The sequence below is a fragment of the Oceanobacillus sp. FSL K6-0118 genome (assembly GCF_038006665.1).
Taxonomy (GTDB): domain Bacteria; phylum Bacillota; class Bacilli; order Bacillales; family Amphibacillaceae; genus Oceanobacillus; species Oceanobacillus caeni.
Genome location: NZ_JBBOVR010000001.1, coordinates 519,045 through 576,715, shown reverse-complemented (window position 1 = coordinate 576,715; position 57,671 = coordinate 519,045). Strand labels below are relative to the sequence as shown.

The window sequence follows — 57,671 nt, the reverse complement described above, 5'->3', positions numbered from 1 at the left end:
ACCCATAATTTGAACACGCTTCGTATTCTTTAAATCATCCAAGTTTTTCACACCGATACCGAACATAGTCATTTTTAATTCCATTTCAATTTGTTCCATTGTTTCCAACACTTTTTCCGTTGATTCCGTAGCAGATTTCAATAAGTGGCGGGCAAAACCAATAATATCCGCTCCTATCGTAATAGCCTTAGCAGCATCCACTCCTGTTTTCATTCCACCGCTTGAGACTAGTGGAACACTTGGTAATTTACTTCGAACGGAAACGATACAATCCTTTGTCGGAATTCCCCAGCTATTAAATGCTTCTGCAGCCGCTCTTCTTAGTGGATCTTTAGAACGTAATTTTTCAACTTGGCTCCAAGATGTTCCACCAGCGCCTGCAACGTCAATATAGGAAATACCCGCATTATATAGTTTTTCCGCTACCGTTCCATCAATACCAAATCCGACTTCTTTTGCCCCAACTGGAACGTTTACTACTTTGCAAAGTTCCTCAATTTTAGGAAGTAGATTTTCAAAGTTGAGGTCTCCCCCATCTTGTACAACCTCCTGCAAACTATTTAAATGAAGGACAATGGAATCTGCATTCGTTAAATCCACAATTCGCTGTGCCTCTTCCGCTCCATACCCATAATTTAATTGCACTGCACCTAAATTTACAATGAGTGGTACATTTGGTGCATATTCTTTTATGAGAAAGGATTCTTTATGTGCGTTGCTCTCAAGCATTGCTCTAGTAGATCCGATTGCCATAGTCCAACCTTTTTCCTCAGCAGCACGAGCAAGATTCTGATTGATGATCGTAGCTAATTCCGAACCACCTGTCATCGAACTAACTAAAAATGGCGTTCTTAGATCTTTTCCCAAAAAGCTCGTATTTATTTCGATATCATGAAAGTTAATTTCTGGTAACGCATTATGTATAAAATCAATTCCCTCAAGGCCTGTAGATTTGTTAACCCCTTCCACATCCCTCGTCAAACATAAGCGAATATGCTCGGTCTTCCTTTGGTTTATGCCTCTTTCCATACTGATAGGTACCTCCACATTATGTATAATAGTAGTTGATATTAGTTTACCCATTAACGAAAAAAATTGAAAGAAAATAGGACTTTTCTTATGATTACTATATACTAAATATAAAATCATCTTACAAGGGAGTGTTTCATTTGATTGAAAAGGCAAAAACATTCGCTATAAATGCGCACAAAGATCAAAAACGCAAAAATTCTGATACCCCCTATGTTACACATCCAATAAGAGTAGCTAAAAGATTGCAGGAAGCGGGCTTTAATGATGAACTAATATGCGCCGGATTCCTCCATGATGTAGCGGAAGACACTCCCTATACGATAAATGATATCGAAAAGGCATTCGGTCCAGTGGTTGCACAGTTAGTCGCAGCCCACACAGAAGACAAAACGAAACCTTGGCAAGAGCGCAAGCAACATACAATTGATACGGTTAAAGCCGCCAGTAAGGAGGTAAAATATCTCATTGTAGCAGATAAATTAGATAATTTACTCGGTCTTGAAACAGATTTACAAGAACAAGGTGATCGAATTTGGAAGAATTTTAATGCTGGTTATGAAAAACAAAAATGGTACAACGAATCGATCGTTAAAAATATGTATGTTGGATTGGATAAAGAGGATATTCCTGATTACTTTTGGGAGTACGAAGAAGCGGTGAAGAGTTTTTTTCAGTAACTTAAAGATGTGGAAGGCATTTAAAATACCAGATGAAACTTTACGTCCATCTGGTATTTATCTTATCTATCATTAAATTCACTAGGGTTTTTATTAATTCTAAGATTTCTATCCAACTCTGCAATTTTACCCATATCAGATTCGGTCAATTCAAAGTCGAACACATTGATATTTTCCTCAATCCGAGATGGCGTAACAGATTTCGGTATCACAACAGCACCTGTTTGTAAGTGCCAACGTAAGATGATTTGTGCAGGAGTCTTACCATATTGCTCCGCAAGCCCTTTGATTACTTCATCTTGTAGAATATCTCGTCCATTCATAAGTGGGCTATATGCTTCTAACTTAATTTGATGTTGTTCACAAAATGCTTTCAATTCTTTTTGTTGTAAGTATGGATGGCATTCGACCTGATTGATAACTGGAACTACTTCACACTCATTTAAAATACGCTCTAAATGCTCCATATCAAAATTACAAACACCAATTGCTTTTACACGACCATCCTTATAGAGCTTTTCAAGTGCTTGATACGTCTCAACGTATTGATCAAACTTCGGCGTTGGCCAATGTATTAAATACAAATCAACATAATCAAGGCCTAATCTTTCAAGGCTTGCATCAAATGCCTTAAGTGTATTTTCGTATCCATGATCAGTATTCCAAACCTTCGTTGTTATAAATAATTCTTCTCTTGGAATGCTACTATTAGCAATCGCTTTGCCTACACCCACTTCATTTCCATAAACTTTAGCAGTATCGATAGAACGGTATCCCGCTTCGAATGCATTTTCCACAGCAACCGTCGCTTCTTCATCCGGAATTTTCCAAACTCCAAATCCCAATTGCGGCATTTTAAGACCATTATTTAATGTAACATCTATCATATTATTAACACCCTTCCTAATTAAGATATATTAATCATATCAAATTCGATTATTATTAAGAAGTAATCCCTATTTTAGATTTCGAAAAAGATTGGTAACGAATTCACTCGTTTGAGAAGCGGAACAAGCTCATTATTGTTTTGTTCCGCTTCTCATCGGCGTTATCATCGATCACCGAATTATTCACACCGATTAACGAATTCGCGGGCATGTGTCACAACGTGCTCTCATCCAATTCAATGTCATTTTCATCATAAGAAATCCAATCACTAAAACTACCTGGATATAATTTAATATTTTCATAACCAAGGGACTTAAGCGCTACGATATTGGGACAAGCCGAGACACCTGAACCGCAGGAAACAATAATTTCCTTATCCTTTGGTAAAGATGAAAAATGTTTAGCGAGCTGTTCTTTGTTTTTCCATGAACCATCGGAATTAAGAACGTCTTTCCAAAAATAATTTACTGCGCCGGGAATATGACCTGCTTTGCTATATAGCGGTTCCCTAATACCTAAATACCTTTCCTTATCTCGTGAGTCAATTAAAATTGCTTTCTTGTTTTCTACCCTCTCTTTTACATCCTTCATGGAGACTACTTCGTTACTACGAATTTTGGGCTCAAACTGTTTTCTTTTTAATGAAGGAAGTTCCGCAGTTACAGGATTCCCCTCTTCAACCCATTTCTTATAACCACCTTCTAAAATATATGCTTTTTCATGTCCTAGATAATGTAACAACCACCACATTCTTGCTGCAAACATGTCATTTTCTTCATCATATATAACGACCGTAGTTTCGTGATCAATACCAATATTCCCCATTTTAGCTGCAAACAATTCCATGTCTGGGAGTGGGTGTGCACCACCGTGCTTTGCAGCTTTGCTAGCTAGATCGCGATTCAGGTCCAAATAAACTGCACCGGGAATATGCTCATTTAAATACAATTTTCTTCCAGCATCTGGATCCGTTAACACGAAACGTACATCCACAATGACAGTACTTTCCGTTTTATTTATCATTCTTTCTTTTAGTTCATCAACACCAATTAAAAATGACATAGTGATCCCTCCAATTAATCTCTTTCTATGTATACGACAAATGAAATGTATTTCCTTCATTATTTCAAAATGATTTCCAACTTTGATATGATACGAATAAGAATCTAAATAAAGGAGCTAAGAAAATGAAAGATGAATTGATCAAACGATTTACTTCCTATGTAAAAGTGGATACCCAATCTAATGAAAATTCAAACACAACTCCATCTACACCCGGCCAATTAAAACTTGCAGAATTATTGTCTGAGGAATTGAAGAATATCGGAATGACAGAAGTCGAAATTGATGAAAATGGTTATTTAATGGCAACGCTCCCTTCTAACACGAATAAAAATATTCCAACGATTGGATTTTTAGCACATGTTGATACGGCTACAGATTTTACAGGCAAAGACGTAAAACCCCAAGTCATCGAAAACTTTGACGGCGAGGATATCGTTTTAAATAAAGAAAAAAACGTCGTGTTATCCGCAAAAGAATTTCCAGAATTACCTAGTTATAAAGGTCATACGTTAATAACTACGGACGGCACAACTCTCTTAGGAGCAGATAATAAAGCGGGAATAGCTGAGATTATGACCGCGATGAATTATTTAATCCAACATCCAGAAATAGAACATGGAAGAATTCGTATTGCTTTTACCCCGGATGAGGAAATTGGCAGAGGGCCTCATAAATTCAATGTTCCACGATTTGATGCCGCCTTTGCATACACAATCGATGGAGGACCATTAGGGGAATTACAATACGAAAGCTTTAACGCAGCGAGTGCTAAGGTTACATTTAAAGGAAATAACGTCCATCCCGGAACAGCGAAAAATAAAATGATAAATTCCGCTAAGCTTGCTGCCGATTTCATTAAGAAGTTTCCGGAAAAAGAAGCTCCTGAATACACAGAAGGCTACGAAGGTTTTTACCACCTTATATCCATTAATGGTGATGTGGAACATACCGAAGTGTACTATATCATTCGTGATCATGACCGAAACAAATTTGAAGCGCGTAAAAAGACAGTTAAATCCTATGTTCAAGAAATCAAAGAAAAACACGGTGAGGACAGCGTTTCTTTAGAATTAAAAGATCAATACTATAATATGCGCGACAAAATTGAACCAGTCAAAGAAATTGTTGACTTAGCTGAAGATGCCATGAAAAATTTAAATATCAAACCAATTATCGAACCGATTCGTGGTGGTACAGATGGTTCTCAGCTTTCCTACATGGGACTCCCAACTCCAAATATTTTTACCGGCGGGGAAAACTTCCACGGTAAATACGAATATATTTCTATAGATAATATGGAAAAGGCTACAAAGGTTATTGTTGAGATATGTAGATTATTTGAGGAAAGAAATTAATCGAGTGATTCGATTTGGATGTTCGCTGTAGCTTTTTCAAGTTTGAATGTTGCAGTACTGTCATTTAACCAAAAAAATAATCCACCCTTGAGTTAACGGCTCTGGTGGATTACTTCTGCCTAAGGCTGACCCCCTTGTAGGGAGCCTTACTATTTTTCTTGAATTTGAAAATAAGGTACTTTTACATAATTAAGAAAAGGGATTTTCCACCTTTTTAGAAGTAATTTCCATTAAATTCATTTTTGCCCTTTTGATTTTGATGACGACTTAAATGACATAATTAATAAAAACAGGAATCCAATAAAACCACCAACCGAAAGCAACTTAGCTCCAATTTGTTCCTTGCCAAAGAAAGTATATATGCTAAAAATCAGAGCTAATGTAATTATTGTTCGAGAAATATTTATTCGGATATTATTTTCATTTAATTTCTTTGATATCATGAATCAATCTCCTCTTATTAATAATTACAACATTTTAACATAACTCACTATTTAATTGATATGATTGTTGCCTATGAAGGAGGAGAAACAAGAATCGCAATACTCCACACATCGCTACGAAGCAAAGGATGTGTGAGTACAGGCGTTGCAACAGGACGTTGCGTTCTTAGCCTATAAGGGCGCTTGCACTTTTGCCTTTTACTAAAATATTCCGAGATTTTTATTCACTATTGTTGCCCTTCCCTTTCTATGAGAAAATAAAGTGAAAATTATTTTTTAAAAGGGGAAGTTATCATGTTTAAAAACAAAGCTTTATTATTCTCTATTACAGTAGTTGTTTTTCTTTCCGCATGCTCTTCTACTTCTAGTACAAATCCAAACAGTGAGAAGGATAATGAGGCTGTTGAAACATCAACAAATAATATCACGTCTGCTCCGGATGCTTTTCTCCAAAAGATGGATGAAGGTAAACAGGTGAAACTTCTCCAACAAGCTTTAAACAAAGTTGGGTATGATTTAGAAGTGAACGGTATCTATGACGAAACTACCACTTGGGCAATTACAGACTTCCAATTACAAAATGAAGAATTAATGGCCACTGGAGTTTATGATGAAGACACGGAACAAATGATGAACCAATTTTTAAAAGAAGATAAATCGGTGGAACCTGGTAAAGGATTACCTTTTGCTGAGGAAGCCACTTCAGATGAGTCAGATACAAAGGTTTTATCCAATCCATATGATGTGTTGGCTGTTGTTAATAAGGAATTTGCATTACCGGAAAGCTATGAACCTGAAGACTTAGTAACTCCAAATGTTCGTTTTCCTTTTACAGAAGAACTACCAAAGAAACAAATGCGCAAAGTGGCAGCTGATGCTTTAGAAAAAATGTTTAAAGCAGCTGACAAAGAGGAACTAGAGCTATATGCTCAATCCGGTTATCGTTCCTATGATCGACAGAAGGCCATTTTTGCTTCCAATGTAGAGCAAAATGGCGAAGAGGAAGCAAATATATTTAGTGCAAGACCTGGAGAAAGTGAACATCAATCCGGGCTAACGATGGATGTTACTAGTCCAGAGGTTAACTTTGATTTAATTATCGAATTTGGTGAAACACCTGAAGGTAAATGGATAAAGGAACATGCTGCAGAATATGGCTTTATTATCCGCTACCCTGAAGGAAGAGAAGATATTACAAAATATCAATATGAACCTTGGCACTTACGATATGTTGGCGAAAAGGCAGCAAAAGAAATCATGGAAAATGATTTAACGTTAGAAGAATATATTTTAAAGAATTAAATCCTGCTCAATTGAACAGGATTTTTTCTTTACTATTTCCAAATTGATCTCTAATTATTGGTTTTCCACAGCAAAATTCACAACCTCACCATCGACTTGAGACCAGATTTGTGTAATTTTCTTTTTTCTAATATCGTAGAAGTTTATAGTTACTTTATTAGGGTCCTCATCACTAAGTACTATTCCTTTATCTAGGTCAGATAAGAAATAAAATCCACTTTTATCTTTGTTATATTCAGGTTCTCGTATATCGGATCCTCTATTTTTGCAATGTTACTATTTATTTTTGTGCAATGGCTTCAGAAACCATATAATTGGAAAAAAGACGAAACATAACTTTCACATTAATCCCCTACAAAAGACAGATTAAGAAATATCCGTAGATGGGATTGGATAACGTAAAGAGCCATCTAGCCAGCGGTTGCTGATATATGGTGCACGAGTACTGATATCCTGCCAGCGGTTGCTGATATATGGTGCACGCGGTACTGATATCCTGCCAGCGGTTGCTGATATATGGTGCACGGGTACTGATATCCTGCCAGCAGTTGCTGATATATGGTGCACGGGTACTGATATCCTGCCAGCGGTTGCTGATATATAATGCATGATACTGATATCCTGCCAGCGGTTGCTGATATATGGTGCACGAGTACTGATATCCTACCAGCGGTTGCTGATATATGGTGCACGGGTACTGATATCCTGCCAGCGGTTGCTGATATATGGTGTACGGGTACTGATATCCTGCCAGCGGTTGCTGATATATAAGGATATCAGCGCTCACTCCGGGATATCAGCCCCTCAATGGAGTGGCTCTTCCTTTATGGATCTATTAAATGGTCAGGTAAACTTGTTATGGCCACACTACAGAGATCTGCAAGGGCAATATTATTATATTCATTTCCTACACTCTCACCAAAGAATCAAATTGATGTTTTTTCGCTTTCTCCCTTTAAAACGGCTTTAATATCATCAACACAATAATGATAAGAAAAATAATATTTTCAATATGTTCTACAAAGAAAAGCCTTTTGGATAGTTGATAATATTCTACAGGAATATCCTCCCCTCTATAATCCCGAAGTAGCTTTTTTAAAGGTTTGGATCTTGATTTAAGTAAAGTTGGTCCAAATGCTAGTGCAACCAAAAATAGGAACAAACTAGTTATATACCATCCTTGTGAAAACCAATATGTATTCAAAATTCCCATCCATATTCCCGTAATAAGAAGTAATGTCCCTCCTACCATAGTTAAAATATGCAATTTATTTCGGATGGCAAATGACTGTCTTAATTCTGTCATATTACTAGGGTTTGAGCTTGTCACCACAAAGGTCATTACAAAACCAGGACCCATGCCTAAAATAGCAGAAAAAATATGGATAAATACAAGAAATTCATAGAACGTCATTAATCTCCCCCCTGCCTATGTCTATTTTACAATAAAAGACGATAAACAAAGCTGTGATTCTTATCACATTTCTCCTAAAAAATTAATATATAGATAATAGCATGTTTATAGAACGCTATGTGTAAAATAGTTCTCGGGGATTTGAAACAAAATTCTAGAAAAAAAAGAAAAGGCGCTCTATCATAAATGTATGCTTAGCCGGCAAATACATTAGAAAGAGGCCTTTTCATGAATACAATTATATCAAAAATTAGCGAATTATTAAAGGATACAAATGACTTAATTGAGTTTGAAGAACAAATTCAAATTAGTATATATGATCTACTTACTACACTAATGGGGAGCGTATTTACACAACTTAATCAAACGATTAAAAGAAGAATGCAAAGTAAAGGTTGGACGGTTGAACGAGAAGATGAAAAAACGATTCAGTTTATTTTTGGGGCGGTTCGCTTTACTCATACCTTGATGCGCGATGTGAATGGAAAGGCGCATTATCCTTTTGATGAATGGATTGGATTTAGAAAATATCAACGACATAGTCCTTTAGTTGAAGTAAAAGTGGCAGAGTTGGCTAGTGAGAGTACGTACCGAGAAACGGCACGCATATTAGGTGAATGGACCGCAGTAACTCTTAGTCATACAACTGTGGGAAGTATTGTGAAACGTGTTGGGAAGGCACAAGCGCGAGCTGATGAAGAAATGTTAGCGGAATTAGAGGAAGCTGCTTATTTACCAAAGGGAGATGAGTTGGATTTTTTATTTGCCGAGGCAGATGGTGTATTTGTGCGTGGAACAAAGAAAAAGACAAGTCATGAAGTCCATCATGCGATCATTCATGAAGGTTGGAGTAAAAATGGGAAGCGTATTTCCCTAAAGAATCCACAGGTCATCATGACAACCAAACCAACGAATGATTTTTGGAAAGAAGTCCAGGCGTATACAGCTAATCATTATTCCTTAGAAAACACTCAAGTTGTCACCAATAGTGATGGTGGTCCCGGTTATACGGCAGAACGTTTTCAAGAGGCTTTCTCACAGTCTAGTTATCCTGTTTTAAATCAATTGGATTCCTTTCACATTTCTAAAGCACTGAATCGAACTTTTGGAGTTAAAAAGAGCGAGTTTAAAGAAGGTGTACAAAAGGCAATCAAAGAACACGAACTGGATGATTTCATACGTTGGATGGATACATTGGAGAGCACTTTAGAAACGGATAAGCAGTTAGAAAAGGCCGAGGATTTTCGTAGATATATTGGCGGTAATTGGGATCGAATTTTTGATTGGAGAGAAAAAGTTGAGAATCCACCAAAAGAGGCAAGGGGCATGGGTGCAATGGAATCCAACCAACGACATATTTCATTCCGAATGAAAAAGCGTGGAATGCATTGGAGTTTAGAAGGTAGTGAGGCAATGGTGAAGATCAAACAAGGGATTCTAAATAAAACATTACGATCCGTCTATTTGAGAGACCAAAGGCGAAGTGTAAGAAAACAACGAGACGTGAAAAAAGTGGTTCGTATGACTGAATTTCTACGCCAGGAAACCCAGCCGTCAATTGGAGCAAAACAAGGTAAAATAAGCCTAAATACAGCTCATTCATCAGCTATTGGACAGTTAATAAAAAGTTTTAGATAACACCCTGATTTTTAGGTAAGGTTCTTGGTTTTTAGAACGTTACCTAAAAATTGGGGACAGCAAGCGACAAGGGTCGCGCGGTAGCCGAAAAAGTGTACAAAAATAGAGTGCCGGAAATATTGGTGTGAAAGACACACCGAGAAAAACTTGACACATACTATAGAACGGCATCATTTGCTTTTCGTACTGTATTTAAGTAAAATTTATGGTTAATAACTATCTAGGGGGAAACAAAATGGAGAAAGAAAATTCCTTACTTCATATCATTCGTGAACGCCGTGCAATTAAAAAAGGTTATACAGATAAAGAAGTAACTGAAGAAGTTGTTCGAGACTTATTAGACTCTGCAATGTGGGCACCTACTCATGGAATGCGCCAGCCTTGGCGATTTATTTTCGTTGGTGCAGATGAATTGCCTGACTTCTCTAAAAAAGTAGCTTCGACATATCCTGAAGAGCGAAGACAAAATCGTGAAGATTATTTAAATGAGCCAAACGCCATCCTTGTTGCTATTATGGAAGATTCCGATATCGAAAAAACAAGAGATGAAAACTTTGGCGCAATCGCTTCTATGATTCAAAATTTCTGGTTATTAGCTTGGGAAAAAAAACTTGGTGTAGTTTGGAAAACGAATCCACATATCTATGATCCAAAGGTAAAAGAATTACTTCACGTGAAGGATAATGAAAAAATCGTAGGGTTTATTCATTTAGGGTATTTTGACCAGGCACCAGAGAAGAAAGAAAGAATATCATTAAATGAAAAATTTATACGGTTTAGCGATTTATAAAAATGGCTATGTTAAAGAAATTTCTTGAATGCCTAATTTAATTAAAAAATAATGAATTAAAGAAGGAAGTTAATTATGATAATAAAAGGCTTCGGCGGAATATTTTGGAGAACTAAAAATCTTGATGCTATAAAAAAATGGTACAGTGAAGTATTGAAGATTAAAATAGACAATTGGAATGGGACTATTATTAAACCCCATTCAGGAAATGAAACTATCTTTTCTTTCTTTACAGAAGATGACAGTTATTTCCCAACAGAACAGCAAGTGATGTTAAATTTTCAAGTTTATGACATAGACGAGACCATTAAGCATCTTGAACAAATCGGTGTACCTCTTGTGAAAGAAAAAGAAATTAATGAATTTGGAAAGTTTATTTGGATTAAAGATCCTGAAGGTAGACTGGTTGAACTATGGGAGAAATAAACGGGTTCATCCACAATTAGATGGGGATTTATAGTTATCCACAATATTCACAGGAAACAATATGGTTATCCACATAAAGCTGTGCATAATACTTTTCCCTAATAACAAGAGTTGACTCTATTATCCACAATATAATGTGATTTGTGGATATCTGTTGTGGACAAAGGAAGATTGAGCTGGAAAATATACAGAAGAAATTTTCAAATAACTATTGACAATTAAGATAATCTATTCTAAGATAAGCACAATCAATTAAATGATTAAGCAATGACGAAGAAGAGTAATCTATGCTGACACTTAAGAGAGCTGGTGGTTGGTGCGAACCAGTGTGATTACGTAGATGAATGGGCTTCCGAGCTTCCAAACCGAACTGATCGATTGTAGTAGGCTTTGGCGATTTCGTCTCATCGTTACCCGAGACAATACAAAAGTTATTTAACTTTGTATTGCTAAAGTTGAGCTACTTAGCTAATAAAGGTGGTACCGCGGTCCCTCGTCCTTTAAGGATGAGGGGCCTTTTTGTATTTTAAAAAAACCTATTAAATAAATCGTTGAATAAGAGTAGTAAGCAAAATCATCGTGACTCAGAGAACTGGTGATGGTGGAAATCCAGTACACGATCTTTGCTGAATGGACTTATGAGAGGTTTCCTGAAATAAAGTGAATGTTCGCTTCTTGAACAATCTTTTAAGTAGGGAAACACGTGATTCCGACGTTAACGGAAAAAGTGGAAAAGATAACATCTTTTCAACTGGGGTGGCACCGCGACCAAATTCGTCCTCAGGTAAACATTACAAATTGTTTTGTTTACCTGAGGACTTTTATTTTAACGAAAGGAATGACTAAATTGAGTACACCAACTTATAAATTAACGAAATTACAAGCCAATTCCTTAACACCTACTGATATTTACAGAAAATTAACGGGGAAAAAGAAATTTTTACTAGAGAGCACCTTTCCACATGAAAGAAAAGGAAAGTATTCATTTATCGGAGCAAATCCTTACGAAGAAATTATCGGATATCACGATAAAACAACTGTAATCAATCATGATTCACATTCACAAGAGGTAATAACACAGAATGCCTTAATCTATTTAAAAAATCATCTACCAAAATTAGATTTCCCTATCCCCCTCCCCTTTTATGGTGGAGCGGTTGGATACACCGGATATGATGCCATCCGTCAGTTTGAAGACATTGGTGAAACCTTACCAGACGATCGTAACATGCCGGATATTCATTTTATGCTTTTTCAAAATATCATTGTCTATGACCATAATAGCGATGCAATCTATCTTATTACGATTAACATCAAAGATGAGGCTGAGATTGTACTAGATAAGCGTTTAGAAAAATTAAAGAAAAGTATAGAAAGGAAAGGCAGTAATAAGGTACCTAATAATGCATCAATGAATTTCACGCCAGAAATTTCTAAAGAAGCTTTTATGGAAAATGTAAACAAAGCAAAAGAGCACATCCAAAAAGGAGATATTTTTCAAGTCGTATTGTCCCAACGTTTAGTTGCAGATGTGGAAGGAGATGCTTTTCTATTTTATCAAAAATTAAGAGAAGCAAATCCGTCCCCCTATATGTTTTACATTGACTTTAAGGACTACCTACTCTTAGGTGCTTCACCAGAAAGCCTTGTGCAAACACAAGGTGACGAAATTATAACAAACCCCATAGCTGGAACAAGGGTACGTGGGAAAACAGCTCAAGAAGATTTGGCATTAATGAAAGAACTACTTGAGGATGAAAAGGAAATTGCGGAACACAAAATGTTGGTAGACTTGAGCCGAAATGATCTTGGGCGCGTCTGTGAAACGGGTACAATTTCGATACCTACTTATATGACCATCGAAAAATACCAACATGTCATGCACATTGTTTCTGAAGTGAAAGGAAAATTGAAAGCAAATTATTCTAGTATCGATGCATTGATTTCATGTTTACCGGCAGGCACCGTTTCTGGAGCACCTAAAATCCGCGCCATGCAAATTATTAACGAATTAGAAGAGAAAAAACGCGGGGCATATGCAGGTGGTATCGGCTTTATCAACTTTAATCATGACATTAATATAGCACTTGCCATTCGTTCGCTTATTGTAAAAGACAACAAGGCTTACCTTCAAGCTGGGGCAGGAATCGTATTTGACTCGAACCCGGAAACGGAATATGAAGAAACATTAAATAAAGCCAGATCCTTAATGGAGGTAGATAAGTATGATTTTGTTAATGGATAACTATGATTCTTTTACTTATAACTTGTACCAGTATTTTTGTGAAGCCGATGTTGAAGTAAAAGTGGTTAGGAACGATATGATTACGATAAATGAAATTGAAAAGATGAATCCTGAGGCTATTGTCATTTCTCCTGGCCCGGGTTTACCCAAACAAGCTGGAAATTGCCTGGAAGTTATCCAACACGTTTACAAACAGATCCCTATTCTCGGAATTTGTTTAGGACATCAAGCCATTACAGAAGCCTTTGGTGGTTCATTAAGACAGGCAAAAGAAATAAAACATGGAAAAACATCACTAGTCACCCACAATGGAAAAGGTATTTTTAACCAACTACCTAATCCTTTAGAAGTCATGCGATATCATTCCTACGTTTCTAATGAACTCCCAGATGAATTAGAGGTGGTTTCTACCTCTATGGAAGATGATGAAATCATGGCGATTAGACATAAAGAATATCCTGTTTTTGGCGTACAATTTCATCCTGAATCTATTGGTACGACAACAGGCAAAACAATGATTCTAAACTTTTTAAAGGAAATAAGAAAGGAGAGTATTCAATGAAAAGCTATTTAGAAAAGTTAATTAACCGAGTAGATTTAACATTTGATGAAATGAAAGAAGTAACAGAATATTGTTTAACCGATACCGTTACCGATTCAGAAATTGCCGCACTTTTAACGGCTTTACACAGTAAAGGAGAAACCGCGGAAGAGATTGCAGGTATTGTAGAAGTTATTCGGTCCAAGTCAACATTTCATACCACACCAATCCCTGATGCCATAGATAATTGCGGGACAGGTGGTGACAAATCGTTCAGCTTCAATATAAGTACCACATCTGCTTTTGTTCTAGCTGGTGCTGGAATTACGGTTGCTAAGCACGGAAACCGGAGTATTACAAGTAAATCTGGAAGTGCGGACGTTTTAGAAGCATTAGGTGTCTCCCTAAGCTTATCCAAGGACCATGTGGAGGAATTACTCCATGAGAATAAAATTGCATTTCTATTTGCACCAAATGTCCATGGAGCATTAAGACCATTTACGAAAGTGCGAAAAGACTTAGGTATCCGAACTGTTTTTAATATCATTGGCCCATTAACCAATCCAATTCCATTAGATACGCAGCTCTTAGGTGTATACAACAAAGCCTTATTACCCGTTCTTGCCGAGTCGTTGAAAAAATTAGGACGCCGTCGCGCTGTTGTTATTAATGGCGCTGGAAACGTAGATGAAGCGACATTATCCGGGAAAAACAACCTTATATTCTTAAATGAAGGTCATATAGAAGAACTCACCTTAACTCCTGAGAGTGTTGGATTACCAACCTATACGAAAGAGGAAATCATGGGTGGAGACGCTAAACAAAATGCAGACATTTTATTAAGTGTGTTACAAGGAAAAAAAGGTGCTTATTATGACACGATCCTTCTCAATGCAGGACTCGGTATTTTTACAAACGGAAAAGCCGAAACAATCCAAGATGGTATTGAACTAGCAAGAGAAAGTATTGAATCAGGAGCTGCTTTAGAGAAATTAGAAAAACTAATCGAGTATAGTAAGAAAATTCCAAGCGGGGTGTATTAATTGACTATTCTAGATAAAATCCTAAAAGAAAAAGAAACGGAAATAAAACAGTATTTCAATCAAACGTTTGAACCAATTGATTATGATTCTACTATTTCATTAAAAGAAAAAGTTCAATCATCTCATTCCATGTGTATCATCTCAGAAATTAAACGGTCCTCCCCTTCTAAGGGAAACATTAAGATGGAGGTAAACCCTGTTCAACAAGCAAAACAATACGAAGCATCCGGAGCTTCAGCTATTTCTGTTTTAACCGATCCAGCATTTTTTAATGGAACGATGGAGGATCTACGTGAAGTAAGGAAGGCAGTTAACCTACCTATTTTGTGTAAGGACTTTATAATCGATTCGATTCAAATTGACCGCGCTAAAGCAGCAGGTGCGAATATTATCCTTCTAATTGTCGCTGCACTTGATGATACAAATTTAGAAAAACTTTATCACTATGCAAAGAACCTAGATTTGGAGATTCTCGTTGAAGTGCATAATGAAGAAGAAATGGAACGTGCCTTGAAATTAAATCCCGAGATTATCGGGATTAATAACCGAAACTTAAAGACATTTGACGTTAATATAGCTACTACAGAAAAACTAGCATCCATGGTAACAAATCCTGACACTATCCTAATCAGCGAAAGTGGCATGAAAACACAGCAAGATGTCATTCGTGCTAGAGATGCTGGTGCAAAGGTAATTTTAGTCGGAGAAACACTTATGCTAGCGGATGATATCGATGAGGCCTTCCGAGAATTAAAGGTTCCCCTTCTATTGAAAGGAGCTAAATGATTCATGCTCGTTAAGATATGTGGTATTCAGACCAAAGCAGCTGCTGAGGTTGCCGTAGAAAATGGGGCAAATTTAATTGGCTTCGTTTTTGCCAAAAGTAAGCGGAAGATAGAACCGGAAGAAGCTACCAAAATTGCTGAAACCATTCCAGATCACGTGAAAAAAGTTGGCGTATTCGTAAATGAATCCATTGATAAAATGATAGAAATCGCCGAAACGGTTGGATTAGATTATATCCAATTACATGGGGATGAAACACCTGATATCGCCCGAAGGATTCCTTATAAAGTCATTAAGGCCTTTGCCATGGAACCCGAAACTGTCTCTACGATTTCTGATTATCCTTGTGATTTTTACCTATTAGATAGTCCTAAAGGTAAATACCGAGGCGGAAACGGAAAGACATTTGATTGGGAATTAGTTCATCAACTTACGATTGATTCCAGTAAAATTCTGCTTGCAGGTGGACTAAACACTGAAAACGTTCGAGAAGCTATTACTACAATTAACCCAGCAGGCGTCGATGTATCTAGTGGCGTTGAAACAGATGGCGTGAAGGATCATAAAAAAATAAAGCAATTTATCCAAATAGCTAAACAAACAAGAAAGGATGAGAACATTGACAACGTACACCATGCCTGATAATAAAGGAAGATACGGAGAATTTGGAGGACAGTTTGTACCAGAATTATTAATGCCCGCATTAATAGAATTAGAAAAAGCTTACGAGGAAGCTATGGTTGATCCTTCCTTTACAGAGGAACTGGATTACTATTTAAAACAATATATAGGAAGAGAAACACCATTATACTACGCGGAACAATTATCCAAACAACTAGGTGGTCCAAAAATCTTTTTAAAACGGGAAGACCTTAATCATACTGGGGCGCATAAAATCAATAACACAATTGGTCAGGCGTTACTAACTATAAGAATGGGTAAGAAAAAAGTGGTTGCAGAGACCGGTGCTGGGCAACATGGAGTGGCAACTGCTACCGTTTGTGCTCTTCTAGGTCTTGATTGTATCGTATTCATGGGTGCTGAAGACATGAAACGCCAGAAGCTTAATGTATTTCGTATGGAACTATTAGGTGCCGAGGTGCGTAGTGTCTCTCAGGGAAGCTCAACATTGAAAGATGCAACCAATGAAGCCCTACGTTATTGGGCTAGTCATGTGAATGATACGCACTATATTCTTGGATCGGCCGTTGGACCACACCCATTCCCTAAAATGGTTCGTGACCTTCAATCCGTTATAGGTAAGGAAACAAAGCTCCAAATCATCGAACAAACTGGGAAGTTACCTGACGCTGTCGTAGCCTGTGTTGGTGGTGGAAGTAATTCCATCGGCATGTTTCACCCATTTATTGAAGACGAAGAAGTAAAATTATATGGAGCAGAAGCTGCAGGTTTAGGTGTCGAGACAAAGGATCACGCCGCATCTTTAACCAAAGGAAAACTTGGAATCTTTCACGGTACGTTGTCTCATCTATTAGAGGATGAAAACGGGCAAGTAAAAGAAGCCTTCTCTATTTCAGCAGGATTGGATTATCCAGGAATCGGACCAGAACACAGCCATTTACACGTTACAAAACGAGCAACATACAAACCAATTACAGACGAGGAAGCACTAGAGGCATTTCAATTCTTATCGAAAACAGAAGGTATTATCCCAGCTTTAGAAAGCTCTCATGCTGTTGCACTTGCAATGAAACTAGCAAAAGAAATGACTTCTAAAGAAACACTAGTAATCTGTCTTTCTGGTCGTGGGGACAAAGACGTGGAACAAGTAAAAGCTAGATTGGAGGCAGAATAAGATGGGGAGACAAAAACTAGAACAGGCATTACAACAAAAACAGGCAGCCAACCAAAATTTGTTTGTTCCTTATATCATGGCTGGTGATGGCGGATTAGATCTATTAGAAGAACGTATTAACTTTTTACAGGAAAGTGGAGCTTCCGCCATTGAATTAGGCATTCCTTTTTCCGATCCAATCGCTGATGGTCCAACCATACAAGAAGCTGGAATTCGTGCTTTAGCTAATGGTACATCATTAGCATCCATTTTAGAATTTCTGAAGTCAACGAAGGTAGACCGCTCCATTCCGATTATTTTAATGACCTACGTAAACCCAATCTATCGTTATGGAATGGAACAGTTTGCTAAGGACTGTGCGGATTCTGGGGTAGACGGTATCATTATCCCAGATGTCCCAATGGAAGAAGAAGGCCCGATTGCAACCCACTTAAAAAATGAGAAAATAGCATTTATTCGCCTTGCTGCTATGACTAGTCCAGAGGAACGATTAAAAGAAATCGCAAGTAAATCAGAAGGTTTCCTTTATGCTGTAGCCGTAATGGGGACTACGGGCGCTAGAAGTTCCCATGGCGACAATGTAAAAAGCTATTTAGAAAACCTAAAGAAATATAGTACCGTTCCTGTATTAGCAGGATTTGGTGTATCTACTGTGGAACAAGCGCATGAGTTAAGTTCTCACTGTGATGGGGTTATCGTTGGTAGTAAAATTGTTGACCTCTTACACCAAGGAAAAAACAACGAAGTGAAAAATTTAATCCAAGGAAGCATTCAAACTAGTATTCATGCATAACATTTTAAGAAAGCAATTTACTTTACCCAGGATTTACCAATTGGTATGATGAATTTGTAATATAATAATCACTAGGGGAGCCTTTGTCGCTGAGAATAGCAATACCCTATTGCTTAAACCCTTTGAACCCGATATGGATAATACTAGCGTGGGGAAGTGCAGCCAAAAGGATTTTAGATGTAAGATACATCTATTGTACAAAAGACTGCACTCTTTTTTGGAGTGCAGTCTTTTTGATTTAAGAGGAGGGGTAATTTTTGCAAGAAGAATGGTTCTTTTTAGACAGTGGGCATCAGGATGCAGCAGTTAATATGGCAATGGATGAATCCCTATTAAACTGGCATAGTGAGGGTAAAATTCCGCCAACATTACGCTTTTACGGTTGGTCACATCCTACTTTATCGGCTGGTCAGTTTCAAAAAGTACATAAATCAATCCATTTCGACAATGTAAATAGCTATCATTGCCAATTTGTTCGTCGTCTAACCGGAGGAAGCGCTGTACTACATGATAATGAATTGACTTACAGTATTGTAGTTTCAGAGGATCACCCAGAAATTCCAACCTCTATTAAAGAAGCCTACCACGTCCTATCAAAAGGGCTTTATGAAGGTTTCAAGAATCTAGGAATCACGGTTGATTATGCCATGCCCGATAGAAGCGCCATGAAAGAAAAGACAGCTGTATGTTTTGAAAAGGCCGCATTTTACGAAATGGTAGTAGATGGGAAAAAGTTATCAGGTAATGCGCAAACAAGGAAGAAGGGTGTTCTACTGCAGCATGGGTCCATACCAATGAGTCTCGATATCAAGATGCTCTATGATTTATTCCGTTTCCCATCTGAAAAAATAAAACAACGTAGACGTGATGCTTTCCAAAGCAAAGCTATCACTATCGACCAACTAACAAATAAACAGAAATCATTTGACGAAGTGAAGGATGCATTCTATCAAGGATTTCAACATGGATTAAACGTTACTTTCCGTCCTTTTGAATTATCAAAACAACAATGGGAAGAAGTACATCATCTAGCAGAGACTAAATATCGTTCAGAGGATTGGAATTATCATCGATTACTAAAGGAGTCTATTAAAAGTGTCTAAACAAGAGGAATATCTCCGTAAACCTGAATGGTTAAAGATTAAATTAAACACGAATAAGTCCTATACTGGATTAAAGAAGTTAATGCGTGAGAAAAGTCTAAACACTGTTTGTGAGGAAGCAAGATGCCCGAATATTCATGAATGTTGGAGTGAAAGACAAACAGCAACATTTATGATCTTAGGTGATACCTGCACACGCGGTTGTAGGTTCTGTGCGGTCAAAACCGGTCTACCTAGTGGATTAGATTTAGGAGAACCGAAGCGGGTTGCAGATTCTGTTAAAATAATGGGATTAAAGCACGTCGTTGTAACCGCTGTAGCTCGAGACGATTTAGATGATGGAGGCGCCGCTGTATTTGCCAACACCGTTCGTGCCATTCGAAACGCAAATCCTGGCTGTACGATTGAGGTATTACCTTCCGATATGAAAGGTGATTATGAGAGCCTACATACCTTAATGGATAGTAAGCCGGATATTTTTAATCATAATATAGAAACCGTTCGCAGATTAACAAAGAAAGTTCGCGCTATTGCCAAGTATGATCGTTCCTTACAGTTATTACAGCGTGTGAAGGAGATTGCACCAGACATACCAACCAAATCTAGTATAATGGTAGGTTTAGGTGAAACCAAAGAGGAAATCATCGAAGCAATGGATGATTTACGAGCACATGACGTGGATATTATGACAATCGGTCAATACCTACAACCAACCAAAAAACATTTAAATGTGGAACGCTATTATCATCCAGATGAATTTGCCGAATTAAAAGAAATTGCACTTGAAAAAGGATTTAAACATTGTGAATCCGGCCCACTTGTTCGTTCTTCCTATCATGCGGATGAACAAGTTAGTAATTCCTCCAAGCAAAATCGAATTAAATATATGAAGGGCATTGAAAATCAAGAAGAAAAGCAGATCTTTTAGTTAAAAATGAAGAGGCCCTTATTGGCCTCTTTTTAATTTAGAACAGGATATCCTAATTTTTCAATTACCTCTTTCATTTCCTCCGCTTTTACTTCCTGCTCGTTAAACGTTGCTTTCACCTTGCTTGAGTTAAACATAACTTTCGCTTCTTCTACACCATCCATTTTACCAAGTTTTGTTTCAATCTTTTTAATACAAGATGGACAAGTTAGTGGTTCTAATTGGAATTTTATTGTTTTCATTATAAATCTCTCCTTTGTTTTGTTCTACCTTTATTATAAAATCCCTTTTGTTTCTTTTCTTTGACCTAGGTCAAGTTTTAACAATTTTATCTTAAACTTCTGCAACTGGAACTTTTCTTCCCCCCTTCCTATTTCCATGATTAAAACGAATAAGACGCATTGCATTTAAAATGACTAGTAGAACACTTGCCTCATGAATGAACATTCCTGAGGCTAAATGGATGGAACCTGCTAATACCCCAGCTAATAGGACAAACACAGTTCCTACTGCGAAAAACGTGTTTTGTTTCATGTTACGAATCGTAGCTTTGGATAAAGCGTATGCATGAGAGAATTGCATGAGTTGGTCCGCCATTAAGACAACATCGGCAGTTTCCATGGATACATCTGTACCGCCTTCACCCATCGCTAAACCTATATCTGCTGTAGCAATTGCAGGTGCATCATTAATTCCATCTCCAGCCATTGCAACAACATGACCTTCCGCTTTTAACTTCATAAGCATTTCCACTTTGTTTTCTGGTAGTAATTCAGCATGGAATTCATCTAACCCTAATGTTTCGGCAACTAATTCTGCTGTATGTTTGTTATCACCTGTAAGCATAATCATCTTCTTAATTCCATTTTCACGCATCTCGGCTAGTGCTTCTACTGCATCTTCTCGAATTTGGTCAGCAATGGAAAAGATTCCAGCAATTTTTCCGTCAATGGCCACAAAGATAGCTGTATTTCCTAATTTCTCCCGTTCTATGGCATACGCGCATACTTCCTCCACCATATGGATCCCATCTGCATTCATTAATTTTCTATTTCCGATGGATAAATGATGGCCTTCTACCGTTGCTTGAATACCATTACCTTTCATGACTTCAACATCTGTTGGTTTCATGAAAAGTTCCATTCCTCTATCATTCGCTTCTTTTACGATTGTTCTACCTAAATGATGTTCTGAAGCCGTTTCAGCTTGAGCGACCAATCGTAATACATCCTCTTCCTTATACTCACCGAACACTTTAATATCTGTTACTTCTGGTTTCCCTTTTGTTAATGTACCAGTTTTATCAAATACAATGGTGTCTACTTTAGAGAATATATCCATTACTTCTCCACCTTTTACAAGGACGCCATTTTTCGCACCATTCCCGATTCCTGCAACGTTAGATACTGGAGCACCAATGACTAAGGCACCTGGACAAGCAACTACTAGGAAAGTAATAGCTATGTGTAAGTCTCTTGTGATGAGATACACAAGTACAGATAGAACAACTACTGCTGGAGTATACACATTGGCGAACTTATCAAGGAACTTCTCTGTTTTCGATTTAGAATCTTGTGCCTCTTCTACAAGCTCAATGATTTTAGCAAAAGTTGTGTCATCCCCAACTTTTTCTGCTACCATTTCCACGTATCCACTGTCCACAATCGTTCCACTAAAGACCTTATCATCCTTCCTTTTCGTTTTTGGCACAGATTCCCCGGTAACTGCCGCTTCATTTAAAGATGCTTGCCCAGAAATAATACTTCCATCAACTGGTACCTTCCCACCAGAGCGAATAATAACGTGATCCCCTACCTCTACCGCATTCATTTCAACTGTTACCTCTTCCCCATTTCTTAAAACAACCGCTTCTTGAGGTGCCATATCGATTAGGTCCTTTAAAGATGAACGTGTTTTCTGTAATGTTCGTGCTTCGAGATAGTCACCGAATAAAAATAAGAATGTCACCACCGCAGACTCGACATATTCACCGATAAACAGTGCACCAATGACAGCAATGGTGACAAGTAATTCAATACTAAACGCCTTCATTCGCAATGCTTGAAACGCCTTTAGAAAAATTGGAATACCCGCAATCACTGTCGCTATCAGTAATGCTACTTGTTTTACATCCGTTAAACCTGAAAAATGTGCAACTAACGCTAATACCAATAGGAATCCCGCAATGGCTGTAATCTGATTTTTAAACTTGTTTATCTTTAATATCATAAGACTTCACCTTTCCTTTCCCTTCTTTCTAGTTCTAGCTTAAACTATATGAAGGAGAAAGAAATTGACGCCGGTCAAGTTTTGGAAAGTATTTTTATCTTTTTACAACCATAAAAAAATGGGAAAGCCAAACAAATTTTGGCCTCCCCAATATGAGAACGAATCATGGATCAAAGGAAATTACACTCTAAACAAATTCTTGTCTAGATGTACTATATGTATATTCATTTAAAAATAGCTCGTATAGTTTGCTTCCCCTAAGGTATACGTACAATTTTCTTTCAAACGCATGGGCTGATATACTAAATTCAAAAGAGGTGAACGAAATGAGAGAATTTGAAGATTTAACTAGTTTAGAAACGGTCGATACCTTTATTCAAAACTCCAAGTTATCCTTTATATATATTTCAAAAAACAACTGTAGCGTTTGTCACGGACTTCTTCCACAAGTACAAGCATTGATGGAAAAATATCCAAACATCAGATTAGGTCATGTTAATGTAGATACAGTAGAAGAAATTGTGGGTCGATTTAATATTTTTACAGCCCCGGTACTGTTACTCTTTGTTAATGGGAAAGAGTATATAAGAGAAGCACGAATCGTTCACATGGATTTATTCGAACAAAAAATCGATAAAATATACGAAAATGTGGTTGGTCCCTAACCAACCACATTTTCTTTATTCAAAAGCTAGTTCATTTAAATCTAAAAATACATTTTCCAATTCTCTGTCTGCGCTCATTTTCCCTTCATAAACTAACTTTCCAGTCTTTTCGTCTAACACAAATAAATTAGCGGTGGAACTTTCTAAACTTGAATTAGGGATATACATTTTTCCATCATGGAAAACGATAAATATATTACCATCATATAAATCTAATGTAGTTGGAACTTCAGTCGTATTCAGCTCCCCATTATCCATTTGATAACGAATTAACTCAAATCCGCTTTTCGTTTTATTTAAGAAGTAAACCGCCCCTTCGTGAACATAAGCTGTTTTGTCCGCGCCTAATCCTTCATCCGGTATTTTCAGCTCTTTTAATTCATTTGTTCCAAAATGATAAGCAAAGAAATCGGAACTCTCTGTTTTATAATATGTTTCGTAATCATCGTATTCATCATATTCACCGACTTCTTTTATATGGTCCAATCGGAAGACAAAATAATCTTCCTTTCCAATATCCGTATCATTATTTACTTCAACCAACTCAGTCCATCCTTTATCGGAATGATCTGTTTTATTTTCAAAGATGACTTCATCATCAATAAGAGACCCATTCTCTATATTAATACGGTAAACATGGTAACCCTCTTCTGTTTCTGGTTTATTTGGATCATGGGTATAGAAGTTTCGTGTAGTGATAAAAACGTCCTTTTCATCCGCTTGAACATCCACCACATTCAAATAGTTGATATTATTTTCAGGTATCTCCACTTGGAAATCTGTTGTTTCATTTGTTTCTTTATCTAACATTTCAATTTTAAAACCTTCGTCAGATTCTTTACCGAATGTATCTGCATAGATTAACCTTTTATCATCTTCAAAAAAGGATGATGAACTTTCATTTTTTCCACGCATGAATTTCCGATAATCTGATTGTAATCTTTTTATCGTTGAGTCCTGAAAACCTTCCGTCATATTATCAAAATAAGAACGTTCACTTTGATAAATCGTATCTTCAGGTGTAATCCTAACATCTTCCCCAAACTCTTTGTAGTTGTCAATGTAGCTTCCCATAAATATTAAGCCGTCCACGACACCCTCATCGCCACTTACCTTCTCTAAATGAAATTCTGGATAATCAGGACTAGCAAAGGCATTTTGAATATAATAGGTTCCAATACCTAAGATAACAATTGCCGCAAGTACAATTACTTTCCAATAACGCATGTTTCTCGCCCTCCTTTAAACCGTTACTTTCCGATTTAGAAGATAATGACTAACCCAAATCGAAATTCCTGTTACAATAATGCCTAAAATAACTTCTATAATGAATAATTCCTCTGGATAAAAATAGCCAAATTCAGAAAACACTTCTATGATAAATGGTGATAAAAAGATAACTAATGCAAAAATACAGTACGCTACACCGAAGATAATTCCTTTTATACGATAGCTTCTTTCAAAGAGAATGGCAGTAAACAACGTAAATACCGTCATAAAACCAATTCCGTAATTAATGAAAAATTGAACAATGCTAGTAGGTAGAAGTATTTGTAAATATCCGTAGTACCCAGAACCATTAACTATCTCCCTTATAGTCATATCCACCCGCAAATCAAAGGGAACAATTGTCTGAAATATGATATTCTCAATTGGAAGAAGGATTAATTGAATGCTTACTAAACCTAAGACCATTAAGAAAATAGCACTTGCTTTTGCCAACAAAATGTTAATTCTTGCTGTCGGTAGCATTAATAAACGATAGATAAACGTGTTTTTTCCAAACCAATCTCGGTACCAAATAAAGAAGCAATAAAAGATTAAAGCTGCTGCACTCAATCCCACAGGTAAGATAAACCATCTAGAAAACAGGATGCGAGACATGGTTAACGGCCAATACGTTTCTAAAAATTGGGCTAAGTTCATAGATCCATCTAACATCTCACCATTTGCCAGGTTCATAAATTGGTTAGATTCCACAATCACACCAACTATTTGCGAAATGATAACAATCCCAATTAAAGCTAAATAGATTTTCATAAACCGCTTCAACTCGAAATCAACTAACTTTACATAGTTTTTCATTTCTGATAAACCTCCCTCATGACATCCACGACGGACTTCCCTTCCAATTCCCGAACTTCTTCTGTACGAAAATCCCTTAATACAATTCCATCGTCAAGAAAGACAGCCCTATCAATTAAATGTTCAATGTCATTAATTTCATGTGTTGTAATGATAACCCCACGATCTTCTACCAGATGACTGGTGAATACTTCCGCAATCTGTTCCCTACTAAAAATATCAATTCCTGAGAAAGGCTCATCCATTAATAAATAGTCCACATCAAGTCCAAGACCTAGTAACAGATTAACCTTCGCTGTATTCCCTTTTGATAAACTCGATATTTTCTCTTCCTCTTTCAAACGGAAAAACGAAAGTAATTCTTTAGCACGTTCTTCATTCCAGCTTTTATAAAAGTCCTTCATAAACTGTAACGCTTCACCTATCTTCATTTGTGGAAGCATAGTAATGGCATCAGGAATAAAGGTTATCTTTTCATAACTTTCTTTTGTTAGTCTTTCGCCGTCTATTAATATTTCCCCACCTTTTATTGGGGTGAGATTCATAATGGCATTCATAATCGTTGTTTTCCCCGCACCATTGATACCAATTAAGCACGTGATTTCTCCCTTATTTGCAGTAAATGAAACTCCTTTAAGTACTTTCTTAAGCCCAAAGTTTTTCTTGATATCTTTTACCTCGATCATATTTCTTCCCCCCTATTCTTCTACGTATTTCTCTTTCAATAATCCAACTACTTCATCAAATGAGGCATTAATCGGCTTAATGGCTGCTACGAAATTTTCAATAGCCTCTAAAATTATTTCGTTTCGCATTTGGCCAATTACTTCTTCATTGTTCGTAATCCTACTTGGACTATTTCCCTCTGTAAAAATCAAACCAGCTTCCTCCATTTCTTTATACGCACGTTGCGCTGTGTTAGGATTAATCTTTAATTGATTTGCTATTTCTCTTCTAGATGGGATTTCCTGTCCTGGCTCGTAATGACCTGTTGCAATTTGTTCCTTAAAATGCCGAACGACTTGAATATAAACAGGATCCCTTTTGTTAAATTTCATAAAAACATCTCCTAAGTATGTTTTAGTTTTAGTGTATTACCACCTTAATACACCTTTTGTAAAAAAATATTAATAATGTATTATCCGATTAATACAGCCTCCTGTGTATTATATGATTAATACATCGTAGCTGTCAATACAATTTCAAATAAAATATTTTATTTCGACATAATATTTCCCTGGTAATATTTTCTCAACAAAATTAGACCCTATTCGCTGTTTTACCTTCATTGTTTCATGCTTATTTGTGATAAAATGTCTAATAGTGCATGTTCAAAAAGGAGGATGAGAAGGAACGAGGTCGGCTAAATGCGTAATGTCCTGGGACTTCGATTACTTGTCCCACCGTAAAGATTTGTTGCAACGCTCTCCCTATGTCATTTTCACCGGACTTTTTGAACAACCTCTAATAGCTTGATTTTTTGCAAGGCAAAGGAGAGTTTATTAATGAAAATAGTATCATGGAACGTAAACGGATTACGTGCCTGTGTGCGAAAAGGATTCTTAGATTATTTTCATAAAGTCGATGCAGACATCTTCTGTGTACAGGAAATAAAACTACAAGATGGACAAATTAACCTTGAATTAGAAGGTTATCATCAATATTGGAATTACGCTGAAAGAAAAGGGTATTCGGGAACAGCTGTTTTTACTAAACAAAAGCCGTTGTCTGTAACCTATAGCGTTGGTACAAAGGAAACAGAAAAGGAAGGTAGAATCATTACATTAGAATTCGATACCTTTTATTTAGTCAATGTATATACACCGAACTCCAAAAGAGATCTAACTAGATTAGACTATCGTTTGGAATGGGAAGATGAACTATACCATTATTTAAAACAATTGGACGAGAAAAAGCCAATTATATATTGTGGGGATTTAAACGTGGCACACCAGGAAATTGATTTAAAAAATCATAAAACAAATCATGGTAACTCTGGATTTACTACCGAAGAGCGTGGAAAAATGACGCGTTTATTAGACTCTGGATTTATTGATACGCTTCGTTATTTCTATCCGGATAAAGATGACATCTATACATGGTGGTCCTATATGAAAACGATCCGTGAGCGAAATATAGGATGGAGAATTGATTACTTTATAGTCTCTGAACGAATGAAGGACCTTTTAATTGACTCCCACGTCCGCTCCGACATATTAGGAAGCGATCATTGTCCAATTATGTTAGAGATAAAATCCCCAAACCTAGATTAAATCAAAGAAAAAAAGAAATACTGTTTATTATGGAGGTTACGAAATGAATAAACTTATTCCGCATCTACGCATTGAAAATTGTAAAGAAGCAATTGAATATTATCAACAGATTTTTGGTGGAAAAATTAAGAATACACAGTTAGCAGATGGGATTGAAATGTTTAAGGGGCATGAAGGGAAATACATCCACGCAGAATTACACATAAATGAAGATTGTATTATCTATTTGCAGACTCACTGGGCAAACAAATGATAAATGGAAACAACATTCTCTTCGGACCTGATTTAGAAAGCGAAGAAGAAATAACTAAAATTTATAATGATTTGTCTCAAGAAGGTGAAATCCAAATGGAGTTACAAGATACCTTTTGGGGTGCTAAACATGCAATAGTGAAAGATAAATACGGAATAGCATGGGAATTAAATTATACGAAAAAATAATTAACAAAGCACTCAAGTCTTCACCTTGAGTGCTTTCGCTTTTTACTGTTTGATTTTCTGAAAATAGTCGATAATTCCTAAAGCACTTACCTGCATATCTAAGTTGATAATAATGTATACCTCATGTTCATTGGGAATTCCTAACTCTCTTAACTCTTCTTTAACTTTTCCTAACAATCTTTGCGCAAGAACATCATAGCCCTTTCCTTCAGCTATTACCTGTTCTCCCTCATCGACAAAAATATCTAACCAACGAGAAACTTGACTTAAAGCATCGTCTACTTTTTCAGACCAACTAAAATGACCATAATAAATTCGACTAACATTCAATTCTTTAATCTTATGGATTGAATTCTTCATTGCATTTGGGTCGAAATGATTCGGTGAAGTGGACGGCAAGAAGAAATCAATTCCCAGTTGACTAAGTTGTTCATATCGAATTCCTACCGTATCCCCAGTAAATATTCCATTACTAACAGGGTCTAATATACTAAAATGATGTTTGGAATGACCTGGTGTATCGAAAAATTTAAGCGTACAATTAGGACCTATTTGTAACGTATCTCCCTCTGTTTTTACAATAATTTGATCTTCTGGTACAGGTAATATGGGATCAAATAACTCCGAAAAGCTATCACCATACACCGCTCTAGCCCCTGCAGCTAATTTTCTTGGATTAATTAAATGACGTTCCCCTCTTGGATGTACAACAACTTTTGCATTCGGACATTCCCTAATCAATAAACCAGCTCCACCTGAGTGATCAAGATGAATATGTGTGACTATAATATATTTGACTTGATCAAGAGAAAATCCAAGTGATTCTAACCCTTTTTTAACATATTTAATGGACGGACTTGGCCCAGTTTCAATAAGTGTAAGTTCTTCCTCATCAATCACATACGTTCCAGTTCGGTTGGCAATATCTAAATCAAATCCATCAATAAGTGAAATCCTCTCATCAATTCGAATTGGATCTTTTTCCTTCATGAATCCTTCCCCCTTTAAAAATTAATCTTGCCTTTATGTTAGCACAAAAAGCGGAATACGTTTACATTGAAGGGTTTGACATAGTTGGGAAATTTAGTAGGCATTGATAAATCAGGACTTGTTCGCGGAATATCAACTTTCGTCTTTAATATCAGCACCCGGCATAGATTTGCGAAAAATACTTCTCATCTGATAAAACTCCAAACCATTTTTTGCATTTATTAGCAGATTTAAAATCGAATAAGTCTTCCTTGTTCGTTAATAATAATTGTGACCAAATTCAAGGAGGTTATTTTATTGCATACTCAACAAAACCAAAATTTACAAGGTTCTTCTCAAATCCCAGATCAGTTTAGTCATGGTGGACACGAACTAATGGATGCCCATGAAGCTATCGGTGGATTAGTTGGAGGAATGGAGCAGTACATGCTTTATGAGCAACATGTACAAGATCCAGAATTAAAAACGATGATGACAAAGCATAAAGCTTATATCACACAAGTTTACAATTCACTTGTACAAGCTTTGAAGACAGGTCAAGAACCAACAATCAAAACACAAACGTATAATTTCAGCCAAACAAGTAATAACACTATTTATGGTATGCAACCAACTCAACCTAAAACCCCTGCACAATCCGTTAATGAAATTAACGATCAGTGTGTATCTGGGTTTATGATGGGAATTTTAAAATCCAATGCGTCTGCCTTCACATTGGCTGCCCTTGAAGCTACAAACCCTGTAGTACGTCGAGTTTTTGCTGATAGTATTCCTAACATTATTGAGATGGCTTATGAACTGTTCTTGTATCAAAACCGAAACCAATACTATCAAGTTCCTCAATTAAAACAAGAGGACATGCAAATTTATATGAATAGTTTTGGAGTAGTCCAAGGTCAAACTCATTAATAGTGAAAAACGTGCGCTCTATTTAGGATCGCACGTTTTTTTAAAAGTTTTTGAATCCTAATTCTTTATTAAAACGTATATTCATTAATTACATATTAAGGAGAGGAAATGAAAACATGAATAACCATGAAATTGACTATAAAATATACGGAGATGACATGCAATTTGTCGAGGTTGAACTAGATCCGGATGAAACCGTAATTGCGGAAGCTGGAGGTTTGATGATGATGGATGACTCAATCAAGATGGAAACCATTTTTGGCGACGGTTCCTCCAATCAAGGCAGTGGACTAATGGGTAAACTTCTAGGGGCTGGGAAACGTGTTTTAACAGGAGAAAGCCTATTTATGACGGCTTTTACGAATTCAGGAGTAGGTAAAAAACATGTTTCATTTGCATCACCTTACCCCGGTAAAATTATTCCAATGGATTTAAGTCAAATGAACGGAAAACTTATTTGCCAAAAAGATGCATTTCTTGCAGCGGCAAAAGGAGTTTCTGTTGGTATTGAATTCCAAAAGAAACTTGGTACAGGTTTCTTTGGTGGTGAAGGATTCTTAATGCAGAAATTAGAAGGCGATGGAATGTCCTTCGTTCATGCAGGTGGAACGATTCATAGAAAGGATTTATCCCCTGGAGAAATGATTCGAGTAGATACAGGATGTCTTGTTGCTATGACAGGAGATGTCGATTACAACATTGAATACGTTGGTGGAATCAAAACAGCATTATTTGGTGGAGAAGGGTTATTCTTTGCAACATTACGTGGTCCAGGAACCGTTTGGATTCAATCCTTACCATTTAGCAGATTAGCTAGTCGTGTATTTGCTTCTGCGCCTCAACGTGCAGGTTCTGATTCCAAAGGGGAAGGTAGTATAGCCGGTGGATTATTCGATTTTCTAGGTGGAGATCGAAATTAACATTTACTTGTCTACCATAATATGCCCCCTTTTTTAAGGTGTAAGAATAGACAATTTACACATACTATCTATGTAAAATCCTTTAAGAAGGAGTGGATTTTTCATGGGTGGAAGAGACAGCCACAACAGCAACAGTAAAAACTTCTTAGCACAAACTCCGAAGAATCAAATATCCGATGGTCGAGATATTGAATTCTCACAAGAGTTAGCTGATGCTGAGGATGTAAAGGCATTAGAAAGAAGTAAAGCTGCTGATCAGAGAGCAAAACAAAGAAAAAATTTATAAAGAAAATGACTTGTTAAGGCGGTTCTAATTTGAATCGCCTTCTTTATTTAGTAAAATGAGGGTGAATACAACATAGAATAGAGGATGAAATAAATTGAGCGGTAAGGAAGTAAATGATTATCTCACAGAAGGAATGTACGGTACACGACTACCAAAGGAAGAAGAAAGAAAAAAATACTTAGGAACCTTACGAGAAAGAATCGTACTCGCTCTTACAGTTGGACAAATCATGTCTGATAAAGGAATCGATAAATTAGAAGATGCAATGAAGGAAAATAAGGGAGCTAAGCTTTTAATCAATGGTCATGTTTCATCACGATTTTTAACTGAGGAAAAAGCGTTAGCCAATAAGTATAACATTCCCTATACAATCATTACAGATGAAACAAATGAAACAGATATTGGTGCAGTTTTAGCATTTGATTATGCTGTTGATAAAGAGGATATATTTGTAAAAGAAATACAAAAGAAAGATGAAAATAGTATAAAGGATGAAAAGAATAACTCCCTTTTCTCAAAAGTAAAGAAGTGGTTTAAATAATGGTCTGTTCCTGGTCTAAAGGGAACAGACCCTTTTTTTCGTAGTACAAATCCCGCGCAATTCCATGCAAAATTGTGAGGTCGCTTGTCACGGACAATTCATATCTGGCTCAAGCTTCATTTGGCCGTGAGAATACCAATCACGGACAATTCATTCTTGGTTCACTCCTCATTTGGCCGTGAGAATGCCGATCACGGACAATTCATTCTTGGTTCACGCCCCATTTGGCAGTGAGAACACCTGTCACGGACAATTCTTTCCCGGATCACTCTATTTTTGGCCGTGAGAACGCCCATCAAGGACAATTCATACCCAGATCAAGCCTCAATTGTCCATGAGAACGATTTTATTCTAATAGTTTTTTCAAAGCGAGGAATAATAAGCCAAGGAGGTGTTTTGTAATGAGTCAAGCTTATCGTTGTCCAAATTGCAAAACAAACAGATCACGTTTTAATTTAATTGAACAAGTTCCGAAACCGGTAAAATTAGATGCGAATACTGGTGAGGTCTTAAATGAATACACAAATGACCAAGTAGAAGTATTTCATAATCTATATAAAGGCCCAGATTACCGGATTCAATGTGCATATTGTGGATTAATTGAGGATGAACGTACTTTTATACAGTACGCCAAGTATGATGGGCAATAAAGAATTACCAAACATTACTCCTAATAGAGTAATGTTTTTTCATACAAAAACATTCGTTACTCTGATACACTAAAATAAGGACTCATTACAAGGAGGAATAAGATGCGTCTAAAAGATAAGAAAGTCATAGCACTTATTGAAGATGACTTTGAAGATCTAGAACTTTGGTATCCCGTGCTTCGTCTTAGAGAAGAAGGGGCAACCGTTCATTTAGTTGGGAAAGAAGCAAATAAAAAATACATCGGAAAATATGGCGTTCCCGCTGAATCTGACTTTGCGTTTGATGATATAAAAGTTGATGATTATCAGGCTATTTTAGTACCTGGTGGTTGGGCCCCTGATAAATTAAGACGCTATCCACAAGTGATAGAAATGGTACAGACAATGGACAAGTCTCAAAAGGTAATTGGCCAAATTTGTCATGCTGGATGGGTTCTGATTTCTGCAAATATTTTAAACGGAGTCAAAGTAACAAGTACACCGGGAATCAAAGATGATATGACGAATGCTGGAGCGGAATGGTTTGATGAAGCTGTCGTGGCGGATCGTCATATTGTTTCAAGTCGCAGGCCACCTGATTTACCAGACTATATGAGGGTTTTCATTGATACCCTAGCTGAAAAGTAGCAACAACCTTGTCATTTTAAACCTTTCATAAACATATTATTTTAGTAAAAACAACCAGGTATTCTCTAATTGATAGCGAATGCCTGGTTTTTTAAATAGACTTTCCTCCGTAACATTATATATAATTATAAATAGTCAAATTATTTATTAGGGGGAGTGATGAAATGGGCACAATTAAAGAAGGAACTCTATTATGGGAACCAAGTGAAGAGCAAATAGAGAGAGCTAATATCACCGAATACATAAGTTGGTTAAAGTCACATAAAAACTTAAACTTCTCTAATTATCAATCGCTTTGGCAATGGTCTGTCGATGGTGTTGAATCATTCTGGGCATCGATTTGGGAGTACTTTCAAATTCAATCTAAAAATCCATATGAAACTGTGTTAACAACTCATGCAATGCCGGGTGCAAAATGGTTTCCTGAATCACTTATTAATTATACGGAACACATTTTTAAAAATAGAAAAGATGACCAAATCGCTATTATACATACTTCTGAAAATAGAGAGAAAGCCGAAGTAACTTGGAAGAAGCTTTATGAAGATACAGCAAAAGTGCAACAAACATTTAAAAAATTAGGTGTAGTCAAGGGAGATCGTGTCGTTGCTTATATGCCAAATATTTACGAAACCGTTGTTTGTTTCTTAGCAACAGCAAGCCTTGGTGCAATCTGGTCTAGCGCTTCTCCGGACTTTGGCACCCAAAGTGTTATTGACCGCTTCAAACAAATTGAACCTAAAATAATGATTGCAATTGACGGATACGAATATGGTGGTAAAACATTTAACAGAACGGAAACCGTCACCAAAATCCAATCCGAACTACCAACCCTAGAAGCAACGATTGCTATTCCATATTTAGATGATTCAAATGCTAATTTTAATGCTTATAAAAATCCGATTCATTGGGACCGAGTTGTTTCATTTAACGAGTCCAAACCAGCACTCACCTATGAATATGTCCCTTTTAATGACCCACTGTGGATATTGTTTTCCTCTGGGACAACTGGTAAACCAAAAGCAATTGTTCAAAGCCAAGGTGGTATTTTATTAGAGCATTTAAAAGCATTAACTTTTCATGTTGACCTTGCTGAAGAGAGTCGCTTTTTCTGGTTTACGACAACAGGTTGGATGATGTGGAATTTCCTTGTAGGAGGATTACTTACTGGTAGTACCATCATTTTGTACGATGGAAATCCTAGTTATCCCGATAAAAACAGACTCTGGAAGTTAGCAGAAGAAACAAAAGCAACTGTTTTTGGAACTAGTGCTAGTTATATTTCCGCTTGTATGAAAGATGGTATAAAGCCAGGAGAATCCTTTGATTTATCATCCTTAAAGAGTATAAGCTCGACAGGCTCCCCTCTTCCTCCAGAAGGCTTCCAGTGGTGCTATGATAAGGTTAAAAAAGACTTGTGGATTGCTTCAGTGAGTGGTGGTACAGATGTGTGTTCGGCATTTATTTTAGGCTCGCCCGTTCTTCCAGTTCATGCTGGTGAATTACAATGCCGCGGCTTGGGTGCAAAGATAGAAAGTTTTGATGAGAAGGCTCAAAGTAGAATTAATGAAATTGGAGAACTTGTTTTAACAGAACCATTCCCTTCCATGCCAATCTTTTTCTGGAATGATAAAAATGGATCCCGTCTAAATGAAAGCTATTTTGATGTATACCCAGGGATTTGGAGACATGGGGATTACTTAAAAATTACAGATCGAGGTACTTGTGTCATCTATGGTCGATCAGATGCAACGATTAATCGTGGTGGAATCCGAATTGGGACAAGTGAAATATACCGTGCAGTAGATAATATTAATGAAGTTTCCGATAGTTTAATTGTGGATGTACCGAATCAAAATGGGGATTCGACTACCCCACTATTCGTTGTGATGAAAGATGGTTACACCTTAACAAATGAGATAAAACAATCCATAAAGCAACAAATTCGGACGCAATGTTCACCAAGACACGTTCCTACATCTATCTATGAAGTACCTGATTTACCTAGGACATTAAACGGCAAAAAGCTGGAAGTACCTATTAAGAAATTATTAATGGGGAAACCAGTCGATCAAGTAGTCAATAAAGGATCATTAACCAATGCAAAGGCATTAGATTATTTTATAAAGTTTGCTGAAAAATACGATTAAAAAAAAGAGGGGAACGAATCTCATAGATTGGTCCCCTCCCCATTTAAACTTAACTGCTTTTTCTTATACATAAGGCTAAATCCTACATAGGCAAGAAAGGATAAAAACATAGCTGAAACAACGGTGTGCATTCCTAGTGGGTCTGGATAAAAGGATTCGAATAGAACATAGGAAACGATACCAACCACCATCGAGGCGATTGCTCCATATTTATTCCCCTTTTTCCAATAAAGCCCCATAATAATCGGCCACATAAAGGTTACTTCTAGTCCACCTATTGCAAAAAGATTCATCCAAATAATTAAATCTGGTGGGTCTATCGCCATTAAAAATACAATGATTCCTAGTATTCCTGTTACTCCCATGCTTAGTCGCTGTATCGTTTTCCTTGATGCTTCTGGTTTAATATAATTAATGTAAACATCCTTTACGATAGTGGAACTTACTAATAACAATAAGGAGTCTACAGTCGACATAATTGCCGCTAGTGGAGCCGCTAATACAATACCAGCCAACCATGGAGGTAATACTTCAAGCGCAATTAATGGCATTACCGTATCACCAATTTCGACCCCAGGCATAACGGATCGTGCGAATACTCCAACTAAGTGCATATTTAGCATAATAAATCCAACTACAATCGTTCCAATAATAAGTGCACGATGAAGGGATTTTGTATTTTTATAGGACATCGCTCGCACAGCTATTTGTGGAAGTGCTACTACACCTATCCCAACTAAAATCCAATAAGATGAAACATAAGTTGGAGTTAATGTCCCATCAGCTCCATATGGTGTGATAAGGTTTGGATTTTCCATTCGTAAGTCCTGAATAATATTAGAAACTCCTCCACCAGCCAAAACAACACCAATTAATAAAATTAACGTTCCAACAAGCATAATTATCCCTTGAACCGCATCTGTCAACGTTACTGCACGAAATCCGCCAAATGTAACATATACTAATACAGTAATTACAAATATGAACAATGCTGAAGTATAGGGTAATCCGGTAAGGGACTCAATTAAACGTCCACCACCTATCCACTGTGCAGCCATGGTAGAGAAAAGGAATATAACGATACTAAATGCGGAAAGTAGCACGACCCACTTAGATTGATAACGTTCCTTTAAAAAGTCTACAATAGTAATTGCTTTATATTGGCGGGCTACGATAGCAAAGCGTTTTCCCAATATCATTAATGTAAAGTAACCAGTCGCTATCTGTGTTACGGATAGAAGCACCCAGCCTAGCCCTTCATTATAGGCAACACCTGGACCACCTATAAAACTACTTGCACTTCCATATGTGGCCATCATCGTCATAGCTAGTACAAAGCCACCTAAACTTCGTCCACCTAAGTAATAATCTTGAAGAAATGATTCTGATGACTCTTTTTGCCGACTAGCAAATAATCCAACTAAAAAGATTAATACTACTGTCCCAAAAAGGGTAATGGTAGCTTGCCAATTCATTTATCTTTTAACTCCTCATCCTCAAATGGTATATCTTTAAAGAAACCTTTTACTATGATAAAAACTAGTATACATATGATGATACTTCCAAGTACACAGCTATAAAAAAACCATGATGGAAATCCAAAAACATAGGAATACTCAGAAGGATCTTTACTACCCAGTCCATATGCAAAGGCAAACCACCATACAAAGTTGAATAAAAATAACCCCACACCAATTAAGGCTTCACGATTGCCTATTTTTATACGATAATCTACCTTTTGATTCTCTTTATCCTTATTCAAGGTCCATCCTCCTAGTAATTATATATTCTATATAATAATGCAATACTTAGTTAAGTGTAAATCATTTAGACCATTTATTAAATGGATATTGAAATAATTAGTATTCCCCTATATAATGGTAATAAATCGGGGCATTAGCTCAGCTGGGAGAGTGCTTCACTGGCAGTGAAGAGGTCAGGGGTTCGAGCCCCCTATGCTCCATTCATAACCAAACAAAAGAACACTCTTGCTTATTCAACTATAGAATGAGCAAGAGTGTTTTTTTCATAACTCCTTCATATCGGAATTCTAATAAGTAATTACTTTTATCCCCTTAATTATATTCCAAATAAAGTAGTATATATCAATAAGGAAACATATGACTACAGCGATGATGGTTGCAATGAAAAATGCTCCAGTAGGTTCTGATAACCCTAATCCTAAGGTTCCAAGAACAAGAATAGCAATAAGTGAAGCAATGGCTGGAATTATATGTGTCCATAGTGCTTTTTTCGCATGTAGTTTGGTTGTTTCATTTCCGAAAATCCACACAAGGATTGGAAATAAGATAGGTGCAAAAAAGATACTCCAATAACACAGTGCAGATAATAATTTATTTTCTTCTATCATAATCACCTGATTTCCTAATTAATAGATAAGCAATTTGAACTTTAGCAACCAAAAACATGGTCGGAAATATCATCAATAATCCTATTACATTTAGACCTAAACTAGGCAATAGCTTTTAAAAATGTGCCCAAGACAACAAAAAGACTCTCACTCGACAAAGTAAGAATCCCCAAATTCAAAGGCGAGAGATTTCCTTCGCCCAACCATATTCTCCCCTTAGAATAACCGATTTATTCTAAGGGATCAAGGAGTGAGTTAACTAACTAAATTTCCTTTATACTAGGGTAGGTGTTTTGTTGCATTATTTTACCACATATAGGATAATATACCCGTATTTAGATAAATTGTTAGGGGGAATCGGTATTTATGAAAAAATACTAATATTATTAATGTCATTATTTGTTGTTGCAAGCTTAGCAGCCTGTGGCGATGAAGTTACGGAAGAAAAAGATATTAATTCCGTAAACACAGATGAAGAGAATGCAAATGAAGAAAACGATGAAGAGGCGGAATCAGAAACAAAGGAAGTTGCGGAAGTTGTTGCTGATGATAATTACATAAAAGCCACATTAGTAAGTGTAGAACATAAGGTGGATGAACTTTTTGATGAAGAAAAATATACGATTAACTTCGATTTGGAAAATAAAACAAGTGATAAGCTGACCGTTCAAGCACGTGACGTTTCGATTGACGGTACAATGGTAGATGACATGGTATTCTTTAGTGAAGATATTGCCGGAGATAAAAAAGCTAACGGTAAAATGGATATCGAAAATTATGAGGGCGCTCTACCAGAAATGAAAGAGGATATTGAATTCACACTAATTATAGTTGATGATGAAACTTATGAAACTTTAGCCGAACATGATGTGAAAGTAGATTTTTAATAGATTATGTTATTAAGGCACTCTTAAACGGGTGTCTTTTTTGTTTTGTAATTATGGAGGTGGTGACCGTTTTGGTGTTCCTAACATCTTTGATTAATTTAGCTGTTGCAGGAATTAACCTCACGATAGCTATTAAAAAGCTATTAAAACAACAAAAGAAACAAAAAAGACTCTCGCTCCACTAAGCGAAAGTCCTAACCAAAACAATAGGTGAGGGATAATTCCCTCGCCTACACCATATTCTATTCAGAATATACAACATCTATACCAAAAACACAAGATTTGGAGAGTGATTACATGATTTGGATTTCTTTTGCTATTTCCTTTTAGTTTAGGAATATCTTTATATACCGTTTGGTACGCATCCTAAGACAAATAACATCCAAATAATCTGTCGGTATTTCCCAGGAAATGTTGAACATTGTCAAAACGTAATCATTACTTAATCTTGTGCCATCTTATTCCGATTGATTACGCTCAGCATATACCGCCATCGCATCTCTCATAAACTTCGCCAATCCTTCTCCAAACTTATCAATATTTTTAGTAAATCTTTCATCATCCACATACATTTGTCCAAGGCCTTTGAAGGCATCAAGAGAGTAATTACCTATTTTATTTAAATAAACGTACCATAAACCAATCTTTTCCTGAGCTATATCAGAATCAGGAGACTCATGACGGATTTCCGCCAACTTTCTGTAAATATCATTAAACTCTTTCTCTAATGATTCCCTTTCATATTTGGATAATTGTTTAATTTTAGCATTGGATTCATCTACAACATGATCGCCCCATTTTTTTCTTGCCTCATCCTCGTATGGGTTATGACTAAAATCAAACCCCTCAAACTTCTCTTTATCAGTCATTTGAATTTCTCCTTTCTTATTTTGAATCGTTTTATCAATGGTTTGAATCATTTTATCAATTCGTTTTCTTTTGTCTATCAACATCCCTCTTTGTATTTCTAATGCTTCTTCTTGTTTGTAGGAAGAGCTATTCATAATCTCTTTTATTTTTTTCAAGCTAAATCCAAGCTCTTTAAAAAACAGGATCTGTTGTAACCTTTCTAAATCCGCTTCAGAATATATACGATACCCAGATCCGTTTATCTTTTTCGGAGTTAACAAACCAATTTCATCATAATGATGAAGCGTACGTATACTCACCCCTGCTAGCTCAGATACTTCTTTTACATGCAAAAATAACCCCTCCCTTACTCACAATATAAGGTATTACGTTACGTTAGAGTCAACTGCTTTTTTCATTTTTTCCTCATTGTCCATAAAGAAGACCTTCCATCAGTGAGAAGTTGATCTCCCACCTACCCTCTTTGTTTCCTAGAAGTTTGAGGTGGTAGTCCTAATGCCGGTTTAGGTTCCTGGGTAACTGCCTATTCTTTGCTATATCTATATCAAACTAGACTTTCCCCCATATAATGTAAGGACCTAATTTTTTGAGGAGGAATATGTAATGAACTATTATGATCCTTATTACTACCATACCGAATACTATGATGATGATGAAAGGCAATTTAATTTTCCATGGAATCAAATGTTTCCTAGCCAAGGGGGGTTCCCTGGAACAGGATCCGGGATTCCAGGTGGAGGATTTCCTGGTGGGCCCGGTCAGTTTCCTGGACAGCCAAGTACGCCTGGTCAATTTCCGGGACAGCCAGGTACACCTGGGCAAGGTGGGCAACAGGCGGGGCCACCAACAGCCCCGCCACCTAACTTCACTCCCCAACAGTCACAAACCCAACTTTTTGCAGTAGATCCCGGTGCAATACGTGGTTGTTTATTTCGATTCACTTACGTTTGGTTAAGAAGAGACGCTTTCTGGTTTTACCCAACCTTTATTGGAAGAAGATCCGTTGCAGGTTACCGCTGGATTGGTTGGAGATGGGTATACTTCGGAATAGATCTTGACCAAATACAATCTTTTCAATGTTTTTAATAATATAGTTATTGGTACAATCATATTTCCTCCTTTCACATAAAATTAGAATAAAAGGAGGGGTAATGATGAACATTTTAGCTCTTTTATATTTAGCTGCTATAGCCGCTGGTTTTTCACTAATCGGACTAACAACAGTCACTACACTTTTTACAGGCCCGATTGCAACTTTTATGATTTGGATCGGGGCAATTACAGTAATTGTATTTTCAGTGGCAATCATCTTCCTTGGACTTCGCTCGCTCTTTAATAAGCTTTAAAATTAATAAAAATCCTTTACCAATTCCAATATTAGAATAGGTAAAGGATTTTTTTTAATATCTATTTACTTTCTTTCTCATTTCTCTTTCCCAAATTAAACCTTGTTGTAAAGCCATTTTTCTAGCGATTCTAGGGGCATTCCACAACGGTGGTAAGATAAGAAGTGAGACGGGTACAGCCGATATGACTATCGAATTTTGAATAGCAGTAATGCTGTCTTCTCCGATTGTCAAGATCACCGCAGTAGTAAGCCCAAAGATAGCTGCCCAAAATACACGAAGCCATTTTTTAGGATTATCGTTACCAGTTAATGTCGCAGCCACCGTATAAGCCATTGTATCTGCAGTTGTTGCAACAAAAATAATAGAAACTAATAGAAAGGCTAACCCAAATAATGTTGGGAATGGCAATTGACTGGTAATCGCCATTACCGCAGCCTCCATCCCACCTTCATTCAAAGCATTAGAAATAGATCCTGGTTTTTCAATTTCAAAGAATACTCCTGTTCCACCAACAATGGAAAACCAGAAGTTAGTAACTAATGGTGCAACAATTGAAACGGCAATGATCAATTCTCGAATGGTTCTTCCACGTGAGATTCGGCTTATAAAAACGATTAGCATAGGTGCATATCCTATAAACCATCCCCAGAAGAAAATGGTCCAACCGCCTAACCAATCATGGTCACCACGATATAAACTCATTTCAAAAAAGTTTTGAACATGGAATCCTGTACCACCTACAAAAGCATCGATAATGAAAGATGTAGGTCCGATGAAGAGTATTATAATTGCTAAAAGAATGGTGAAGTTAACATTATAATTACTTAGTATATAGATTCCACGGTCAACACCCGTTGCAGCTGAGATCCCGGAAATCGTTACTAATGCAAGCACAACAATAATACTAATCGTTAATGTATTTGGAATACCAAATAAGTGATTTAAACCATACGATATTTGTAGACCTAAAAAACCTAAAGGTCCTAAAGTCCCTGCTACCGTTGCAATAATAGAAAAAACATCCGCAGCGGTACCAATTACACTTTTATGATATATTTTCTCCCCGAAAATCGGATATAATAATCCTCTAGGTCGTAATGGTAAATTCTTTGTGTAGTGAACATACATCATTACAATGGTAGCTAATGTTCCTAATATCGCCCATGCAGTGAATCCCCAATGTAGATATGATTGTGCAAAGGCTGCTGAGATTTTATTGTTTTCCACATCACCAAATAACGGCGCCACTTGTATAAAGTGATACATCGGTTCTGAGGCAGCCCAAAACACACCTCCACTAGCAAGTAACGTAACTAATATCATCGAAACCCAACCAAAGAAGCTATACTTCGGCTTGTCCATATTTCCTAATTTTACTTTCCCATATTTAGAAAGGGCAAGGACTATGCCAATAAGAAAATTTAATAAAAGCAAGACTTGCCAATAAGCACCAAAAAGTTCAGCGGAAAGAGAGAATAGTTTATCAATTCCGTTTCCCACCATATCACTATTTATAAACGATAAAACAATAAATACAATTAAAAATCCACCACTAATAATAAATACAGGCCAATCTAGATTCTGTTTTGATTTCACGTTTTTCCTCCTAATATTTTAGGAGCAAGTGTCTAAAATTTAATATTGCTTTGCCATTAAAGACCGTTGGATGGAATTGAATACAAGATGTTCAAAAGTATTCAATGACAAATCCACCAACTTGCTCAATTCTTTGACCAGTGTCCCATTATAGTAAACTGTGCAAAAATCGTCAAATAGACTTCTTTAAGAAAGCCCTCATACTTTTCCCCTATATAATTGATTATTCTGAATAATCCCGACGCATAATGATTGTTTAACCAATCACTAGTCCGGTTAAACAAACGCTTATATGTTATTATTTAAAATTTCATCAACTGTAGATTCCACATCTTTACGGGACATCTTATCTTCGCCATTTTTCATTACGTGTAAAGTCTTTTTAGCTAAGGACGAAGGTATTTTACAGAACACTAATATTTTCTTCGTTTTTATCGATTTTATGTATTGATCAGCCATTTTTAAATTTTCTTCTGCATAATGAAATAAGTCTTCTCGAGTCCAGCCCTCTGGTAGAAAGCGAACCCCTCGTTCTGCATCTTCATCCTGATTTCTTAGCATATTAACAGCTTGTAATCCCCTGCCATAGCCAATAGCTAATTCATAATCGGTTATTGTGTTATCATACCATCTCCAAATATCAGATAACATGACACCGACAAGACCTGCAACATAATAGGTATAATCATCCAAATCCTCTTTCGTTTGAATGACAAAGTCCTTCTTAACCCATTTTGCCATACCCTTTGCCATAATACTCGTGGATTCTTTTACTTTATCCACTATTCCTTCTGGGCATACGGATAACCAATCTGACATTCTCAGTGTTACTTCAGGAAAATCAGCCGCGTAAGGCCTTAATAATTCCTCGTAAGCCGATTCATCGAAGGATATTCCATTTAATAATTCACTTATGGAATATAAAAGTTCCTGCTTTATCTCGGGTTCAAGGGATGGATGATCCTCAATCTCATCTATTGCTCGCATACACAAATATGCAGAACCTACTGTCATCTCTAACGTGTGGTTTAATAGACTAATTGGAATGTAAAAGGTTCTACTTGTATCTTTTAATACACGCATTGTATCTTTTTGAAGTTGTTTTTCTTTACTCATTTACTTGCTTTTCTCCTTCCATGTCTATTCACCAGTATAACAAACATTCCAATTAAATTCTTTGTAAATAATTAGGTTAGTATTTTTTATACCCCATTTATAAAAAAATAAACCTAGTTTTTTAAATAAAATGAAAATGCAGTTGTACTTGTAATTACTACCAAATAATCATACGATAGGAAATGATTCACGAGCTTGGAAAGGTGCTTAAATATATGGATAAACGAGTTTATTTATTAACTATTGTTTCCTTTGTGGTTGGAATGGTTGAATTAATTATTGGAGGAATTTTAGATTTAGTGGCGGATGACCTAGGTGTTACGCTTGGACAAGCTGGATTGCTTATAACGATTTTCTCACTAACGTTTGCAATATCAGGTCCTATCCTATCTTTCTTAACTGCCACAATAGAAAGAAAAAAGCTAACCATTATCACGTTATTCTTTTTCTTAATAGGAAATATAATTGCCGCCATTAGTCCATCCTATACGATTCTCTTTATCGCAAGAATTGTATCCGCAGCAAGTAGTTCCTTACTTATCGTGCTTTGCGTTGTCATGGCAGCAACGATTGTAAAGCCGGCCTATCGTGCAAGAGCAATTGGAATTGTTAATATGGGTGTAAGTGGTTCGATTGTTCTTGGTGTACCAATTGGATTGGTGCTAGGAAATTCATTTGGATGGCGAGCACCATTTATCATGATTACTATCCTTACCTTACTTTCCATAACAGGTATTTACTTTTTAATGGAAAAGGTTGGTGCTGAGAAACAATCATCCTTAACGAAGCAATTTGCTTCCCTTAAAGATAGCAGGATATTATTTGCCCATATGACCACCTTCCTCTTATTAGCAGGACATTCCACGTTATATACGTATTTAACCCCATTCACAAAGGATTATATTGGTTTAAATGAAGCGTGGGTTAGTGTTATTTACTTTATTTTCGGAATCGCAGCTGTAAGTGGTGGTGCAATCGGAGGATTATTTGGAGATCGATATGGTTCGAATAGAACAATTAAAATGGTAATTATTATTTTTAGTATTGCTATTCTAACTATTTCACATACCACATTTCTTTTACCATTATTTCTATTCAATTTAATCATTTGGGGCATGATGAGTTGGGCTGTAACTCCACCAATGCAAAGTCACTTAATGGCAACAGCACCAGAAACAGCAAATATTCAAATTAGCTTAAATAACTCATCCCTTCATTTAGGCATTGCAGTAGGTTCATCGATTGGAGGTGTCATTATTGACATGACATCCGTTGCCAACAATGCAACGTTTGGAGGAATGCTGGCAATCCTTTCGTTAGGAACTGCCACGCTTTCAATGAGAAAGAAACATAGTATCCAAACCTATAAAATGAACTAGTTTAAGGTTTATTTCAATTATAAAATGGCTATAGTATAAACTATAGTCATTTTACTTTTCCCATCAAAGATTATTACTATTTTCACAATCCTTCCTAACCATATATTCAAGGGACAAAATACAACAAATACTTACAAATCAACTTGTAACAAATTAGACACAAAAAGGCATTGCTAATATAAAACGTTTCCATGTATAATAAATATAGTGAATAAATTCACATTTAAGCAAGAGGGAGTGATGGTTATGAACACAAATTTAGCTAAGAAAAATACAATTACAAAAAGAAAGCTAAAGAATACGCTAATTTCAACAACATATACGTACCATACACCCGGCAATATTCACTTAGATACCATTAGAAATAATATACCTAATTACCATACAGCAGCAATCACAATTGATGAATCAATAAACTTACCTAAACCCGGGACATATAACATTAAAATAAAGGTTGGGAAAAGTTGGTACCTGGGAGTAGCTTTCCTATCCCAGTCCACTGATCGAGAAAACAAACGAATGATCAAGATTTTTATAAAAGACTTCCTGGATATACCGGCTAATAAAAAAATAGTCATTGCTTGGTGTTTGGATAAGAAAAATGATTACTGGAGATAGAGGCCTTGATGAATTGGCTTCTACTCCTTTTATTTTTCACTTTTTCAATACCTAAAATAACGCAATGTAATTGGAACATACTCTCTTTTTAAACTATAATTAGATTAATCACATTAAAGTTTGATTTTTAAATTGGAAAGGAAATCTACTATGAAACAAACAAGTCGGTTTATTAAATTTATGGGAGGGAAAAATCTTCTATATTTATTGGTTTTATTGATCCTCATCGGTATTACTATCCTTATTTATAATAAAATTTCATTTATATTCCATCCGATCATTGTTATCTTTTCAACGATTATGCCACCAACTATTTTGGCATTTATCGCTTATTATCTCTTAAATCCAATTGTAGATTTTTTAGAGAGGTTCCGTATTAAACGGATATGGGGAATTATTATCCTTATACTTGGGATTGGCGGATTATTAACCGGTCTTATTTTATTAATCGCTCCTTCTATTGAGGTACAAGTAAAGGATTTAGCGAAGAATTTCCCCAATTATTTAAACCATTTGGGGAATGTAATTACCATGTGGCTTCAAAATTCCTTTTTAGGACCATATTACGATGAAGGATATAACTGGTTTGTTACTAACTTTAGTAATATTCCCGGCATGGTTGGAACTTATTTAGTAGATGCCTTTCAAGGGTTTAGAAACGTAGCCAGCACTGTCACAAATGTCTTTGTTTCCATTATAACTTTTCCTTTCATCTTGTTCTTCCTATTAAAAGATGGAACTCGATTTAGGGATTTTTTCTTAAAATTATTACCACCAAAATTTCGGGATGATACAAATCAAATCCTGAAAAATATGGATACTCAAGTTGGGTCATACATCCAAGGACAAATTATCGTTGCTTCATGTATTGGTTTACTGTTATTTGTTGGTTACAATATTATTGGTCTCGATTACGCAATCACTCTTGCCATTGTTGCTGCTACAACAAGTGTGATTCCATATCTTGGACCAACAATAGCAATCACCCCTGCTATTATCATTGCTATTGTTCATTCCCCTTTCATGCTTTTAAAACTTGCCATCGTTTGGATAGTTGTTCAATTTCTAGAGGGAAATTTTATATCTCCAAACATCATGGGGAAAACCATGCAGATTCATCCTTTGACGATTATTATCGTCTTACTTGTTGCAGGTAATTTATTTGGATTAATTGGAGTTATTTTAGGAATACCAGGATATGCCATTCTTAAGGTATTAGTTTCTTATCTATATAATAAATTTAAAAATCGTTACAACCATTATTATGGGGATGAGTATGGGAAATATTAGGGGACTTGGTGTTTACTTTCTTATTCATTAAGTGTTCCAGACAATAAAAAACCCGAACTATCACGTGAAATTCTTATTAAGAGTTTCGTAATAGTTTGGGTTTTTTATTATATCACTTAATTAAGTTAGAAATTACTTGGCTTTATGGATGGTCAATTTAGTAATGTCCTAGCCTCACTTTTTTGAAATACTACGAATTTGTAAGGTTAGTATGATCAACACCATAAAGAGTTGTCCATTGGTTTTTAAAATCATTAACATCCGTTGGAGTAGTCGGAAAAGCTATCATTTTTCCAATAATTTCCGGAGCAACTGTTACTGTTTCTGACCCAGCTAAACATACATCATGAACTTGTTGTAAGTTTTTAAAACTTGCCGCTAAAATTTCACACGGAAGGTTATATATTTTAAATAATTGAGCGATTTCTTCAACAACTCGTACACCATTACCGGTTAGATTATCGATACGGTTAACGTACGGCGCTACATATTTTGCACCTGCCATTGCAGCTATTAAAGCCTGGAATGCAGTATATACGGTTGTTGCTAATGTTGGAATATTTTCTTCTTTTAATAATTGCATCGCTCTAATTCCTTCTTCGGTTACAGGAATTTTCACAACAACATTTCCGGAAATCTCTCTTGTCACAAAACGAGCTTCTTCTACAATCTCTTCTGCTGTTTCACCTATAGCTTGAACAAATAACTCTTTATTTTCACCAATAATGGAACGGATTTCTTTTACAACTTCTAGATATGGTTTTCCTTCTTTTACAAGAATAGAAGGATTAGTCGTTACACCTGAAATTGGATAATACTTATTTAATCGGGTAATTTGATCTGTATTTGCTGAATCAATATAAAGTCTCACGCTTTCTCCCCCTTATTAGTTATATTTATGCAGGGAAGAATGCATAAACTATCTTCCCTGCTAAAAACACATTATCCTATCTCGCTTATCCTCTTGATTTTCCACCTGAAATATTAATAGTAGTACCAGTAATATAAGAAGAATGATCAGATACAAGGTATGTTACTAAGTCAGCAATTTCATCTAACTTACCAACACGACCTAATGGAATAGAGCTAGTATAATTACCTTCTAAGTCTTCCACTTTTACATTTCTTGTATATGCTAAAGCTTCATTATAAGCATCATTTGTTAAACCAGTTTTTTCATTAATTCCTGGTGCAACCCCAACTACGCGGATGTTATATTTTCCAAGCTCTTTTGCCCATGATCTTGTGAAGCCATTTAAGGCACCTTTAGTTGCTGAGTAAATACTTTGACCAGCGGAACCTTCCATACCTGCTTCTGATGTGATATTAACAATAACACCTTTTTCTTGCTTAATAAAACGTCTTGAAGCAGCTTGCGCACATAAGTAAGGTCCTTTTTGGTTTACATTTACCATGAAGTCAAATGACTTTTCATCTAATTCATATTCCGGTTTTTCCCCTTTGACATCTACAAGTAGACGTGGAAGGTTAACACCAGCATTATTCACAAGTGCGTCCACGTGGCCAAATTTTTCCTCTGTTAATTGGACCATATTTTCAACACTTTCTTTGTTCGTTACATCCGTTTTTACATGATAAAAATTATCTACGTCTCCTGTTTCAACACTTAAGTCGGCAATAACAACTTTCGCGCCATTTTGTTGAAGTGTATTGGAAATATGTTGTCCAATTCCGGAATTTCCTCCAGTTACGATAACTACTTTTCCTTCAAGGTCTGTCCATGATTTTTGCATCCTACATTACTCCTATCTGTTAGATTTTTACCTATATAATATGGAAAGAAGTCGTTAAAACGACGACTTCTTATCTTTCAATTTTAATTTTGTCACCTACGTGAATTTCATTTATCTTTTTATTTTCAAGACATAGAGTTCCTGGTAAATCTGCTTCTGTTGAACCATCAAAGCGGAGAGTAATATGTCCTAAAGAAGATAAATTTTTGTTTACTGCTTCACCTACAGCGGTAATTTGATAACTTTCTTCCCCTATTGTTAGTGTATCTCCAACTGTAATATCTTGACGTAAGTTATTTTCAGAATGAAGAATACAAAATTCAGCTAATTCCTGAGGTGCATTGTCTTTAAATGTAATTAACATGCCTTGTTCTAAAAACTCACCTACAGATTCTCCCAATTTAGTTACTTCTGTTGTATAAATAATTTCTGCCATTTCTAAACACTCCTTCTTTTTTTCATCGTTACGATTGATACATACCAAAGCTTGCTAGCCAAGCGATAAATACCGTTGGTGCACCTGTTAGGAATCTTCCATAAAGTACTGCTGGTACACCAACTTCCACTGTTTCTGGTTTTGCTTCAGCTAATCCAAGACCAACTGGAACAAAGTCTGAAGCTGCCTGAGCGTTAATTGCAAATAAAGCTGGTAAAGCAAATTGTGGAGGAATATTACCTCGTCCGATTTCCACACCAATTAGAGTACCTATAACCTGTGCGATTACAGCTCCCGGACCCAAGAAAGGAGAGAAAAGTGGGAACGAAACAATTGCTGCGAGAATGATTAAACCCCAGACACTTCCACCAAGTGGAGTTAGTACGTTTGCAACTACATCACCAATACCAGATTCTAAAATGATACCAATTAACATGGCAACGAAAGCCATAAATGGTAAAATGGTTTTGATTACAGTATCAATTGCATCACGCCCTGCTTGATAGAGTACAGACATAACCCCACCCATGAGTTGTCCAACTTTTGCAATCATTCCACCGTTACGTTGTTCGCTAATCTTTTTGGAACTATCATATTTATTACTTACAACTGCTTCCTCTTTCACCTCTTCTACTTTTTCTATATTTTCAGTAGAGCTAGTAACATCACTAACTGATTCTGTATCTTCCACCACAGATATATTTTCCGGTTTGACAGCGGAAACATAAATATCCTCTGTTATAAAATCTCTCATTGGACCACTCTTTCCAGTAGCCATAACATTTAAAGTAGGAATCCGCTTTTTAGGGTAAAGTCCGGCACGTAATGTACCACCACAGTCAATAACAACAGCTGCCATTTCATCTTCTGGAACACTTGTTTTAAAACCATCTACTAACTCGGCGCCACTTAATTCCGCAAACCTTTTGGCCACTGATGAAATCGTACCACCAGTAATGTTAACGATTTTATTCTTTTTCTCATTAACAGGAATAATTAATGGTCCACCAAAGCCACCCTGGCCTTTAGTTACTTTTAACGTTTTATATTTTCCCATTGATTATTCCTCCTTTCCTTGTTCTAAAGTTGTAGCTAATTTAATTCCTTGCTTTTTCTCCATATACGTTACACACATATCTGTAATCCAACCTCTAAACATGTTCGTTACAATACCAACTAATAAATAACGAAGGGCTAAGTCTCCAGTTGATAAACCTAATTGTGTAATACCTGCTGCAACCCCTAAGAAAACGAATAATTCACCCGGATTTACGTGTGGGAATAAACCGTTCATAGAATGACATGAATAACTTGATGCCGCATAATAACCAGGTTTATACTTCTCAGGTAAGAAACGACCTAACGATAATGTCATCGGGTTTAATAAGAAAAATGTACCTACGAAAGGTAATACAAGGTATCTCAAGAAAACATTTTTAGAAGAGGCCATTGCTAACTTATTAACCTTATCCTCCCCTACAAAAGCTACAATTGCGTTCATTGCAACCATTAACACAATAATTAATGGAATAATATCGGTTACAAATCCCATAAATGTTTCTGCTCCACGTTCAAATAGACCAATGAAGCCTTCAGCTGCACTAACTAAAAAATCCATCTTGTTATTCCCTCCTACTTGAAAACTTATTTATTACTAAAGCTTGATACTAACTTACCGAAAGGACTTTTTTGTTGTGGAATTTCCTCTCCCTTTTCTACCTTCTTATAAATAAGAACTGCATCATCAAATGCCTTTTTTGTAAAACGGTCCATTTTGTTATAAACCTCTGGATCTATTTTTAGTAAATTTTGTCCTTCTAAAATACTAAAGTCTTTAAATTTGGCAAAAATGGACATTCCTTGCATTTTTTTAGCTGTTTGAATTCTATTTCTTTTATCAATACCCATTAATAGCACAACACCAGTACGAAATATCCCTTTGGATCTACCTATAGATACACGTCCCTTTTTTCTTAATTCAGTATAATGAGTATTGAAGTTTTTAATTTGTCCTGCACCTAATACTGTTTGTAGTATCCAAGCGGCCATAATACCGACCATAATTATCAAAATTCCCATGTTCAATAACCTCCAATACCTGAATTAAATTGATTCACATATTCCCAGTGCAGTCTCTTCATTTGTTACAAGGGTATTAATAAGCTTTCCATTCATTGCTCCGATAATGGATTGAACTTTTTCTTTAGAATATGCCACACCGATGGAATATCGTAATTCCTTTAATTTCTCTAAGCGGATTGCTATGGTTCTTTCTGAAATAGAGGATTGTATCACTTCCCCTTCTTTGGTATAAAAGCGAGAACAAATATCACCGATTGCGTTATGTTCTCTTAGTTCCAATTTTTCGGAATCACCTAGGAATCCTGACCAAACCATATTGGAAGAACTTATTTGAGCACCAATACCAACTAGGGCTACAGTTACCTTATCCCAAAGTTCAAGTATTTCTTTCATAAAGGTTGATTGTAAAATTTCCTTTGCAGTTTCTTCCGATTCGTAAATTGCTGCGGCATTAATAAAATGTGACCTCCCATTCAATGCACTTGATAACCTGAGAGCAATAGCGTTTACATGATAATCTGATTTCATCCCTCCAGGTCCACCGACTAATGGGACACATTCTATTTTTTTCGGCTTTAATTCATCTAATTGATGAATCATATTTCCTAATGTTGTACCCCATGCTACACCAACAATATCATCATCGAGAATAATTCTGTCTAATAACGAACCACAGGCTTTTCCAATGCTTTTCATTTTATCTTGATTACTTTGATTTTTATAAGAAGGGACAACAATGACCTCTTTCATTCCAAAATGTTTCGCAATCTTGTCTTCCAGGTCAAATAATGCATCAGAGCTACTTTGGATTTGTATTTTCACAATTCCTTTATCCTGTGCTTTCTTAAGCATTCTCCCGATTGTTGTTCGATAAATTCCTAATTCTTTAGAAATTTTAGCTTGGGTATAACCTTCTTCGTAATAGAGTTTAGCAATGCGATATAGTAATCGCTCCTCTTCCCAGTTCATTTTTCCCTCCACTAATTTTTCTATTCGTTTCACCATTGCACAAATGAGCAAACCGTATAACAAATGAGCAATATGAAACTGTTTACAATAATAGTACCATTGTCGAATTTTGTCAATAAGAAAATAGCAAATTCGATTTTTTTTGTAATTGTGATAGACTTTATATAAATTTTAGTTTGATTATAAGTACAAAAGTAATGTAAAAAGGGAAGGTAGATATTATGAAGGGTTTAGTTTTTTTTGATTTAGATGGAACACTTTTAAATAATAAATCTGATGTCGACCCCGATGTCATAGAATTAATTGAAACGCTTAAAAAGAATGATTATGAACCAATTATCGCTACTGGTAGAACCATTTTTGAGATCAAACACGTTATGGAAAAGACAGGAATTTCATCTATCATTTCTATGAATGGTCAACTTGGTATTTACCGTGGGAAAGAAGTCTTTGAAAAAACAATGGATGTTGAAGTTTTAAAAAGACTAAAAGAAATGGCACTTTCTAGAAATGAACATGTAGCTTTCTATAATGCCGATAGAATTGGAATTACAGGCCATAATGATACAGCAAGAAAGGCTTATGAATTAATACATGAACCAGTCCCAGCCATTGATGGAAGTATGTATGAGAAGGAAAAGATTAACATGGTCTTAGTTTTATCCGAAACAGGCGATAAAGAATATGTGAAGGCATTTCCAGAGCTTTCATTTATACGAAATGGTCCTGCTAGTATGGATATCATTCCAAAGGGTGGTTCAAAAGCTGCGGGAATTAAAACCTTCTTGGAAACTCTAAAAATAAGTGGATTACCTACTTACGCTTTTGGTGATGGATATAATGATATTGAAATGTTCGAATTAGTGGATTATGGTATCGCCATGGGAAATGCAAGAGAAGCATTGAAGGAAAAAGCATCCTATGTTACAGAAACGAATATGAATAACGGAATAGAACAAGGTTTAAAACATTATCATTTAATTTAGGTATGTCGAAAATTCGCCATAATTTGACAAGGTTCTTATACTTGTTATTTTTAGAATAGTTGTAGTATTATAGTTTGCTATAAGGGACTTTTTTTAAACGTTTTTGTCGAAAAATGATGGAATTTGCGATAAGAGAAAACAATAATATATTTTTATAGGAGTAGATATCACATGATTCAAGGAATAGCAGCATCCCAGGGAATTGCAATTGCAAAAGCATATCGTTTAGAAACACCAGATTTAACTTTTGAAGCAAAAAAAATAGATAATCCTGAAGAGCAAATACAACGTTTGGAAGATGCATTAGAAGTTTCCAAACAAGAACTCGAAAAAATTAAAGCCCATACATTACAACAATTAGGTGAGGAACATGCAGAGATTTTCTCAGCTCACCTTTTAGTTTTAAGTGATCCGGAACTAATTAATCCAATGAAAGATAAAATTACCTCAGACCTTGTACTTGCCGAACAAGCACTTGATGAAGTAGCAAACATGTTTATTGATATGTTTAAAAACATGGATAATGAATACATGCGTGAACGTGCAGCAGACATTCAAGATGTGACAAAACGTGTAATGGCGCATCTATTAAACGTTACCTTTCCAAATCCTGCATTAATCGATGAAGAAGTTATTGTTATTGCAAAGGATTTAACACCATCAGATACTGCACAATTAAATCGTGAGTTTGTAAAAGGCTTCGCAACAGATATCGGTGGACGTACATCACACTCTGCTATCATGGCAAGATCATTAGAAATTCCAGCAGTGGTTGGTACAAAGAATATTACAGAAACCGTAAAACAAGATGAAATGGTAATCATCGATGGTTTAGACGGAAAAGTGATTGTTAATCCATCCGAAGAAGAGTTGGTGACCTATCGCGAGAAACAAGATGCCTATGCAAAACAACAAGAACAATGGGCTAAATTAAAAAATGAGCCAACCATGACAAAAGACGGTTCACATGTAGAGTTAGTAGCAAACATTGGTACACCAAATGATGTAGAAGGTGTCATTAATAATGGTGGTGAAGGTGTTGGACTTTACCGTACAGAATTCCTTTACATGGGTAGAAGCGAATTACCTTCTGAAGACGAACAATTTGAAGCATATAAATCTGTGTTAGAGCAAATGGGTGATAAACCTGTTGTTGTGCGTACATTAGATGTTGGTGGGGATAAGGAATTAGCTTATCTTGATTTACCAAAAGAAATGAATCCATTCTTAGGCTTCCGTGCCATTCGTTTCTGCTTAGAGAATGAAGATGTATTCCGCCCACAACTACGTGCATTACTACGCGCTAGTGTTTACGGAAACTTAAAAATCATGTTCCCAATGATTGCTACGCTTGAAGAATTCCGTCAAGCTAAAGCAATTTTACTAGATGAAAAAGAAGCCCTTCTTAATGAAGGAGTTAAAGTTTCAGATTCCATTGAAGTAGGAATCATGGTAGAAATTCCTTCCACCGCTGTTATAGCGAAACAATTTGCGAAAGAAGTAGATTTCTTCAGTGTAGGAACAAATGACTTAATACAGTATACAATGGCTGCTGACCGTATGAATGAGCGTGTTTCTTACTTATATCAACCATACCACCCAGCTATTTTGAATCTGGTAAACAATGTAATTGAAGCAGCACATAGTGAAGGAAAATGGGCTGGCATGTGTGGGGAAATGGCAGGAGATCCAATCGCAATTCCAATCTTACTTGGATTAGGATTAGATGAGTTTTCTATGAGCGCAACATCCATCCTACCAGCACGTACCCAAATCCGTGGTTTATCCAAAGAAGAAATTGCTTCCTATAAAGAAGAATTGCTATCCATGGCAACAGCGGAAGAAGTAGTTAACTTTATTCAAGAGAAAACAAAATAAGAACGAAAAGCGTGAGAGCCTTTAATTAGGTTTTCACGCTTTTTTATCCCACCTAAACGGGCAGTAAGACTTCCACCTCAAGCCTCTGGAGAAACAAAGAAGTTAGGTGGGAAATCAACTGTCTGTAAAGCTCCTAACCATCAGTGAGATATGAAGAACCCTCCCACTGATGCAAGTGTTCTTTATAGTTATTTCTGATAACCTGCATCTACCTTTTATTATTCTTATTTCGAAATAATAAAATTAGTAATAAACCGGAGCCAAGACCAATCACTCCACCTAGTTCTACAGAACGAAATAAAATGCCTAACCCGACCCCGATTAATAAACAAACTAAGAAAAGTAATCCAATAAATGCATCATTCATTCCTTCACCTCCACGTTTTGCCTATACCATTACTTTATTCTTTCTATATAAAATTGGTTCGTTTTTAAAGGTTGTACAAAGGCCTGGAACGTTACACATTTAGGCGAGCTCGGTCCTTTTCATCCTCCTTTTCAAACTCACTTTTAGAATTTTTACAATATCAATCATTTTTAAAAATTCATTGTTGCTATATTCCGCTTCTCAAGGTTACAATATATTAAATATATAATTTATAAGGAAATATATGAGGTGATTCTGTGGGGAATAAAGTATCTATTGGTTTATTAGGTTTGGGTGTAGTTGGAACCGGGGTAATTAAAATCATTAAAGATCATCAAGAGAAACTTGTTCATCAATTGGGATCGGACGTACAAGTGAAGAGTGCGTTAGTTCGCAGTTTGGACAAGGAACGTGATGTTAGCTTAGAAGGGACATTGCTCACTACTAACCCAGATGATATATTAAATGATCCGGAAATTGATATTATCGTTGAAGTTATGGGTGGCATTGATCAAACCCGTGAATATATATTAAAAGCATTTTCTACAAAGAAACATGTTGTTAGTGCAAATAAGGACTTAGTAGCACTGCACGGTCCGGAACTGCAAGAAGCTGCACGTAAAAACAAATGTGACTTCTATTACGAAGCAAGTGTTGCCGGTGGTATCCCAATATTAAGAGGTATTACTGAAGGGTTATCTTCCGACCGTATAACTAAAATAATGGGGATAGTTAACGGAACAACAAACTACATTTTAACCAAAATGGATAAAGAAGGTTCGAGCTACGATGTCGCTCTTAAGCAAGCCCAAGAACTTGGTTTTGCTGAAGCGGATCCGACCGCTGATGTTGAAGGTTTAGATGCAGCGCGAAAAATGGCGATTTTAGCACGATTAGCTTTTTCAATGGATGTTGATTTAGAAGATGTTAAAGTTAAAGGAATTTCCAATATTTCTTTAGATGACTTAAAATATGCCAATAAATTAGGGTACACGATGAAATTAATTGGTAATGCTGATTTTAAAGATGATAAAATAGAAGTAGATGTTCAACCAACCATGTTGGCAAAAAATCACCCATTGGCAAGTGTAAATGATGAATTTAATGCCGTTTATGTTTACGGGGATGCAGTAGGCGAAACCATGTTCTACGGTCCTGGCGCTGGAAGTCTTCCTACAGCTACCGCTATCACATCCGATGTCGTTTCGGTTATCAAAAACATGTTATTAGGTGTTACAGGCTCGCAACACCTTGATCCTCATTTTGATAAACAATTAAAAACAGCCGATAAACGTTTTGGACAGTATTATGTAAGATTACACGTAAAAGATGAAGTAGGAGTATTCTCACGTATATCTGCATTATTTAATGATTTAAATATTAGTTTCAAACGAATTTTACAAAACCCAATTATAAAAGATGAAAATGCAGAAATTATTGTTGTTACACACCAAACATCATTAGAAAACTTTCAAACTGCATTAAATCAATTAAAAGACCTTGATGCTGTTATTGAAACAAAAAGTTATTACAAAGTTGAAGGAGATGCTGAAAAATGAGTTGGCAAGGTTTACTACATGAATACAGAGATTTTTTACCCGTAACAGAAAAGACACCTAAACTTTCATTGCATGAAGGGAATACACCATTGATTCACTTTGCTAACTTATCAGAGCAACTCGGAATCGAACTATATGGAAAATATGAAGGACTTAACCCTACAGGTTCTTTTAAAGACCGTGGAATGGTTATGGCCGTGGCTAAAGCAATTGAAGAAGGAAGCCAATCTGTCATTTGTGCTTCTACCGGGAATACCTCTGCTGCAGCCGCTGCATATGCAGCAAGAGCCGGCATCCGAGCTGTTATTGTTATCCCTAAAGGAAAAGTAGCACTTGGTAAACTTGCACAAGCCGTCATGTACGGAGCGGAAATTGTTGAAATTGATGGAAACTTTGACGAAGCATTAAAAATGGTTCGCGAAATTAGCAAAACTTCTCCAATTACACTTGTTAACTCGGTAAATCCGTATCGTCTAGAAGGGCAAAAAACTGCTGCATTTGAAATTTGTGATACATTAGGTTCAGCACCTGATATTCTAGCAATTCCAGTTGGTAATGCAGGTAACATCAGTGCATACTGGAAGGGATTCAAAGAATACAATGACAAAAAACAAACTGGTCTTCCTAAAATGTTTGGATTCGAAGCTGAGGGAGCTGCGGCTATCGTGAATGACAAAGTAATTGATCAGCCGGAAACAGTTGCAACCGCCATTCGTATTGGTAACCCAGCAAGCTGGAACTTAGCTGTCAATGCAAGAGATGAATCTAACGGCATGATTGGATCCGTTACTGATGAAGAAATCTTAAAGGCATTTAAACTCATTGCTAAATCAGAAGGAGTTTTTGCTGAACCAGGATCATGTGCTTCCATCGCCGGTGTTCTGCAACAGGTAGAGAAAGGTACTATTGCTAAAGGTAGCAAGGTAGTTACGGTTCTAACTGGTAATGGCCTTAAAGATCCACAGACAGCAATTGACCAAATGGAAATTAACCCAGTATCTTTACCAAACGATGAAAAGGCTGTGAAAGAATATATTGAGTCTGTGGTGGGAGTATGAAGTCATTTCAAATCTCTGTCCCAGCAACATCGGCAAATGTAGGACCAGGATTTGA

63 protein-coding genes, 1 tRNA gene, 1 riboswitch and 2 other annotated features (2 of these 67 cut by a window edge) are annotated in these 57,671 nt (G+C 36.3%); of the genes, 38 read left to right on the top strand and 26 right to left on the bottom strand.

Annotation, left to right across the window (positions count from 1 at the left end):
• Nucleotides 1-1,029, bottom strand: partial view of a type 2 isopentenyl-diphosphate Delta-isomerase gene (gene fni / locus MHI02_RS02970; RefSeq protein WP_047184935.1) — the 5' portion only. It extends 21 nt beyond the left edge of the window; only the first 1,029 of its 1,050 coding nucleotides appear in the window; its start codon is at nt 1,027-1,029; its stop codon lies off the left edge, out of view.
• Between the two features lie 140 nt (nt 1,030-1,169).
• Here fni and MHI02_RS02965 point away from each other — a divergent pair, with 140 nt between their 5' ends.
• Nucleotides 1,170-1,709: an HD domain-containing protein gene (locus tag MHI02_RS02965; protein ID WP_047184934.1), complete on the top strand. Its 540-nt coding sequence runs from the start codon at nt 1,170-1,172 to the stop codon at nt 1,707-1,709.
• Between the two features lie 62 nt (nt 1,710-1,771).
• Here the strand turns inward: MHI02_RS02965 and MHI02_RS02960 are convergent, their stop codons facing one another.
• Both MHI02_RS02960 and MHI02_RS02955 read right to left on the bottom strand, forming a co-directional pair.
• On the bottom strand, nt 1,772-2,596 hold the full coding sequence (locus tag MHI02_RS02960) for an aldo/keto reductase (protein WP_047184933.1): 825 nt from the start codon (nt 2,594-2,596) through the stop codon (nt 1,772-1,774).
• Between the two features lie 214 nt (nt 2,597-2,810).
• Entirely contained in the window at nt 2,811-3,659 is an 849-nt protein-coding gene (locus MHI02_RS02955) for a sulfurtransferase (protein ID WP_052771691.1), read from the bottom strand.
• Nucleotides 3,660-3,784: 125 nt separating this feature from the next.
• Here MHI02_RS02955 and pepT point away from each other — a divergent pair, with 125 nt between their 5' ends.
• Nucleotides 3,785-5,017 (top strand): peptidase T, encoded by a 1,233-nt coding sequence (gene pepT / locus MHI02_RS02950; RefSeq protein WP_047184931.1) that lies wholly within the window; start codon nt 3,785-3,787, stop codon nt 5,015-5,017.
• A gap of 236 nt (nt 5,018-5,253) precedes the next feature.
• Here the strand turns inward: pepT and MHI02_RS02945 are convergent, their stop codons facing one another.
• On the bottom strand, nt 5,254-5,460 hold the full coding sequence (locus MHI02_RS02945; RefSeq protein ID WP_047184930.1) for a hypothetical protein: 207 nt from the start codon (nt 5,458-5,460) through the stop codon (nt 5,254-5,256).
• 294 nt (nt 5,461-5,754) lie between these two features.
• Between MHI02_RS02945 and MHI02_RS02940 the strand changes: the two genes are divergently transcribed.
• Nucleotides 5,755-6,762 (top strand): D-alanyl-D-alanine carboxypeptidase family protein, encoded by a 1,008-nt coding sequence (locus MHI02_RS02940; RefSeq protein WP_047184929.1) that lies wholly within the window; start codon nt 5,755-5,757, stop codon nt 6,760-6,762.
• 955 nt (nt 6,763-7,717) lie between these two features.
• Here MHI02_RS02940 and MHI02_RS02935 read toward each other — a convergent pair.
• Entirely contained in the window at nt 7,718-8,176 is a 459-nt protein-coding gene (locus MHI02_RS02935; protein ID WP_047184928.1) for a DUF2269 family protein, read from the bottom strand.
• 228 nt (nt 8,177-8,404) lie between these two features.
• On the opposite strand from MHI02_RS02935, the gene MHI02_RS02930 reads away from it, so the two are divergent.
• The 12 genes from MHI02_RS02930 to lipA all read left to right on the top strand — a co-directional run bounded on the left by MHI02_RS02930 (nt 8,405) and on the right by lipA (nt 20,285).
• Nucleotides 8,405-9,814 carry an ISLre2 family transposase gene (locus tag MHI02_RS02930; protein ID WP_047184960.1) on the top strand — a complete coding sequence of 470 codons (1,410 nt, stop codon included), beginning with the start codon at nt 8,405-8,407 and terminating at the stop codon, nt 9,812-9,814.
• 235 nt (nt 9,815-10,049) lie between these two features.
• Nucleotides 10,050-10,604 (top strand): nitroreductase family protein, encoded by a 555-nt coding sequence (locus MHI02_RS02925; RefSeq protein ID WP_047185578.1) that lies wholly within the window; start codon nt 10,050-10,052, stop codon nt 10,602-10,604.
• A gap of 78 nt (nt 10,605-10,682) precedes the next feature.
• On the top strand, nt 10,683-11,030 hold the full coding sequence (locus tag MHI02_RS02920; RefSeq protein WP_047185635.1) for a VOC family protein: 348 nt from the start codon (nt 10,683-10,685) through the stop codon (nt 11,028-11,030).
• A 258-nt stretch (nt 11,031-11,288) separates the two neighbouring features.
• Nucleotides 11,289-11,534, top strand: a binding site (T-box leader).
• Nucleotides 11,535-11,572: 38 nt separating this feature from the next.
• Nucleotides 11,573-11,815 (top strand) — a binding site (T-box leader).
• Between the two features lie 53 nt (nt 11,816-11,868).
• Complete coding sequence (gene trpE / locus MHI02_RS02915; RefSeq protein ID WP_047185636.1) at nt 11,869-13,275, top strand: anthranilate synthase component I; 1,407 nt, start codon at nt 11,869-11,871, stop codon at nt 13,273-13,275.
• On the top strand, nt 13,256-13,837 hold the full coding sequence (locus MHI02_RS02910) for an anthranilate synthase component II (protein ID WP_047185579.1): 582 nt from the start codon (nt 13,256-13,258) through the stop codon (nt 13,835-13,837). The genes trpE and MHI02_RS02910 overlap by 20 nt, the downstream gene beginning before the upstream one ends.
• A complete protein-coding gene (gene trpD / locus MHI02_RS02905) occupies nt 13,834-14,859 on the top strand; it encodes an anthranilate phosphoribosyltransferase (protein ID WP_047185580.1) in 1,026 nt (341 codons plus the stop codon). The genes MHI02_RS02910 and trpD overlap by 4 nt, the downstream gene beginning before the upstream one ends.
• A complete protein-coding gene (trpC, locus tag MHI02_RS02900; protein ID WP_047185581.1) occupies nt 14,860-15,645 on the top strand; it encodes an indole-3-glycerol phosphate synthase TrpC in 786 nt (261 codons plus the stop codon).
• A gap of 3 nt (nt 15,646-15,648) precedes the next feature.
• Nucleotides 15,649-16,287: a phosphoribosylanthranilate isomerase gene (locus tag MHI02_RS02895; protein ID WP_047185582.1), complete on the top strand. Its 639-nt coding sequence runs from the start codon at nt 15,649-15,651 to the stop codon at nt 16,285-16,287.
• Nucleotides 16,265-17,461 carry a tryptophan synthase subunit beta gene (trpB, locus tag MHI02_RS02890; protein WP_047185583.1) on the top strand — a complete coding sequence of 399 codons (1,197 nt, stop codon included), beginning with the start codon at nt 16,265-16,267 and terminating at the stop codon, nt 17,459-17,461. Before MHI02_RS02895 ends, trpB begins: the two co-directional genes overlap by 23 nt.
• A 1-nt stretch (nt 17,462) precedes the next feature.
• Nucleotides 17,463-18,254, top strand: coding sequence for a tryptophan synthase subunit alpha (gene trpA, locus MHI02_RS02885; RefSeq protein ID WP_047185584.1), 792 nt, complete (start codon nt 17,463-17,465; stop codon nt 18,252-18,254).
• Nucleotides 18,255-18,317: 63 nt separating this feature from the next.
• A riboswitch (TPP riboswitch) is annotated at nt 18,318-18,426 on the top strand.
• Nucleotides 18,427-18,511: 85 nt separating this feature from the next.
• On the top strand, nt 18,512-19,357 hold the full coding sequence (locus MHI02_RS02880; RefSeq protein ID WP_379566292.1) for a lipoate--protein ligase family protein: 846 nt from the start codon (nt 18,512-18,514) through the stop codon (nt 19,355-19,357).
• The gene (gene lipA, locus MHI02_RS02875) at nt 19,350-20,285 is read left to right on the top strand and encodes a lipoyl synthase (protein ID WP_047185585.1); all 936 of its coding nucleotides are present in this window, start codon (nt 19,350-19,352) and stop codon (nt 20,283-20,285) included. Before MHI02_RS02880 ends, lipA begins: the two co-directional genes overlap by 8 nt.
• Before the next feature lie 32 nt (nt 20,286-20,317).
• On the opposite strand, the gene MHI02_RS02870 is transcribed toward lipA, so the two are convergent.
• Nucleotides 20,318-20,527 (bottom strand): heavy-metal-associated domain-containing protein, encoded by a 210-nt coding sequence (locus MHI02_RS02870; RefSeq protein ID WP_047185586.1) that lies wholly within the window; start codon nt 20,525-20,527, stop codon nt 20,318-20,320.
• Between the two features lie 91 nt (nt 20,528-20,618).
• Nucleotides 20,619-22,514 (bottom strand): heavy metal translocating P-type ATPase, encoded by a 1,896-nt coding sequence (locus MHI02_RS02865; RefSeq protein WP_047185587.1) that lies wholly within the window; start codon nt 22,512-22,514, stop codon nt 20,619-20,621.
• Nucleotides 22,515-22,840: 326 nt separating this feature from the next.
• Here MHI02_RS02865 and MHI02_RS02860 point away from each other — a divergent pair, with 326 nt between their 5' ends.
• On the top strand, nt 22,841-23,179 hold the full coding sequence (locus MHI02_RS02860) for a thioredoxin family protein (RefSeq protein ID WP_047185588.1): 339 nt from the start codon (nt 22,841-22,843) through the stop codon (nt 23,177-23,179).
• A gap of 15 nt (nt 23,180-23,194) precedes the next feature.
• Here MHI02_RS02860 and MHI02_RS02855 read toward each other — a convergent pair whose 3' ends face one another.
• The 4 genes from MHI02_RS02855 to MHI02_RS02840 are packed head-to-tail and all read right to left on the bottom strand — an operon-like array spanning nt 23,195 to nt 26,322.
• On the bottom strand, nt 23,195-24,406 hold the full coding sequence (locus tag MHI02_RS02855; protein ID WP_047185589.1) for a hypothetical protein: 1,212 nt from the start codon (nt 24,404-24,406) through the stop codon (nt 23,195-23,197).
• A gap of 15 nt (nt 24,407-24,421) precedes the next feature.
• On the bottom strand, nt 24,422-25,264 hold the full coding sequence (locus MHI02_RS02850; RefSeq protein ID WP_047185590.1) for a hypothetical protein: 843 nt from the start codon (nt 25,262-25,264) through the stop codon (nt 24,422-24,424).
• Nucleotides 25,261-25,950 carry an ATP-binding cassette domain-containing protein gene (locus MHI02_RS02845; protein WP_047185591.1) on the bottom strand — a complete coding sequence of 230 codons (690 nt, stop codon included), beginning with the start codon at nt 25,948-25,950 and terminating at the stop codon, nt 25,261-25,263. The genes MHI02_RS02850 and MHI02_RS02845 overlap by 4 nt, the downstream gene beginning before the upstream one ends.
• Nucleotides 25,951-25,962: 12 nt before the next feature.
• The gene (locus tag MHI02_RS02840; protein ID WP_047185592.1) at nt 25,963-26,322 is read right to left on the bottom strand and encodes a GntR family transcriptional regulator; all 360 of its coding nucleotides are present in this window, start codon (nt 26,320-26,322) and stop codon (nt 25,963-25,965) included.
• Between the two features lie 447 nt (nt 26,323-26,769).
• Here MHI02_RS02840 and MHI02_RS02835 point away from each other — a divergent pair, with 447 nt between their 5' ends.
• Genes MHI02_RS02835 through MHI02_RS02825 form a run of 3 tightly spaced genes read left to right on the top strand, consistent with a single transcriptional unit; the run spans nt 26,770 to nt 27,978 of the window.
• Nucleotides 26,770-27,537 (top strand): exodeoxyribonuclease III, encoded by a 768-nt coding sequence (locus MHI02_RS02835; RefSeq protein ID WP_047185593.1) that lies wholly within the window; start codon nt 26,770-26,772, stop codon nt 27,535-27,537.
• 43 nt (nt 27,538-27,580) lie between these two features.
• Nucleotides 27,581-27,790 carry a VOC family protein gene (locus tag MHI02_RS02830; RefSeq protein WP_244986985.1) on the top strand — a complete coding sequence of 70 codons (210 nt, stop codon included), beginning with the start codon at nt 27,581-27,583 and terminating at the stop codon, nt 27,788-27,790.
• Nucleotides 27,787-27,978: a VOC family protein gene (locus MHI02_RS02825; RefSeq protein WP_244986986.1), complete on the top strand. Its 192-nt coding sequence runs from the start codon at nt 27,787-27,789 to the stop codon at nt 27,976-27,978. The genes MHI02_RS02830 and MHI02_RS02825 overlap by 4 nt, the downstream gene beginning before the upstream one ends.
• A gap of 42 nt (nt 27,979-28,020) precedes the next feature.
• On the opposite strand, the gene MHI02_RS02820 is transcribed toward MHI02_RS02825, so the two are convergent.
• On the bottom strand, nt 28,021-28,968 hold the full coding sequence (locus MHI02_RS02820) for an MBL fold metallo-hydrolase (protein ID WP_047185594.1): 948 nt from the start codon (nt 28,966-28,968) through the stop codon (nt 28,021-28,023).
• A gap of 297 nt (nt 28,969-29,265) precedes the next feature.
• Here MHI02_RS02820 and MHI02_RS02815 point away from each other — a divergent pair, with 297 nt between their 5' ends.
• From MHI02_RS02815 to MHI02_RS02785, 7 genes are all read left to right on the top strand, one after another.
• Complete coding sequence (locus MHI02_RS02815) at nt 29,266-29,877, top strand: spore coat protein (protein WP_047185595.1); 612 nt, start codon at nt 29,266-29,268, stop codon at nt 29,875-29,877.
• Nucleotides 29,878-29,993: 116 nt separating this feature from the next.
• Nucleotides 29,994-30,797 (top strand): TIGR00266 family protein, encoded by an 804-nt coding sequence (locus MHI02_RS02810; RefSeq protein WP_047185596.1) that lies wholly within the window; start codon nt 29,994-29,996, stop codon nt 30,795-30,797.
• Between the two features lie 103 nt (nt 30,798-30,900).
• Nucleotides 30,901-31,083, top strand: coding sequence for a YfhD family protein (locus MHI02_RS02805; protein ID WP_047185597.1), 183 nt, complete (start codon nt 30,901-30,903; stop codon nt 31,081-31,083).
• A gap of 94 nt (nt 31,084-31,177) precedes the next feature.
• The gene (locus tag MHI02_RS02800; protein WP_047185598.1) at nt 31,178-31,624 is read left to right on the top strand and encodes a YueI family protein; all 447 of its coding nucleotides are present in this window, start codon (nt 31,178-31,180) and stop codon (nt 31,622-31,624) included.
• A gap of 401 nt (nt 31,625-32,025) precedes the next feature.
• Entirely contained in the window at nt 32,026-32,274 is a 249-nt protein-coding gene (locus MHI02_RS02795; protein ID WP_047185599.1) for a hypothetical protein, read from the top strand.
• Nucleotides 32,275-32,376: 102 nt separating this feature from the next.
• On the top strand, nt 32,377-32,901 hold the full coding sequence (locus MHI02_RS02790; protein WP_047185600.1) for a type 1 glutamine amidotransferase domain-containing protein: 525 nt from the start codon (nt 32,377-32,379) through the stop codon (nt 32,899-32,901).
• Between the two features lie 164 nt (nt 32,902-33,065).
• Complete coding sequence (locus MHI02_RS02785) at nt 33,066-35,051, top strand: acetoacetate--CoA ligase (RefSeq protein ID WP_047185601.1); 1,986 nt, start codon at nt 33,066-33,068, stop codon at nt 35,049-35,051.
• Nucleotides 35,052-35,071: 20 nt separating this feature from the next.
• Here the strand turns inward: MHI02_RS02785 and panF are convergent, their stop codons facing one another.
• Together panF and MHI02_RS02775 are read right to left on the bottom strand one after the other, a co-directional pair.
• Nucleotides 35,072-36,526: a sodium/pantothenate symporter gene (gene panF, locus MHI02_RS02780; protein ID WP_047185602.1), complete on the bottom strand. Its 1,455-nt coding sequence runs from the start codon at nt 36,524-36,526 to the stop codon at nt 35,072-35,074.
• A complete protein-coding gene (locus MHI02_RS02775) occupies nt 36,523-36,813 on the bottom strand; it encodes a YhdT family protein (RefSeq protein WP_047185603.1) in 291 nt (96 codons plus the stop codon). The genes panF and MHI02_RS02775 overlap by 4 nt, the downstream gene beginning before the upstream one ends.
• A gap of 128 nt (nt 36,814-36,941) precedes the next feature.
• On the opposite strand from MHI02_RS02775, the gene MHI02_RS02770 reads away from it, so the two are divergent.
• Nucleotides 36,942-37,014, top strand: a tRNA-Ala gene (locus tag MHI02_RS02770).
• An 87-nt stretch (nt 37,015-37,101) separates the two neighbouring features.
• Here MHI02_RS02770 and MHI02_RS02765 read toward each other — a convergent pair.
• Nucleotides 37,102-37,422, bottom strand: coding sequence for a DUF4870 domain-containing protein (locus MHI02_RS02765; protein ID WP_047185604.1), 321 nt, complete (start codon nt 37,420-37,422; stop codon nt 37,102-37,104).
• A 296-nt stretch (nt 37,423-37,718) separates the two neighbouring features.
• On the opposite strand from MHI02_RS02765, the gene MHI02_RS02760 reads away from it, so the two are divergent.
• A complete protein-coding gene (locus MHI02_RS02760) occupies nt 37,719-38,309 on the top strand; it encodes a hypothetical protein (protein WP_128723429.1) in 591 nt (196 codons plus the stop codon).
• Nucleotides 38,310-38,767: 458 nt separating this feature from the next.
• Here the strand turns inward: MHI02_RS02760 and MHI02_RS02755 are convergent, their stop codons facing one another.
• Complete coding sequence (locus MHI02_RS02755) at nt 38,768-39,511, bottom strand: MerR family transcriptional regulator (RefSeq protein WP_047185606.1); 744 nt, start codon at nt 39,509-39,511, stop codon at nt 38,768-38,770.
• A 271-nt stretch (nt 39,512-39,782) separates the two neighbouring features.
• Between MHI02_RS02755 and MHI02_RS02750 the strand changes: the two genes are divergently transcribed.
• On the top strand, nt 39,783-40,265 hold the full coding sequence (locus MHI02_RS02750) for a hypothetical protein (RefSeq protein WP_047185607.1): 483 nt from the start codon (nt 39,783-39,785) through the stop codon (nt 40,263-40,265).
• Between the two features lie 68 nt (nt 40,266-40,333).
• Complete coding sequence (locus tag MHI02_RS02745; protein ID WP_047185608.1) at nt 40,334-40,525, top strand: hypothetical protein; 192 nt, start codon at nt 40,334-40,336, stop codon at nt 40,523-40,525.
• Between the two features lie 54 nt (nt 40,526-40,579).
• Here the strand turns inward: MHI02_RS02745 and MHI02_RS02740 are convergent, their stop codons facing one another.
• A complete protein-coding gene (locus MHI02_RS02740; RefSeq protein WP_047185609.1) occupies nt 40,580-42,124 on the bottom strand; it encodes a BCCT family transporter in 1,545 nt (514 codons plus the stop codon).
• A 288-nt stretch (nt 42,125-42,412) separates the two neighbouring features.
• Nucleotides 42,413-43,240 (bottom strand): squalene/phytoene synthase family protein, encoded by an 828-nt coding sequence (locus MHI02_RS02735; protein ID WP_047185610.1) that lies wholly within the window; start codon nt 43,238-43,240, stop codon nt 42,413-42,415.
• Between the two features lie 215 nt (nt 43,241-43,455).
• Here MHI02_RS02735 and MHI02_RS02730 point away from each other — a divergent pair, with 215 nt between their 5' ends.
• The 3 genes from MHI02_RS02730 to MHI02_RS02720 all read left to right on the top strand — a co-directional run bounded on the left by MHI02_RS02730 (nt 43,456) and on the right by MHI02_RS02720 (nt 46,527).
• The gene (locus MHI02_RS02730; RefSeq protein ID WP_047185611.1) at nt 43,456-44,619 is read left to right on the top strand and encodes an MFS transporter; all 1,164 of its coding nucleotides are present in this window, start codon (nt 43,456-43,458) and stop codon (nt 44,617-44,619) included.
• A 246-nt stretch (nt 44,620-44,865) separates the two neighbouring features.
• Nucleotides 44,866-45,237 carry a hypothetical protein gene (locus tag MHI02_RS02725; protein ID WP_114351375.1) on the top strand — a complete coding sequence of 124 codons (372 nt, stop codon included), beginning with the start codon at nt 44,866-44,868 and terminating at the stop codon, nt 45,235-45,237.
• Between the two features lie 150 nt (nt 45,238-45,387).
• Entirely contained in the window at nt 45,388-46,527 is a 1,140-nt protein-coding gene (locus tag MHI02_RS02720) for an AI-2E family transporter (protein WP_047185613.1), read from the top strand.
• Nucleotides 46,528-46,717: 190 nt separating this feature from the next.
• Here MHI02_RS02720 and MHI02_RS02715 read toward each other — a convergent pair whose 3' ends face one another.
• The 7 genes from MHI02_RS02715 to MHI02_RS02685 form a co-directional block, all read right to left on the bottom strand.
• On the bottom strand, nt 46,718-47,398 hold the full coding sequence (locus MHI02_RS02715) for a transaldolase family protein (protein WP_047185614.1): 681 nt from the start codon (nt 47,396-47,398) through the stop codon (nt 46,718-46,720).
• Nucleotides 47,399-47,483: 85 nt separating this feature from the next.
• On the bottom strand, nt 47,484-48,281 hold the full coding sequence (locus tag MHI02_RS02710; RefSeq protein ID WP_047185615.1) for an SDR family oxidoreductase: 798 nt from the start codon (nt 48,279-48,281) through the stop codon (nt 47,484-47,486).
• Nucleotides 48,282-48,351: 70 nt separating this feature from the next.
• Nucleotides 48,352-48,717 carry a PTS glucitol/sorbitol transporter subunit IIA gene (locus MHI02_RS02705; protein ID WP_047185616.1) on the bottom strand — a complete coding sequence of 122 codons (366 nt, stop codon included), beginning with the start codon at nt 48,715-48,717 and terminating at the stop codon, nt 48,352-48,354.
• A 28-nt stretch (nt 48,718-48,745) separates the two neighbouring features.
• Nucleotides 48,746-49,774, bottom strand: coding sequence for a PTS glucitol/sorbitol transporter subunit IIB (gene srlE, locus MHI02_RS02700; RefSeq protein ID WP_047185617.1), 1,029 nt, complete (start codon nt 49,772-49,774; stop codon nt 48,746-48,748).
• 3 nt (nt 49,775-49,777) lie between these two features.
• Nucleotides 49,778-50,335: a PTS glucitol/sorbitol transporter subunit IIC gene (gene srlA, locus MHI02_RS02695; protein WP_047185618.1), complete on the bottom strand. Its 558-nt coding sequence runs from the start codon at nt 50,333-50,335 to the stop codon at nt 49,778-49,780.
• A gap of 26 nt (nt 50,336-50,361) precedes the next feature.
• The gene (locus MHI02_RS02690; RefSeq protein WP_047185619.1) at nt 50,362-50,796 is read right to left on the bottom strand and encodes a transcriptional regulator GutM; all 435 of its coding nucleotides are present in this window, start codon (nt 50,794-50,796) and stop codon (nt 50,362-50,364) included.
• A gap of 24 nt (nt 50,797-50,820) precedes the next feature.
• Entirely contained in the window at nt 50,821-51,768 is a 948-nt protein-coding gene (locus tag MHI02_RS02685) for a sugar-binding transcriptional regulator (protein WP_047185620.1), read from the bottom strand.
• Between the two features lie 221 nt (nt 51,769-51,989).
• On the opposite strand from MHI02_RS02685, the gene MHI02_RS02680 reads away from it, so the two are divergent.
• Together MHI02_RS02680 and ptsP are read left to right on the top strand one after the other, a co-directional pair.
• Nucleotides 51,990-52,754, top strand: a complete 765-nt coding sequence (locus tag MHI02_RS02680) for a Cof-type HAD-IIB family hydrolase (RefSeq protein WP_047185621.1) — start codon at nt 51,990-51,992, stop codon at nt 52,752-52,754.
• A 171-nt stretch (nt 52,755-52,925) separates the two neighbouring features.
• Nucleotides 52,926-54,632, top strand: a complete 1,707-nt coding sequence (gene ptsP, locus MHI02_RS02675; protein ID WP_047185622.1) for a phosphoenolpyruvate--protein phosphotransferase — start codon at nt 52,926-52,928, stop codon at nt 54,630-54,632.
• A gap of 208 nt (nt 54,633-54,840) precedes the next feature.
• Here the strand turns inward: ptsP and MHI02_RS02670 are convergent, their stop codons facing one another.
• Nucleotides 54,841-54,999 (bottom strand): hypothetical protein, encoded by a 159-nt coding sequence (locus tag MHI02_RS02670; protein ID WP_167507328.1) that lies wholly within the window; start codon nt 54,997-54,999, stop codon nt 54,841-54,843.
• 257 nt (nt 55,000-55,256) lie between these two features.
• On the opposite strand from MHI02_RS02670, the gene MHI02_RS02665 reads away from it, so the two are divergent.
• The 3 genes in view from MHI02_RS02665 to thrB are tightly spaced (each overlapping or abutting the next) and all read left to right on the top strand, a layout consistent with a single transcriptional unit that may run on beyond the window.
• Nucleotides 55,257-56,558, top strand: coding sequence for a homoserine dehydrogenase (locus MHI02_RS02665; RefSeq protein ID WP_047185623.1), 1,302 nt, complete (start codon nt 55,257-55,259; stop codon nt 56,556-56,558).
• The gene (thrC, locus tag MHI02_RS02660) at nt 56,555-57,616 is read left to right on the top strand and encodes a threonine synthase (RefSeq protein WP_047185624.1); all 1,062 of its coding nucleotides are present in this window, start codon (nt 56,555-56,557) and stop codon (nt 57,614-57,616) included. The genes MHI02_RS02665 and thrC overlap by 4 nt, the downstream gene beginning before the upstream one ends.
• Nucleotides 57,613-57,671: the start of a homoserine kinase gene (gene thrB / locus MHI02_RS02655; protein ID WP_047185625.1), read on the top strand. Its footprint extends 835 nt past the window's final position; 59 of the gene's 894 nt are visible here — the first part of the coding sequence; its start codon is at nt 57,613-57,615; the stop codon falls past the right edge of the window. The genes thrC and thrB overlap by 4 nt, the downstream gene beginning before the upstream one ends.

Coding starts and splice junctions, on each gene's coding strand:
- MHI02_RS02960 (WP_047184933.1), bottom strand. CDS start 2,596: ATGATAGATGTTACATTAAATAATGGTCTTAAAATGCCGCAATTGGGA.
- MHI02_RS02955 (WP_052771691.1), bottom strand. CDS start 3,659: ATGTCATTTTTAATTGGTGTTGATGAACTAAAAGAAAGAATGATAAAT.
- pepT (WP_047184931.1), top strand. CDS start 3,785: ATGAAAGATGAATTGATCAAACGATTTACTTCCTATGTAAAAGTGGAT.
- MHI02_RS02945 (WP_047184930.1), bottom strand. CDS start 5,460: ATGATATCAAAGAAATTAAATGAAAATAATATCCGAATAAATATTTCT.
- MHI02_RS02940 (WP_047184929.1), top strand. CDS start 5,755: ATGTTTAAAAACAAAGCTTTATTATTCTCTATTACAGTAGTTGTTTTT.
- MHI02_RS02935 (WP_047184928.1), bottom strand. CDS start 8,176: ATGACGTTCTATGAATTTCTTGTATTTATCCATATTTTTTCTGCTATT.
- MHI02_RS02930 (WP_047184960.1), top strand. CDS start 8,405: ATGAATACAATTATATCAAAAATTAGCGAATTATTAAAGGATACAAAT.
- MHI02_RS02925 (WP_047185578.1), top strand. CDS start 10,050: ATGGAGAAAGAAAATTCCTTACTTCATATCATTCGTGAACGCCGTGCA.
- trpE (WP_047185636.1), top strand. CDS start 11,869: ATGACTAAATTGAGTACACCAACTTATAAATTAACGAAATTACAAGCC.
- MHI02_RS02910 (WP_047185579.1), top strand. CDS start 13,256: ATGATTTTGTTAATGGATAACTATGATTCTTTTACTTATAACTTGTAC.
- trpD (WP_047185580.1), top strand. CDS start 13,834: ATGAAAAGCTATTTAGAAAAGTTAATTAACCGAGTAGATTTAACATTT.
- MHI02_RS02895 (WP_047185582.1), top strand. CDS start 15,649: ATGCTCGTTAAGATATGTGGTATTCAGACCAAAGCAGCTGCTGAGGTT.
- trpA (WP_047185584.1), top strand. CDS start 17,463: ATGGGGAGACAAAAACTAGAACAGGCATTACAACAAAAACAGGCAGCC.
- MHI02_RS02870 (WP_047185586.1), bottom strand. CDS start 20,527: ATGAAAACAATAAAATTCCAATTAGAACCACTAACTTGTCCATCTTGT.
- MHI02_RS02865 (WP_047185587.1), bottom strand. CDS start 22,514: ATGATATTAAAGATAAACAAGTTTAAAAATCAGATTACAGCCATTGCG.
- MHI02_RS02860 (WP_047185588.1), top strand. CDS start 22,841: ATGAGAGAATTTGAAGATTTAACTAGTTTAGAAACGGTCGATACCTTT.
- MHI02_RS02855 (WP_047185589.1), bottom strand. CDS start 24,406: ATGCGTTATTGGAAAGTAATTGTACTTGCGGCAATTGTTATCTTAGGT.
- MHI02_RS02850 (WP_047185590.1), bottom strand. CDS start 25,264: ATGAAAAACTATGTAAAGTTAGTTGATTTCGAGTTGAAGCGGTTTATG.
- MHI02_RS02845 (WP_047185591.1), bottom strand. CDS start 25,950: ATGATCGAGGTAAAAGATATCAAGAAAAACTTTGGGCTTAAGAAAGTA.
- MHI02_RS02840 (WP_047185592.1), bottom strand. CDS start 26,322: ATGAAATTTAACAAAAGGGATCCTGTTTATATTCAAGTCGTTCGGCAT.
- MHI02_RS02835 (WP_047185593.1), top strand. CDS start 26,770: ATGAAAATAGTATCATGGAACGTAAACGGATTACGTGCCTGTGTGCGA.
- MHI02_RS02830 (WP_244986985.1), top strand. CDS start 27,581: ATGAATAAACTTATTCCGCATCTACGCATTGAAAATTGTAAAGAAGCA.
- MHI02_RS02825 (WP_244986986.1), top strand. CDS start 27,787: ATGATAAATGGAAACAACATTCTCTTCGGACCTGATTTAGAAAGCGAA.
- MHI02_RS02820 (WP_047185594.1), bottom strand. CDS start 28,968: ATGAAGGAAAAAGATCCAATTCGAATTGATGAGAGGATTTCACTTATT.
- MHI02_RS02810 (WP_047185596.1), top strand. CDS start 29,994: ATGAATAACCATGAAATTGACTATAAAATATACGGAGATGACATGCAA.
- MHI02_RS02805 (WP_047185597.1), top strand. CDS start 30,901: ATGGGTGGAAGAGACAGCCACAACAGCAACAGTAAAAACTTCTTAGCA.
- MHI02_RS02795 (WP_047185599.1), top strand. CDS start 32,026: ATGAGTCAAGCTTATCGTTGTCCAAATTGCAAAACAAACAGATCACGT.
- MHI02_RS02790 (WP_047185600.1), top strand. CDS start 32,377: ATGCGTCTAAAAGATAAGAAAGTCATAGCACTTATTGAAGATGACTTT.
- MHI02_RS02785 (WP_047185601.1), top strand. CDS start 33,066: ATGGGCACAATTAAAGAAGGAACTCTATTATGGGAACCAAGTGAAGAG.
- panF (WP_047185602.1), bottom strand. CDS start 36,526: ATGAATTGGCAAGCTACCATTACCCTTTTTGGGACAGTAGTATTAATC.
- MHI02_RS02765 (WP_047185604.1), bottom strand. CDS start 37,422: ATGATAGAAGAAAATAAATTATTATCTGCACTGTGTTATTGGAGTATC.
- MHI02_RS02750 (WP_047185607.1), top strand. CDS start 39,783: ATGAACTATTATGATCCTTATTACTACCATACCGAATACTATGATGAT.
- MHI02_RS02745 (WP_047185608.1), top strand. CDS start 40,334: ATGAACATTTTAGCTCTTTTATATTTAGCTGCTATAGCCGCTGGTTTT.
- MHI02_RS02735 (WP_047185610.1), bottom strand. CDS start 43,240: ATGAGTAAAGAAAAACAACTTCAAAAAGATACAATGCGTGTATTAAAA.
- MHI02_RS02730 (WP_047185611.1), top strand. CDS start 43,456: ATGGATAAACGAGTTTATTTATTAACTATTGTTTCCTTTGTGGTTGGA.
- MHI02_RS02725 (WP_114351375.1), top strand. CDS start 44,866: ATGAACACAAATTTAGCTAAGAAAAATACAATTACAAAAAGAAAGCTA.
- MHI02_RS02720 (WP_047185613.1), top strand. CDS start 45,388: ATGAAACAAACAAGTCGGTTTATTAAATTTATGGGAGGGAAAAATCTT.
- MHI02_RS02710 (WP_047185615.1), bottom strand. CDS start 48,281: ATGCAAAAATCATGGACAGACCTTGAAGGAAAAGTAGTTATCGTAACT.
- MHI02_RS02705 (WP_047185616.1), bottom strand. CDS start 48,717: ATGGCAGAAATTATTTATACAACAGAAGTAACTAAATTGGGAGAATCT.
- srlE (WP_047185617.1), bottom strand. CDS start 49,774: ATGGGAAAATATAAAACGTTAAAAGTAACTAAAGGCCAGGGTGGCTTT.
- srlA (WP_047185618.1), bottom strand. CDS start 50,335: ATGGATTTTTTAGTTAGTGCAGCTGAAGGCTTCATTGGTCTATTTGAA.
- MHI02_RS02690 (WP_047185619.1), bottom strand. CDS start 50,796: ATGGGAATTTTGATAATTATGGTCGGTATTATGGCCGCTTGGATACTA.
- MHI02_RS02685 (WP_047185620.1), bottom strand. CDS start 51,768: ATGAACTGGGAAGAGGAGCGATTACTATATCGCATTGCTAAACTCTAT.
- MHI02_RS02680 (WP_047185621.1), top strand. CDS start 51,990: ATGAAGGGTTTAGTTTTTTTTGATTTAGATGGAACACTTTTAAATAAT.
- ptsP (WP_047185622.1), top strand. CDS start 52,926: ATGATTCAAGGAATAGCAGCATCCCAGGGAATTGCAATTGCAAAAGCA.
- MHI02_RS02670 (WP_167507328.1), bottom strand. CDS start 54,999: ATGAATGATGCATTTATTGGATTACTTTTCTTAGTTTGTTTATTAATC.
- thrC (WP_047185624.1), top strand. CDS start 56,555: ATGAGTTGGCAAGGTTTACTACATGAATACAGAGATTTTTTACCCGTA.